We start from the raw sequence: 57,671 nt of genomic DNA on the forward strand, positions 1-57,671 counted from the left end.
CATACCCTAAATACAAATAATGTCAATTTGTCTCCTTTTCTAGCCCAGATCGCAGTGTAAAGCTTTTTGAAAACTGTTTTTTAGTTTTTTCATTCTTGTAAAGCGACTGAAAGAAGCTCTTACAAGAAGAATAAAAACTGAAACAGTTGAAAAAACTTGAAACGAAGAGCTGGATTAGCTTCTGAAATTGATTCAAATAAAAGAGCGTCAAAGAAAAAAATTCATTTGACGCTCAAATATAACTATTTTTTATTATTTAGTCTTTGTAATAAAATCATAATTTTTGACATTTGACTTTATGACTTTTGACTTTAAGGACTAAAATTTATTCTCCGTAAGACGCAGCGATAAATTCGTCGTAAGTAACTTCTTTAGTAGTTGGTTGTGCTTTTTCTTTGAACAATTCCAACAATTTTTCAGCAACCACTTGGTCAGAAAGTCTTTTTACTTCGTCTTGGTTAGACAAAACTCTTGCAACAATTCCTTGAACTTCTTCGTCCGTAGGATTTGTTTGTCCGAATTGTGCCATTTGCTGACGGATGTTTTTTGTAGTAAATGTTTTCAAATCTTCAAAAGTGATTTTGATGTCTGATTGAGCCATTGCTCTACCTTCGATCAATTGAAAACGCAATCCTTTTTCAGAACGTGCATATTCAACTTCAGCTTCCTCAGGAGATAATTTTTTCTCTCCAACAGTTTGCAACCATTTTTTCAAGAATTCTGAAGGCAAATCAAATTTTGTGTTTTCGATTAAGAACTCAGTAACATCTCCTAATAATTTTTGGTCCGCTTGAGTTGCAAATTGCGCCTCAGCATCTTCTTTGATTTTTGCTTTCAACTCATCTAATGAAGCTACAGTTCCAGCACCAAACAATTTGTCAAACAATTCTTGATTCAATTCAGCTAGTTCCGCTGCGTTGATTGCTTCAATAGTGAAGTTTACATCAGCATCTAAACCGTGAACATCATCATGACTTACTTTCATTACGTCCATCAATTGGTGGTCGTCTTCAAATAAACCTTTAGTATTTACAGTAACCACGTCACCTACTTTTTTACCAATGAATAAATCAAAAGTCGCTTTGTCTTTAAAAAGATCAGCAGCAATAGTAGTTGCGTTATTAATTCCTTTTTCTTCGTTAGAGAATGTTCCAGTAACATCCGAGTCAGCTGCAACAACCTCTTGAGGAATTGCAGTACCAAATTGTTTTTGGATACGAGCTACTTGACCATCGATTAATTTATCGTCAGCAGTAACTACATATTTCACGATATCGTTTTTAGCCTCTAAATCCAATTCGAAGTTAGGAACCAAACCAATTTCATATTCAAAAACCAATTCTTCAGCAGCCCAATCAAAGTTTTCGTTTACTTTAGGAAGTGGAGTCCCAAGAAGGTTTAATCTTTCTGATTGTACAAAACGCTCTAAAGCCAAGTCAACCACTTTTTTAACTTCTTCTTCTTTTATCGCTTTACCGTATTGTTTTTCAACAAGATCTTTAGGCACAGCTCCTTTTCTAAATCCTTTAACTGTTGCCAAAGGCATTTTTTCGTTTATTCTTTTTGCTACTTGACCTTTGTAATCCATCTGAACAACTGTCATTACAATCGTTTCGTTTACAGCGTCTATTGCTACTCTTTTGATATCCATCTTCTTCTTTAATTTACATGATAAAATTCGCCTGCAAAATTATAAAATTTTTGCTCGCCAACCAAGTTTTTTTACCACCGATACTGAAGCGTCAATACAGAATGAAATTTCTATGCGTTTTAGACTGCAATAACGAAGATTTTCCTAAGCATTTGGGCGTGACCCTTCCTAAAAAGTACGGGTCAGGCTGTTCGTTCCCGCTTTTATAGTTTTATCCCGAAGGGTAAAACTATAAAGAGCTCCACTGCCATCCTTCACGCAGTTCCTAGTCGAAAGTTAGAAAGTCGAAAGGCTTAAAGTCAAACCGAAGTTTCAAATCAAGACGATTCGAAAGAAAACAATTACATTCCATAAATAGAAAGCGGAAAAAGTTGCATATATTTGATGATATATGCAAGTTGAGAGCAATCTTAAAATATCGAAGAGAAACATGAGTAAAATATTTTTAAGTCACACAAGCATTGATAAACCATTTGTTAGAAAATTATCAGCAGATTTGAGACGATATGGCCATACAGTTTGGATTGACGAAGCAGAAATTAATATTGGAGATTCACTAATTGGGAAAATTCGTGAAGGATTAGATTCTGTTGATTATGTTGCTGTTGTTTTATCAAATGCATCTATTAATAGTCAATGGGTTCAAAAGGAAATAGAAATCGCTTCTAATCGAGAAATTGACGAAAAGAAAATAATTGTTTTGCCATTATTAATTGAAAACGTAGAACTTCCTGGATTTTTGAAAGGTAAATTTTATGGTGATTTTTCTAGCGATGCTGAATATTCAGAAAAGCTAAATTTGTTATTAAGAAGTTTGGGAGACAGTAAAACAGTTATAGAAGAAAAGCCAGCCGAATTATTAAAACTAATAACTGAACTCGAAGAAGCTAGAGCAATTGCTGAAAAGCATAAAAAAGAATTTGAAAAAATTCAAAATTATACTTTATCCTCAAAAAGTGAAAAACTTCAAAATAAAATAGTAGAAGAAAATAGCACTAATCCAGAATATGCTCCAATAAACAATGCCTATGCATTTGAATTAGGAGAAGTTGCAATAACAATTGGTTATTTACTTTGGGTAATTGAGAAAATTAAAAGACAAGGTTCTCATGCAGTCGAGTGGCTACTTGAAATTGATGATAAATGGGATATGGCTATTAGAATGCTTGAAGCTTATTCTGACATGGTGAATAGTGCCGAAATATGAAAGACTGCTCACAACCGCCGTTTTGATATAGCTGGAATTTAGTGGAATTATCGTTTCGTATCAAGTTTTCGTTAAGCCGAAAATCGAGCGGTTACGAACATCCAGCCATCTCAAAGGCAAAACGTTGTACGCAATCTTGAAAAATCTAATGCAAACAAAAAATATAAAACCTTTAAAAAGTATAAAATGAAAAAATCAATTTTAGCCCTATTTATTTTAGCCTCATCATCGGGATTTTCCCAAAATTCCGAATATAAAGTTTCCTCATATCTTTCAGAGGGCACAAAAGCACCAAATACTCATTACATAGGAGAAGCTTGGTTGAATGCAATTATTCACGATGATACTGAATTGGGTTATAATATCACAAAAGCAACATTTAAAGCCAACTCAACCTTGGATTGGCATAAACATGGTTCTGCACAAGTCTTAATAATTGTAGATGGAGAAGCATATTATCAAGAAAGAGGAAAAGAACCCATGAGTCTGAAAAAAGGTGATGTGATTAAATGTGAAAAAGATATAGAACACTGGCATTCCTCAACCAAGGTTAGTGATGTGACTTATTTAGCTTTATATGCTGGTGGACAACCGACAACTTGGACTGAGGTACTAACACAAGAATATTACGATGAGGTAGCCGAAAAACTAAAAAACTAATTGATAATGCTCAAAACTTTTCCCCCTTGCTGGCGCGAGCGTTTCGCTCGTGAATACCAAGTATAAAAAGAGCAACAGGAAATTTAGTTAATTAATAATTATCTACTTTTAAAATAATTAGTAATTGATTTTGATTGCGGGCACGAGCGAGACGCTCGCGCGAGCAAAGGGAAAATAGGGCTTAATTTAATCCCAAACCCGCTGTAGCAGCATAACTTTAGTCGCGAGTTTACCTAAAAATAGCAGAAAATAAAAATCAATAAAAAAGAATATGATTGCATTGTACATAAATTGGGATTTTGACTCCGAAATAATAAACATTTATGGTTTTCCATTAAAATATTACGGACTTTTATTTGCTTGTGGATTACTTTTATCTATGTACATTCTGAAAGGAATTTTCAGAAGAGAAAACTTAAAAGATAGTGCACACGAAGCATTGTTTATTTACGGAATAGTTGGAATTTTTGTTGGAGCAAGATTAGGACATTGTTTATTTTATGATTTTGAGTATTATTCTAAAAATCTATTAGAAATTATTTTACCAATTAAGAAAACTCTAAATGGAGAATACAAATTTATCGGCTTTGCAGGTTTAGCTAGTCACGGAGGAACAGTTGGGTTAATTATTTCACTTTATTTATATTCAAAAAAATATGAAATGAAATATCTTAAAACACTTGACTTAATAGCAATCGTCGCTCCACTTGGAGCAACATTTATAAGACTTGCAAATTTAATGAACTCTGAAATGATTGGCAATCCGACTTCAATGCCTTGGGCATTTATTTTTAAACGTGTTGATAATATACCAAGACATCCAGCACAACTTTATGAAGCGATTTCGTATTTCTTAATTTTCATTACAGTCTTCACTATTTATAAAACTAATAACATAAAGTTAGGAAATGGATTTTTGTTTGGTTTAACAATAACTTTAATATTCATAATGAGGATTTTAATAGAATTTATTAAAATAAATCAAGTAGATTTTGAAAAAGGAATGAGTTTAAATATGGGACAAATATTGAGTATTCCCTTTGTTTTATTGGGATTATACTTTGTGGCTTTAAATATACTTAAAAACGAACCTAAGTAAAAAACCAGCCCCAGTCTACTGGCGCGAGCGTCTCGCTCGTGAACATAATAAACAATCTGACCGCTACATTATTACAAGCTATATTTTTTGGTTAAATTTACTAGCTCTTAAAAAAGAGAATACATTAGAATGTAGAACTGAGCTCTTCTACAACTAGAAAATTGAATTAAAAAACAAAACCCTAAAAATGGCACCTATTTTTAAAACCCATTTAGAGAAATTCATCGAAATTGACGAAACTGAATTTTCATCAATTATGGCTTTTTTTGAAATTCAAAAATTCAAAAAAAAAGAAAACCTACTTGTAGAAGGAGCTATTTGCAAATCGCATTATTTTGTACTTACGGGCTGTTTGAGAAAATTTTTCATCAACAACAAAGGCATTGAACAAACCACTGAATTTGCTATAGAAAACTGGTGGATGACGGATAACATTGCTTACGAACATAGATTGGCCTCTGAATTCTACATTCAAGCTGTAGAACGTACTGAAATTCTAACCATCAGTAGGGACGCTCAGGAAAAACTACTATTGGAATTCCCAAAAATGGAACGTTATTTTAGGTTCATCTACCAACGGGCTTATGCTGCTTCACAAATGCGAATCAAATATTTATACGATTTTACAAAAGAAGAATTCTATTACCAGCTTTGCAAAAAACAACCTGAATTTGTACAACGAATTCCACAATATTTAATCGCTTCATTTTTAGGTTTCACTCCAGAATATTTAAGTGAAATACGAAATAAAAACCGTTCTTAAACCAGTTTAAGTTTTTACCGTTTCCTATTTCCGAATTTTGTTCTATCAAATAAAACAAAATAAAAAAATGGAAAAAAGAATCAACATCAACGACATCGAACCACAAGCGTTCAAAGCTATGTTTGCCTTAGAAAACTATTTAGGGAACACAGAATTATCTAAAATAAACAAAGAGCTAATTAAAATTAGAACTTCACAAATTAATGGTTGCGCCTTTTGTATCGACATGCACACAAAAGATGCGCTAAAATACGGCGAAACTACCCAACGCATTTTTCTTTTAAATGCTTGGCGTGAAACCGATTTATTTACTGCCGAAGAAAAAGTAATTTTAGCCATGACCGAAGAAATTACCTTGATTCACAACCATGGTTTGTCAAATGAAACGTATGAAAAAGCAACTGCTTTATTCGACAAAAACCAAATTGCTCAAATCATTATGGCAATTGCAACTATTAATACTTGGAATAGAATTGCCGTAAGTACGCAATTAGAACCTGGAAAATAAACCATCAATTTCGACATTTTAAAATCTTCATTTCAAACACGCCACAGGGAAATAAATACTTCTATTTTATACTGTGGCGCGTTTTTTAATTCAAAAATCGCGCTCCAGAACACAAAAAAAAAGAGACTGTCTTTCGGGGGGAAAGTCAGCTTCTCTCTATTTAAAATAAAAAAACAACTTATATTTTCACAAAGATTTTTGTGTACTATTTTCTAACTATAGTATGGTTTTGTATAATTGAAATCCAAAAACTGGTAAAATTACCTTCTATATTTTTTTTATGTGCAGGACTCGCTAACCCTACTTTTAAAACAGCAGAAGGCATATCAAAATTAATATGACGCTCGAAAAAAAAAACTATCGACGATATGCCTTTTGCTGTATTTAAATTGTAGTAAATCTTGCTTTAATTTGAAAAATCGATACCGCAAAAAAAGAATTCATCTTACTAGATGCAAAGCTCTTAACTCATTTTTAGACCAACAAAGACAACCCAAGTAGACACGCGGACAATCGCTGAAATTCCAAATTAAAAATGTGCCCGAGTAATAGAAATTAAATTATATTGCAGTTCTAAATATAAAATAGTTTCAAAAAGTATGAAAACGTCTAAATCAAATCGTAAATTTCTAATTGCAGTTCTTAGCTCCCTTGTATTTATACTGTTATTTAGCAATTCAATTATGGCACAAGAAAAAACTCAAATGGTTCGGTTTGCAAAATTAAAAATTGACCCTTCACAATTAGAAAAGTACAACACTGCACTACAAGAACAAATGAATACTGCCATTAAATTAGAACCAGGCGTATTAAGTTATACTGCAGTAGCAGAAAAAAGTGACCCATCAAAAATTACAATTCTTGAAATATATGCAAATACAGCAGCCTACCAATCACATATAGAAACTTTGCATTTTAAAAAATACAAGGAAACGGTAAAAAACATGGTTCAATCTCTAGAACTTATTGACCTTTCTTTAATTGGCTCCGCTAAAAAAGAGGGGATGTAAGTTTAGTGTAAGATAAAAATTTAACTAGCTGCAACTTTTGTACTTTTGAATTATAATTTAAACCCACACAATTGACAAAACATTTAAAATACCTTCTTTCCCTTTTTCTGGCTTTTGGCTTGATGGTGAATGATGGCGTTTTAGAATCTCGATCTAATTCGGCTAGCTATTATCAATTTTCAAATGCAATTGTAAGTAGTGAATGGAAAAATAGCCGTTCTACATTATACGTTTTCAATCTAGTAAACGCTGTAAAAACAGCGATTTCAATTCCTTTTAAATATCTTCAGTTTGCAACAAGCTACAGTCTTACCATTCCTGTTCTATTTAAATTAAGAACACAACTGTTTCAAAAAGTAAGTTCATTTATCGAACAACAACTCTTTTTAAACAAGAAAATTACTTCAACCAACTCTTATACCATTTTATACATAGCCTAGAAAAGTCTTTCTACGCATTTATGCTATTCCACGCATAACAATGATACCTAATGTCTCATCATTTATCATTTACACCATGTATAAAAACAAAAACCAATCTCGTTTGGAGCCATCCAAGCGCCCTATTCTTTGGGCTAAAAGAAAAATCATGCTATTCCTAACCGCATTTATGATAGGAATGTCAAACGGAATGAATGTAGGCGACAACATGACGCACAACAAACAAAATCAAACCGAACAACACCATAAAAAAGATTGATTTCATTACTTTTAGCATTCTAATTTAAAATTCATCTTGTCATTTTCTTCATAACAATAATGCAATCGTGCCATGTATAATGGCTCAATTGGATATAAAAAATGCCATGAGTACATCATGGCTTTTGAATTTTATGAATATCGTACGTCCTTTTAAACAGCTCCTTTTTTAGACACCTCTATAATAGAGCCAACATGGACACTTCCCTCCTGTTGTGCAATTAAATTTTGACCAAAAATCACATTATTCCCTACTCTTTTATATTTAGACAAGGTCAATAAAGGCTCTTTCCCTGCTACAATTCCTTTTTCGGGATCTACAGTAACCATCACACATCTTCCGCACGGTTTCACTCCATAAAAAGGAAAATTTCCTATGGTGAATTCACTCCAATTTTCTTCTTCGTATTCTTGTCCTCCAGTGAACACAAAATTGGGTCGGAATCGTTTCATGGGCACTGCTTCTTTCAAACGGGAATTCAGATCATCTAAAGACGACTGCCCAATAATTAAAAAAGGAAATCCATCCGAAAACGAATTGATATCATTCCCTGAAATGGCATATTTAGGCTCTACTTTTCGGTGACTTTCTTCGGGCATATACACCAATCGAACGGAGTATTTTAAAATTTCAGAAAACCAATGCGATAATTCTTTATCGACTTCATACGCATCAATTGCATCTTCCCAAAGAACTGTTTTTATATTCTCCTTCTTTTCTTCCACAGGCGAAGGATTCAGTGGTACTTTTATTTTATTGGTTGGGTTTTCTTTGTGAGAAATAATTAAAAACTCGCCCTCAATTTCAGTTTGGAAAAGGGCTAATTCAGGAGTGGTTCTTTGCGATAGAAAAACACCATCTTCATCTACCAACATCCAGCGGCGATCGTGTTCAAGTCCACGATGTGTAACATTAGATTCTTGAAGGAGAATTCCTCCTAATGATTTTACAGGATAAATCCAGATTTCAGAAAGTTGAAGCATAACTACTTTATTTTTATCAAATCTACAAAAAAGTACAGCCAACACAAACAACAAAAAAAGCCTCGAAAGGGTTAGTTTTCGAGGCTTACTTTTTGTTTCTAGGAGGGAAATTGAATTAATTTACACATTCAAAAAGTAAATTCCATTTTCAAAAAATACTGAAATTCTTATATGTAAAATATTGTAGCCCGTAGCGGAATCGAACCGCTCTTACATGGATGAAAACCATGCGTCCTAACCGATAGACGAACGGGCCTTGCATTCGTATTTCGGGTGCAAAAGTAGTACTATTTTTGAGATGCACCAAGCCAAATTCCAAAACGGGCTAGTGAATACTCCTTTTTTTTTATTTACAAATTATAATTAATTCAGAATTAGCACTTACCGTAAAAAAGAATTACAAAGTTTTTTTTAAAATGTAAATTCTTACTTTTCAAGTAAAGACACAACTTCATTAGTTCGCTCTATTTTAAAAACAGCTGCTACGTGTCGAAATTTAAAATCGACAATTGCCTTTTCGTTATATAAAAAATGCCCCCAAATAGTATCTGACTATTTGAGGGCATTTATGTAAACAGACTAATCTGTTATATTTGTATTTAAAACTGATTAGTTGAATTGAGCAGCCATATATTCAATTAAACTGTCGTCACTCATCTTAATAGAAGTACTTTCTTTAGCCTCCACATTTTTATACTGTGGCGTCTCATTCAAATAATTAATAAATTGTTCTTGTGAAATTCCAGTTCCAGTCACATGCAGTTCATCAACATTTTGCATATGTGCAGTGATGTTCTTGAATAATTTATGCAGCATATCTCTTTCTGCATTGTTTGATGCGTTTTCGCTTGTATGTACAAATTGATCTTCAACATTTTCGTGACCTAAAACAACGAACTTACCTGAATCTACATTTTCTCTCCCTACAATAGTTGCCTGATGTGAATCCATCCAAACTCCAAATTGTTTTTTATTTTTTCCTGACATAATTATATATTTATTATATTAATACTTGTGTTAAATTGTAAAAATTGTGCGCTAAACAGATGCACTACTTTTCTTATTTTGCAATAGTAGCCTCATGAATCAAACCATCACTAATTCAATGAGTAGCTATTTATAAGTAAAATTTAGGGGCATTATTCCAAATTATTTAAACTTCTTTGAAAGTGGTTCCTACAGCTAAAACAATGAAACCAAAAAGCAATAGCGTGTAATTATGTTCTGCTAAAAACGGAACAGCTGCAAAATGCCCGATTATTCCAAGGATACCAAAAATCAATCCTATAATCCATGTAATTTTCTTTGGTGCTGAAGGGTTTTTCATATAAATAATTTTAAATAATGGTCCGAAATCAATGTGTTCCAGTTAAACAAAAATAACCCTATCCCTTTTCAGAAGTGTCATACAATTCGTTATAATGATTATATAATTCACATGTTTTGTGAATGTACTACACACAACAACCTTATTTTAAGCTTATTAAAAAGCCAGCTTAGATAGTAAGCTGGCTTTTTTAAGTAATGAATACTAGTTGTCGGTATTTAGCAATACAATATCCGCCTATACTTTTTTTAAAAATTACTTCTCAATAGATTTAATAATTCACATTCACTCCAAAACCTACACCCATATCACTATCGTAATGGGTCGTTATTCCAATATTTTTACCTACAATATATTTTAATCCCGCCATGTATTCTTTATCGGTATTTACCATAAGCGCCATTCGTAATCTTTTAGAAACTGGAATGTCTTCTCGCATTAATTGCAAACGAACATTACCATCATGAAAAACCTCAGCTTGTGCAATAACTAAAAGTGGCAAGGTATAATTAACCCCTAAACTGACTACCGAACGATTGTCTTTAGTATTCTTTTGACCAAAAACATTTTTTTCTACTTCGTTCATTCCAAACTTTCTATAACGCCAGTCAAAACCTATGAACGGCATTAACCATTGATTTTTCCCGATGTATCTACCAATATGTGTTTCGGTTTCATAACCGTGTTCGTCCATGTACCCCAAACGCCATTCAGTACCAAAACTCCATCTTGCATTTTGCGCCATCGCTTTACCATCATTTCCATTGGTAGCAAAATCATTTTCAGCCATAAGATGAAGTCCGTTGCTTTCAGATTGTAATTTTTTATAAGCCCAATCTTTATTGGGTAAAAGTGGGTTTGGTGCCGAATTTTCATAACTAAAAACTCTATTCATTCCTGCCATCATATGATACAAAATATGGCAATGAAAAAACCAATCTCCATCCGCATTCGCATTAAACTCAATCGTATCTGTTTCCATTGGCATAATATCCAGTACGTTTTTCAATGGCGCATACGCTCCTTGTCCATTCAATACTCTAAAATCATGACCATGTAAATGCATCGGATGACGCATCATGGAATTATTATGCATTACTATTCGAACGTTTTCTCCTTTTTTGATTAGAATTTTATCCGATTCCGATAACACTTTATTATCCATACTCCACAAATACCTATTCATGTTTCCTGTTAATTCAAAATGCAATTCTCGTACAGGAGCCTCTTTTGGAAGTGTAGTTATATTTGGAGCTTTTAACATCGCGTAATTTAGGGTCACAATATCTCCAGGGCTTGAATTCATATTATGCATTGAATGATCCATTTTTAAATCTTTCATATCCATTTTCATGTTCATTTTTGAATCATCCATTTTCATGTTTGGACTTCCGGAAATCTCTGGATACATCACTGTGTTCATATCCATTTTTTGAAGACTCATGTCCATACCCATATCGTCCATAGTTCCATCCATATTCATCATACCATTCATCATCTTCATTCCTTCAAAATAATTCAATTTTGGTAATGGAGATATTAATTGTTTGATACCGTTGCCTATATACAATGAAGCTGATTTGGTTCTGTCTTCGGGTGTTGCTAAAAATTCATACGCTGTATTATCCGCAGGAATGGTAACTACAACATCATACGTTTCCGATACTCCAATAATTAATCGGTCTACTTCAACGGGTGCTACATCATTCCCATCATTGGCAACGACCGTGATTTTCCCTCCGGCATAAGTCAACCAGAAATAAGAGGAAGCACCCGCATTTGAAATTCGTATACGTACTTTGTCTCCCCCTTTAGATTTACTTAAAACTTTTGCCATAGCTTCATTAGATCCATTAATCAAGAATTTATCGTAATACACATCACTTACATCCATGGCCAACATCCGTTTCCATTCGTTATTGAATTTGGTTTTAAAATGTCCGCTTCGAATGGCTTCGGCATAACTTTGAGTCGTTCCTTTTTTAATGGCAAACCAGTCTGAAGCATTATGTAGCAATCGATGTACATTTTTAGGGTTGTAATCCGTCCATTCGCTCAAAACAACAGGAAGCGTAGGCAAATCATCAATTCCTTTTCTGAAAGTAGGATCGCTTGTTTTTTTCTTCAAAATTAAAGCCCCATACATACCTATTTGCTCTTGTAAACCACTATGGCTATGATACCAATGGGTTCCATTTTGTACAATTGGAAATGTATATTTATGAGTAGTGTGAGGCGCTATCGGCATTTGAGTAAGAAATGGCACTCCGTCCTCTTTATTAGGTAAATACAAACCGTGCCAATGCAAGGAAGTTCCTTCTTCAAGTTCATTATGCACATAAATTTCAGCAATATCACCCTCTGTAAAAGTTAGGGTTGGCATCGGAATTTGTCCGTTGACCGCTATCGCTTTTTTATCTTTTCCTGAAAAATTGACAATAGTATCTCTTACGTACAAATCGTAACGCACCACTTTTTGAGCGTTTGAAATAAATGCAATTAGTACTACTAATACCGTTAATTTAAATTTCATTTTTTTACTTTCTTTATAATAAATTATTTCCTTTTTCTATACCTGTGAGCTACCGCTAATAATACTAGAGCAAAAATCAATATGGACACCCACCAAAAAACATGCATTCCCATAAACATATAGGATCCCATGTGCATTCCTTCATTACCATGATCATTCATAACTTTTTAGGTTTAGGTTTATACTTTATTAATAATTTAATTTTTATTCTATTACAATTTCAAACTACGCAATCGCAATGCATTTGCAATTACCGAAACAGAACTAAAACTCATCGCCAAAGCGGCAATCATAGGAGATAATAAAATCCCAAAAAAAGGATACAATACTCCTGCTGCAATTGGTATTCCCAATGCATTGTAAAAGAAGGCAAAGAATAAGTTTTGATTGATATTTTTCATCACAGCATGACTCAGTTCCTTCGCTTTTACTATGCCTTGTAAATCCCCTTTTACCAAAGTAATTTTGGCACTTTCAATCGCCACATCTGTCCCTGTTCCCATTGCAATTCCAATATCAGCTTGCGCCAAAGCAGGAGCGTCATTAATTCCATCACCAGCCATCGCTACAATTTTACCTTCGGCTTGCAAGCGTTTAATTTCGTTGAGTTTATCTTCTGGCAAACAACCCGCAATAAATGAAGTTAATTGCAATTCATCGGCCACAGCCTTAGCCGTATTCTCATTATCACCTGTAAGCATAATCACAGCAACACCTTGACGCATCAATTCTTTTACAGCGGCCACACTTGTCGCTTTTATAGCATCTGTGATCGTCACATAACCCAAAACTACTTGGTCTACGGCGATATATGAAACTGTTTTTCCCAGTTTTTGTTCTGCAATTATTTTGTTTTCAATATCTTCCGAAACTGAAGCACTCACTTGTTCCATTAGTTTTTTATTTCCTAATGCTACTTTTTTATTTGAAACCGTTCCTATTACTCCTTTTCCGGAAACAGCTTCAAAATCTTTAACTTCGATTAACGAAACTGCTTTCGTTTTCGCAAAATTGACTACGGCTTGCGCCAAAGGGTGTTCACTGTATTGATTGAGTGAAGCTATATTTTGCAACAAATCATCCTCTTGATTATTAGATGAAAAAACTTTTTCTACTGATGGTTTTCCCTCGGTAATGGTTCCCGTTTTATCTGTAATTAAAACATTTACTTTATTCATATTTTCTAGTGCTTCGGCATTTTTTATCAAAACTCCTGATTGCGCTCCTTTACCTACTCCCACCATTACTGACATAGGAGTTGCTAATCCTAATGCACAAGGACAAGCAATAATTAAAACGGCAACCGCATTAATAAAACCGTAGATTAATGCGTTTTGTTCTGGACCAAACTTTGCCCAAACAAAGAAAGTAATCACTGAAACGGCGACAACGATAGGCACAAAATACTTCGAAATTCTATCGGCTAATTTTTGAATGGGTGCTCTAGATCGACTGGCATTATTGACCATTTGTACAATTTGCGAAAGCAAGGTTTCTGAACCAATTTTTTCAGCAACCATTACAAATGATTTATTCCCATTAATAGTTCCTGCAACAACGGCATCATCAACTTTTTTATCTACAGGAATAGGTTCTCCCGAAATCATTGACTCATCAATTGTACTTTCGCCAGCAGTTATTTTACCATCAACTGGAATTTTATCTCCGGGTTTTACACGCAATAAATCTCCTTTTTTAATATCATGTATCGATATTACTTTATCTCCTCCTTCAGCTACCAAAGTAGCTTCTGTAGGCGCTAATTTTAATAATTCTTTTATCGCACCACTCGTTTGACTGTGCGCTCTAGCTTCTAATAATTGTCCTAATAAAACTAATGTTAGGATTACCGTTGTGGCCTCAAAATACAAATGAACACTTCCGCTTTCGGATTTGAATTCCGCTGGAAAAACATCTGGAAAAAAAAGAGCAAAAATACTAAACAAGAAAGCGACTCCAGAACCAATTCCGATAAGGGTAAACATATTGAGATTCCATGTAACGACTGATTTCCAAGCGCGAATAAAAAACATCCAAGTCGCATAAAAAACAACTGGTATAGACAAAACTAGCTGCACCCAATTCCAGCTTTTCATATCCATGATTTGCATCAAAGGATTGTTTGGTATCATATCTGACATGGCTATTATGAAAATGGGCACGGTAAAAAGAAGTGCAATTTTCATTTTTTGCACCAAGTCATTGTAGGTTTTATTTTCCTCACTAGCTGTGGGTTCCATTGGAACCAAATCCATACCACAAATCGGGCAAGAACCTGGTCCGTCCTGCACGATTTGTGGATGCATCGGACAAGTATATTGTGTTTTTACAGCAGTTAAATCTGGCGCTTTTACTAAATCCATCCCACATACAGGGCAGTCTCCCGCTTTATCATATACTTTATCGCCTTCACAATGCATGGGGCAATAATATTTACCTGGTGTATTGGGAATCGCATTGTCTTCCTTTTTATGATGTTGATGCGCGTCATTACTACAACACGCTTTAGCTTTAGTCTCTTCAACTGTTTTATCCATCGCCATTTTAGGATGGCTCATTTCTATAGTGTACTTCCCAACTCCTGACAATGCTTCTTGCAAAACGGGTGTTGGAATGTGTTTTTCCATTGTAATTACAGCTTCTTGTGGATCAAGAGAAACCACCGCTTCAACTCCTTCAACTCCATTGAGTGTTTTCTCCACTTTGGTTCGGCAACCATCGCAAGACATTCCAGTAATTGTGTATGTATGTTTCATTTTTTTCGCTATTTAAAATTATAGTACAAATATCCGAATGAAACCCATTTTTATTATTACACAATTGTGGAAGTGATTTGTATAATTTACAAAGAGTCTATTTGTTTTCGGGTATTCTCTTTCATTTTTTTAAAATAGGTAGGTGTAAATCCAGTCACTTTTTTAAATTGGTTGCTCAAATGGGCTACATTACTATAATTGAGTGCTATGGCAATTTCACTTAAAGTAAGTTCATCATAAACCAACAATTCCTTCGCCTTTTCGATTTTCTGGGCAATAAAATAATGTTCAATTGTTGTGCCTTCATTATCCGAAAACAACTTACTCAAAGCACTATAATCCTGATTTAAACATTCAGATAAATAAGTCGATAAATTGACTTTCAACTGATCTTTTTTATAATGTACTAGTTCAACGATCAAGTTTTTAATTTGTTCAATTGTCTGGCTTATTTTATCTTCCAGTAATTCAAAACCTAGTTTTTCCAGGTTAGTACTGAGTTCCTGAATTTCAATATCCGTTAATTCTCGAGACAAATTCACTTCACCTAATTTAATGGAACTTACAGGAAGCTTCATTCTTTCTAACTCCAATTTTACAGCCATTTCGCAACGGCCACAAACCATATTTTTAATAGTAAGCTTCATTTATAAAGTGTTTGTTAGAACATGCTATCAAAGTTCAACCTTTTTGAATTAAAACGAGGCTTTTTTGACAGAATATTAATATTTAAAACCTTGAAATATAGATAATTAATTTAATTTACATTTTCATTCCTGCCATAGGATCATTTCCTTTTCGAAATTTATATTCGCTATTGATAGCATACGCTCCAGTAATTACTACTTTTTTATTAGGATCTATGTCCGATTTGATTTCAATCATCCCATTTGATTCCACACCTGTTTCAACCATTACATTTTCAAAAACACCATGGCTTTTTTCGACCCAAATAAAAGTGGCATTTTCATCCCTGATTACGGCATCAATAGGAATAAACATTCCATTTAAATTGGATTGTATTAATTGTGCATTGGCCTGCATTCCTGGTTTTAAAAGCATATTAGGATTGGGTACTTCCATTCTAATTAACAGCAATCTAGAATCCGGATTAATTTCTGGATTGATAAAAGAAATGGCTGCTTTTATAGTCTTTGTGGGATAATCCATAAAAGAAATTGTAGCTGTTTGACCCAATCGCAAACTTTTGGCATAATTTACATTGACTTGCGTTTCTAACCAAAGACTACTTAAATCGGCCAATTTAATAATAGCCGCCCCTTCCATCACATAACTACCTTCGGTCGCAACAATTTCAGAAATGGTACCACTATAGGTACTATAAAAAGTAGTATATGGCGAAACTTCATTCGTCTTTTTAATGGATTCAATCTGCGCATTGGAAAGTCCATAAAATACTAGTTTTTGTCTGGCTGCATCCAGCATATTCTTTGCATTTTTACCAAAATCTCCTGGCATAGCCAGTTGCCTGTAAGCGGTTACATAATCTTGCTTGGCTATGGCAATAGGTTCACTATAAAGTTGGTAAACCGCCTGGTTTTTTTGAATATAATCCCCTTCAGTTTTAAAATATAATTTTTCGATTCGGCCCATTGCTCTAGCAGAAACACTTCTTATTTTCTCTTGATTTATCGTCAAAACGCCAGTGTAACCTGCTTGCAAACTGCTTTGTGACTCTGAAATAATAGCAGTAGTAATATTGCCTAACTTCATTTGCTGGTCACTTAATGAAATTTCATTTGAAGCTCCATTGTCTTTTTGTATTGGAGTCAAATCCATATGACATATGGGGCATTTTCCAGGTTTGTCTTCTTTTATTTGAGGATCCATCGAACACGTATAATAAATACTTTCTTTGTATTGATGCTTCTCGTGTTCCTCTTTATTTTTAGTATTGCAGGCCACAACCAAGGTGAATGCCAGCAATAGAAAACCGATTTTTTTGAGCTGTTTCATTATTATTTTGTTTTTATAAAGCTTCCGCTATCTATCAAATATTGGGCATTATCAGCAAGGATATCCGAAACTGAAATACCATCTACTATTTGTACAAAGCCATTTATTTCGATACCCGTTTTTATTTCGGCAGTTTGAAAACCATTTCCCTTTTTGATAAAAACTATTTTTTTGTTACCTAAACTAACCAAAGATTGTTTTTGAAGCCAAATCCCTTCTACTGCATTCGTTGCTACTTTCCCTTGCAATCTCAAACCAATAGGGAATTGCAGTTTTTCATTATTGAGATACACGCGAATGCGATTGGTCTTATCTGTTGGATCAAGTTGTGTTTCAATAAAATTTACTTTTGCATTGACAATCGCATCTGCGTCCAATTCTGATGAAATTTGAATCGACTGATTGACTTTTATTAGACTATTATAGCCTTGGATAACATTAAAAACACCCCAAACTTTATTCGTGTTTACTAATTTAAAAACCACAGTGTTTTTTGTAATATAATCCCCTTCCTTCAAATTTAAAGCCGTCGTTGTTGCCGTTGTATTTTGCATAGTGCCAATACTAGTAGAAACCATACCATCCGTTCCATCCACAATTCCAGTCACTGGACTGTAAATTGAGATTACTGGATTTATTCTTTTGGCTGTAGCCAAAGCATTAATCTGATTGGTACTCATCCCATAAAGCGCTAATTTTTGCTTTAATGCTTTTAGTATGGCTGTATTCTCAGAATCATTTGAAACTAAATAAATAAAATTTTGCTGTTCCGTTACTAATTCTGGACTGTACAAATCGAATAGTTTTTGCCCTTTTGTAACTTTTTGAAATTTATAATGAACATACATTTTTTCAATTCTTCCATTAATTCGTGCGGCTATATTCACAGCTGAATTGGGATCATACGCCACCAGTCCAGGTAAATTTATGGAGCTATTGAGAACAGTATCTTTGGCGGTAGTTGTTTTAAAATCTCCCACCACAAAACCATCTGTCGGTTTTAATAAATGTTCAATTGAATGACTTTCAACAGGCTGACTTTCAGAGACTTTTTTTACTAAATTCATTCCGCAAATAGGGCAATTACCCGGTTCATTTCGTATAATTTCGGGATGCATCGAGCAAGTATAAATTTCTTCCTTCTGCTTATGCGTCGCTGAATTATTGGCTTTTTCGACAAAATAATATACGGCAAAACCCACCATTACAACGGCAATAGTCCATAAACTATATTTTAAATATTTGTTCATAATTATTTTGTTTCCAGTTGTTTTTCAATTTCTACTTGAGTATTCAAAATAGCTTGTAATTTATCTAACTTATCCATTTGAGCCATGTTCAATGCTTCCCAAGCATCTAGCACCACAAATAATTCACCCGTATTATTTTGCCAAGCCAAAACTGCCGTATCATAATTCCTTTTCAAAGCTGGAATGATGCTTTTATCGGCGATCTCATATTGTTTTTTTAAGTTTGTCAATTCGGTTTGCATGCCTGAAATCATACCTGTTGCTTCGTTCAAAATCATTTGCTTTTGCCATTCCAAGCTCTCATTTTTTATTTGAATACTATTGATTGTGGCCTTGTTCATTTTAGTAGACCATGGCATCGGAATAGTGACCATTGCCATCAAATTAAACTGTTGTGGGTTCTTCCCAAAAGCAAACATATGATCATATTTTACTCCAAACTCGGGTAATAACTTTGATTTTTCGGTGGCAATTTTCAACTGATTTAATTCCATTGTTTTCTCAATTGCCTTCACATCGCTTCGGTTTTGAGAAAGTGCCGTGGTATCTGTTTGTAATAAATCAAACTCTTTTAAAGTATAATTGGGATCAATTTCAAACAACAGTTTTTTATCTCTTGCCATCAACGTATTCAACATAATTCTTTTTTGAGAAATTTCATTTTGCAACATAACCACCATACTTTGCAATTCGTTGTATTTTGATTTGGCTTTGTAGTACGTTGACAATTTATCCATGTTGTACTGGTAGCGAATTTCCATGCTTTTTATCATGTACTCCATAAGCAACAAATTGTCATTGGCTATTTTTATTTTTTTATCCAATACGATCCATTGGTAATAATTAGTTTTTGCTAAAGCTTCCAACTGATTGGCAGTATAATTTTTATTTTCGGCTTCCACAGATGACATAGCACTCATGTAATTAAAATCGGCTTTTTGTCTGGATGCATTGGGGATCATTTGCGTAAAGCCTACCATATATGCGCCCATTCCTGGATTCATTTCATCTGCTTTCCACATTTTGACATTATAAGGTGTCATAAACAAACCGGTATTTATTTGCGGTGCCATCCAGCTTTTGGCTCCTTTAGCAGCAGCATCCATACTTTGAATATCGGCATCATACATTTTTAGCTGTGGATTATTGGTCTTGATGGTCCCCAAAACTTCATCTAATGAAAGTGATTGCGCATTTACATTTGCAAATCCGAACATCAGACCACTTATAATGATATACTTTTTAATGTTTCGCATTGATGATTTCTATTTTACCTTTTGTTCTTAATTCACGAAGTTTTGTCATTTCAAAAACAACTGGCGTTACTAATAATACATAAATAGTGGAAGTAATTGTCCCTCCAATAAGTGGAACTGTAATTGGAATCATTACATCCGCTCCAGTTCCTGTTGACCATAGAATGGGGATTAATCCAAACAAAGCCACAGAAACCGTCATTAATTTAGGGCGCAACCTTTTGGCCGAACCATAAATAATATAATCTCGCAAAATATCTTCTGTAATGGTTTCACTACTATTCCCATGTTTTTCGACCATTTTAATCATGGCTTCATTTAAATAAATGGTAATCAACATGGCTGTTTCAATGGCTAAACCAAATAAAGCAATAAACCCGACAGCCACAGCCACAGATAAGTTAATCCCATAAAAATAAACCATAAAAATTCCACCAATCAAAGCAAAAGGAACTGTAATCATGGTCACGAATGCTTCTTTCATGGAGCCATAAGTAAAAAATAAAATCAAAAATATTATTACTACAACAAGAGGCATAATCAAGCTTAATGTTTTGTTGGCCCGAATTTGGTTTTCCCACTGTCCACTCCATTCCACGTAATATCCTTTTGGCATTTTGGTCATCATAGCATTCAGTTTGTCCTGCGCTTCTTTTACAGTGCTCCCTAAATCCCGATCTCTAACATTAAATAAAACGCTTCCACGGAGCATGGCGTTCTCACTATTAATCATGGGCGGTCCATCGCTGATTTTAATATCAGCAACAGTTTCTAATGGTATTGGTCCGTATTCCATTGTTTGCACCTGTAATTTTTTCAAGGCTTCTAGGCTATTTCTGTATTCTTGTGCATAGCGTGCATTGACAGAAAAACGTTGTCGTCCTTCAATTGTAGTCGTTAATGTCATTCCACCAATCGCTGCTTCTACCACACTATTTACATCATCAACACTAAGACCATAACGACCTATAACTTCTCGTTTAGCAACAATATCAATGTATTTCCCTCCTGTAATAGGTTCCGCAAACAAGTCTTTTACTCCTGCTGTGCCTTCTAAGGATTTTTTTATTTTTTGTGCCAATGCATCTATCGTGTCCAGATTTTCACCGTAAATTTTAATTCCTACATCGGTTCTAATTCCTGTAGATAGCATATTGATCCGGTTGATAATGGGCTGAGTAAATCCATTAGTCACACCTGGAATTTGGAGCTTATTGTTGATTTCAGTTATAATATCACTTTTAGTTTTCCCTTCTCTCCATTCATTATGAGGTTTTAGTAAAACGATGGTTTCAATCATACTTATCGGACTATTGTCCGTTGCTGTATTAGCTCTTCCTGCTTTTCCCAAAACATGGGTTACTTCTGGAATTGATTTTATCAATTTATCCTGAACCTGCAAAATTCGCTTAATCTCTGCATTCGAAACATCAGGTAAAGTTACTGGCATAAATAAGATTGAACCTTCATCCAATGGTGGCATAAATTCAGACCCCAATCGAGTAAACATCAATCCCCCAATTAATAAAGCGACGATGTTTACTGCCAATACTGATTTTCTCCATTTCAAACAAAAAGTTAAAATAGGCGTATATATACTTTCCAATTTTCTATTAATTGGGTTTTTATTCTCGGGACGCAATTTTCCTTTTAACAAATAGCTGATTAAAACCGGCGTCAATGTGATAGCTAAAAAAGCATCCACAATTAGAATAAATGATTTCGTCCACGCTAACGGGCTAAACAATTTCCCTTCCATTCCTGTTAATAGAAAAACGGGTAAAAAAGAAGCAATCACGATTAATGTAGAATAAAAAACACCCGGTCCTACTAATTTTGAGGAGTCTTCAATCAGTTTCATTTTTTCTTCAGAAGACACTGGATCATGTTCTTTTTTGAATATATTTTTAAATATTTTTTTCATTGCTGTTGGTTAATGTTTATTGTCCAGTTCTTCCTGTCTCTCAGAGATACTTCGATAGGCATTCTCCACCATTACAATCCCATCATCAACCACAACACCAATTGCTAAGGCAATACCTGTAAGCGACATAATATTGGATGAAATCCCAAAGGCTTGAAGAAAGATAAATCCTATCGCTACGGATATAGGCAATTGTATCAGAATTATAAGCGCGCTTCTCCAATGAAAAAGAAATAATAAAACAATAATCGACACTGCAATCATTTCTTCTATCAAAGTTCCTTTAACAGACTCGATTGCTTTTTCTATCAATTCACTTCGGTCATACGACGTCTTGAAAGTCACCCCTTCTGGCAAGCCTTTTTCGACTTGGTTCATTTTGGCTTTTACTGCTTGAATTACTTTATCGGCATTTTCGCCGTAACGCATCACTACAATTCCGCCTACCACTTCCCCTTCACCATTAGCATCAAAAATTCCCAAACGCAAATCGCCACCCATCTGTACCGATCCAATATCACTGACTTTTACAGGAACCGAATTGTAGTTTTTAATGGCAATTTCCTCCACATCCTTTATGTTTTTGATATATCCCAATCCTCTTACTACATACGATCGGTCACTCATTTCAAATTTCCTGCCACCCACATCATTGTTGCTGCTTTTGACCGCTTTCATCACTTCCATCATACTAACATTGTAGTATTGCATTTTGAGTGGATCTAAAACCAATTGGTATTGTTTTTCGAACCCACCAAAAGAAGCGACTTCCGCCACTCCGGGAACCGTTTGCAAGGCAAACTTCACATACCAATCTTGCAAAGCGCGCTGTTCACCTAAATCCATTCCATTAGTTTCTAAGTGATACCAAAAAACATGACCAACCCCTGTTCCATCAGGTCCTAGTGTGGGAACTACACTTTCGGGCAATAGCCGTTGCGCATAATTCAGTCGCTCCAATACACGGGTTCTAGCCCAATAAGGATCTACATCATCTTCAAAAATGATATACACAAAACTCATCCCAAACATGGAGGAAGCACGGATATTCTTGATTTTTGGAATCCCTTGTAAATTAGAAACCAAGGGATACGTTACTTGATCTTCTATAACTTGTGGGCTTCGACCCATCCATTCCGTAAAAACAATCACTTGATTCTCGGATAAATCCGGAATTGCATCAATAGGATTTTGTTGCACACTATAAATCCCCCAACCAAACAAACAGGCAGAAACCAGTAAGACAGCTAATCGGTTTTTTAATGAAAAAGAAATTAATTTTTCGACCATAACAACTTATTTTTTTTGAGAAAGACTATCTTTCACTTTATCGATCCATTGAACTACTTCTTCTTTTTGAACTGAAGTAAGGATTGCGTTTCTATGAATTAGTGTGTAAGACGTCAAAGGCATTTCACCCTTCTTTATTTGTTTACTAATTTCATTTAATTTGTTTCCTTGTTTTCTAAGAGAATAATTCCCCCACTCACTAAAATTCAAATTTTCCTTGCCTTCTTTTATATGACTATCCATCAACATTCTTGCAGGCTGAATATTTGAATACCAAGGGTAATTTGTAGTATTACTGTGGCAGTCATAACAAGAAGTTTTCAAAATAGTTTCCACTTTTGTTGGAACTGCATAAGCATTCATAAAATCCAAAGCTGGAACCGGTACATAATCAATCGTACGAACAGGTTGATACAATTGCATCAACAAAAAAACAATAAATGCAATTGCGGCTATTTTTTTGAAAACTTTCTTCATTTTACCATTCTTTAGTAATTCCACCGCAGGTTAGCATTTCGGATCCATAATAGGGATTCTTAATATCCTTAACCTCACTAATCCAATAGCCACTTTTCCCTTGATCATACATTGGGCAATAATCTTTATATATTTTTTTATCTGTTCCAAAGATTTTAATCAAATCATTTACATCCTTGCTTAACATGGCAAAATGCTCTCTTTGGTGGTCAATTTTACCTGCATTATCACCAATATGTTCGGCATGTTCTTTGGCATCATCAGTGATATCTGCATAGGTTTTTTTAATATTAGCTTCAATTTTATCTGAGTTCGAATTTTTTAAAGTAGCATACAATTCTTTTCCTGCTTCGGCTGCCCCTTTAGAGTCGTCTTTTGTCAATGCATTTTTTAATTTCAAATAATTATCTAAAATAGGGTCAATTGAAAATGAAGAGTTACTTTTAATAATTTCCACCTCTTTCACCGCTTCAACAACTGGTTTAGCTTCAACAACTGGCTCTGACAATGACATTCCGCAAACAGAACAAGCCTCGCCTTTGGCTCCTGTCACTTTTGGATGCATCGGGCAGGAATACAATTGATTATCTGCAGTCTTCTCTGAATTTACTTCACTTTTAGTTTCTGTTTTATTGTCCTTACATGAAGCAAAAGCCAATACTAAAAGGATGATGCTTAATTTGAATACGTTTTTCATTTTTTTGTTTTTAAATTATTTAATAGTTTCAACTGTTTTACCACAACTCATCATTTTTGAACCGTAATATGGATTTTTAACTTCGTTTTCTTTGCTTAACCAATTTGCTTTTACCATCGGACAATATTGATAATATGTTGGTGTGTCTGTTTTTGATACTTTCATCAACTCATACATGTTTTTTGAAACCGATTTAAAAAAATCTCTCTGAATTTTAATATCTTGTGTTTCAGAAATACTTTTAACATCTGAACCCAGCTCTTTATAAACCTTCATCCAAGCCATGTGCTCTTCCATTTTTAAATCTTCCATTTTTACGGTAGCAATAGCTGTCAATAATTCTTTTGCTTTCATTGAAGCCACTGAAGCATCTGTTTTAACTAAGGCATCTTTTAGTAAAAAATAATCATCAAAAACTAACTTTAACTGATTCACTTGTTCTTTTGTCGTAACACTGACATCCGAATGATTATCATGCCCACCCATTGTATTCATTGAAGACATTTCCATTTTTTCAGCAACTTTAGCCTCTCTTTCATATTGACAACATCCTGGAAGTGTATTGAATGCATCCGTTGGCGCAAGGAATTTTTCACTATCATAACCTGCCAATGCAATTCGTTTTAGAATTTCATCTGGATTGGTTTTAGCGCTGTCATAGGTAATCGCGGCCATTTTGGTGTCTTTATCCCAGTCTACACTGGCTAGTTTATTAAGACTGCCTGCTTTTTCTATGGTAGTTTCGCACATTCCACAGTTACCAAAAATCTTTACCGTTTCGGTTTTGGCATTTTTAATTTGCGCATTAGTAAATGCGACTGATAGCAATAATGTTATTGCCATCACTGATTTGTTTAGTGATTTCATTGTATAAATAATTTGAAGTTGAATAGGGCAAATCAATATCCAAACGATAGTAATTAAACTATAATTTGTCCAATTGTAATGACCATAAATAATTGATTAAAGCAATATGAGCTTTGAATTTGACACACGATTGGCTGTCAAAAAAAGAATTTAGCCTATTTTAGGAATAAGCCAGATAGAAGAATAGCCCGCAGAAGTAAAAGATGCGGATTGGTAAAATTTTTGTTTTTTGGTAGAAAAATTAAAGACATTGTCTTGAACCTCTAATGGAATAGAAGAAACTACCCCTATATTAAATGATGAAACGCTACACATAGCATGTCCACATTTTCCATTACAACCATTGTGATTTTTGCTTTTTGAATGAGAATTCGTGCTGCAACAATCTTTCATTCCTGTTTTTGAAGACATTTCTTTAGAACAAGAACTTTTTTCTGAATGATTACCACATGCAAAAGTTGAAGTTGGCATCAAGAAGACGCCAAGCAAAACGATTAGTATGATGTGGATTTTTTTCATTTTTATTGTAATAAGGAACAAAATTAGTAAATCTATATTTAGATAACCACTAAATAATTGTTAAAACAACTTTACTAATTCACTTTTTTCTTACTGTTTTATTTAGTTTCCCCTAATATCGAATACATAAGTGACTGAGAAACAGAAAGTATAATACTAAATAACAAGGCTGTAAAAAAGGAATCAACACTAAATCCACCTACTATATTATCACATAATAAAATGATTAACGCATTAATTACTAATAAGAACAAACCTAAAGTTATAAAGGTAATAGGCAATGTCAAAATGACCAAGATAGGCTTTACAAAAATATTTAGCAATCCAAGAACTACCGCTACAATCAATGCAGTAGTAAAACCTGCGACATGAACACCAGTCATAAAATGCGAAAGTAAAAGTACTAAAACAGATGTTATAAGAATTCTAAAAAGTAATTTCATGTTTTTTATTTTAATTAAAAGTACTAAATTTTTAAATGAATCAATTTATTTCTAAAAAAGAAATTACCAATTCATGAAACATTTTTGGATTTTCGGCATGAAGCCAATGACCTGCATTAGGGATTGTTTCAATTTTTAAATCCGGAAAATGTTTTTTTATCGCTTCAAAATCACTGTCCAAAATATAATTAGAGTTTCCACCACGGATAAAAAGTGTAGGCTTATTAAAAATTGCATTTTCTGGAAGTGCCACTCCTATTTCCTCCATTTTTTCATTAAAAACGGATAGGTTGAATCGAAAGGCCAATTGACCTGGCTCTTGCCAATACAAACTCTTTAGCAAAAACTGCCTTGTACCAAAATCCGTTATATATTCTGATAGGGTTGCTTCAACATCTGAACGACTTGGTTTGTTAGCAAAGTCTACTGCATTCAATCCTGCTAAAATAGTTTGGTGGTGTTGCGGATAAAATTTAGGCCCAATATCGGCTACGATTAATTTATCAATCAATTCTGGATAACTAGTTGCCAACAGCATTGCAACTTTACCACCCATAGAATGTCCTATTATATCTATAGAATTTAAATTATGGCCTTGACAATATTCAACAACATCCTGCACCATAAATTCATAACTAAATTCCTCTGATTGTAAACTTCGACCATGGTTGCGAAGGTCTAACATATGAACTTGAAAACCATCTGAAGCAAATTGTGTTCCAAGTGTTTTCCAATTGTCAGACATTCCTAAAAATCCGTGAAGAATTAAAAGTGGCTTTCCTTCGCCTTCTATTTTTGAATACAGCATTTGTTTGTTCTTTTTATTCTGGGTTTGCGTGAGGGATAGTAGCGGAAATCCTTTTTTATATGGAGCGATAGCGGAATAATAAAAAGATTGTAGCGTATAGCCCGACCCGCCTTTTTTGGCGGGTCACGCCCCAATTATTTTATTTTAATTTTTGTAAATACATATTGACCACATTCTCTAGTCCTAAATATAAAGCCTCCGAAATTAGTGCATGCCCAATGGAAACTTCTAATAATCCAGGGATATTTTGTTTAAAAAACTGAATGTTGTCCAGACTCAAATCATGTCCTGCGTTGATTCCTAAACCTAGTTCGTTAGCTAAAACTGCTGATTTTACATACGGATCAATTCCGTTTTGATTCCCCAAACTATATTGGTGCGCAAAAGCTTCGGTATATAATTCGATTCTATCCGTTCCAGTTTTTTTTGCCCCTTCAATAATATCCAAAACTGGATCTACAAAGATGGAAGTCCTGATTCCGTTGCGTTGAAATTCTTGAATCATTTCGGTCAAATACGATTGATTTTTTATGGTATCCCAACCCGCAGACGATGTAATGGCTCCAATAGCATCAGGAACTAAAGTAACTTGGTCCGGTTTACACTCTAAAACCAAATCGATAAAATTATGTAGTGGATTTCCTTCTATATTATATTCGGTGTAAACAATGGCTTTCAAATCGCGAGCATCTTGATAGCGAATGTGGCGTTCATCAGGACGAGGGTGAATGGTGATTCCCTCAGCTCCAAATTTTTGAATATCGGTGGCTACCTTCAATAAGTCAGGAACATTTCCACCACGAGCATTACGTAAAGTAGCTATTTTGTTGATATTTACACTTAACTTTGTCATTGGAATACTTTTTGATTATAAATAACTGTTTAATAGAAGCAAAAATACAAAGTAAAAGGTAGGAGTTTTTGCCTTTTTTTGATTATTTTGCATAAAAATTGAGGATTTATTTAAGATGGAAATTACAAACTACATAACCACTGATTTTAAAGCCATTGACAGTCAAGATACCATCGAGACTGTTAAAGATTTTTTTGATGATTTGAACTTTTCTCATTTTCCAGTTGTGGAAGAAGGGATATATATAGGAAGCATTGCATCTGAAGACTTAGAAACTTTTGAAAATGATAAAAAAGTAATTGACTACAGATATACTCTTGAAGGGTTTTTTACTAAAACAGACTCTTTATGGCTTGAAGTTTTAGAAGTTTTTGCGAAAAACCATTCTAATTTGATTCCAGTTTTAGACGAAAACAATACCTATGTAGGCTATTATGAAATAGATGACATCATGAGCTTTTTTCACCAAACTCCCTTCTTGAAAGAGCAAGGACGAATTATAAAGGTAAAAAAAGGAATTCTTGATTATTCCATGAGTCAAATCACTCAAATTGTGGAAAGCAATAATGGTAAACTTTTAGGATTATTCATCTCTGAAGCTGATATCGACACCATTGAAGTCACTATGAAAATAAGTTTAGGCGCCATCAACGAGATTATTCAAACTTTTAGAAGATACAATTACGAAATTACATCTGAGCATCATGAGGATGATTATATAAACAACTTGAAAGAGCGCTCAGACTATTTAGATAAATACCTTAATATATAAAAATAGTTGAGGTAATTATTAGATTAAAAATTCCAAACAAACGATTAAATAAAGAAATGAAAGTAGCCATTTACGGTCAATATTATCAAAACAGTACAGAACCAATCATAAGAGATATTTTTGTTTTTTTTAATCAAAACAACGTAGAATTGGTCATTGAAGCTAATTTTTTGGACATGTTATATGAAAAAAAAATTATTCAAAAAGATTACAATACCTTTTCTTCCCATGCAGAGCTTGACGCTACTTTTGATCTGTTGGTAAGCATTGGTGGCGATGGAACTATTTTGAGAGCAGCCACTTTAGTTCGTGATTCTGGTGTGCCGATCTTAGGAATAAATGCAGGTCGATTGGGTTTTCTTGCCACTGTTCAAAAAGAAAACATTCATGAATTTTTACAAATTGTGATTGATAAAAAATATACTATTTCTAAACGAACCTTATTAAGTTTAACCTGTGACCCGCCTAACGAAGCACTTCAGGATATTAACTTTGCAATGAACGAAGTTTCGGTAAGTCGCAAGGACACCACATCCATGATTACAATTGACACCTTTTTAAATGGCGAGATTTTAAACTCATACTGGGCTGACGGATTAATTATATCAACCCCTACAGGATCTACAGGTTACTCCTTAAGCTGTGGTGGCCCTATACTGACTCCCGATGTAAAAAGCTTAGTTATTACCCCAATAGCTCCCCATAATCTTAATGCAAGACCACTTGTCATTCCTGATGAGACTGAAATTAAACTAAAAGTTTCCGGTCGAGAAGAAAATTATTTAGTTTCACTGGATTCCCGAATTACTTCTGTAGGAAACGAATCTATATTGACAATTAAGAAAACCCCTTTCCAAATAAACATGGTGGAAATCCCCGACGAAACGTTTCTTAAAACACTTCGCACAAAACTACTTTGGGGAGAAGACAAAAGAAATTAATTTTTTTATTACTGCGCTATACGATTTTATCATTTTTTTTCGTTTTGCTTTAACAACTTCAATTCATATCAATTGGGCGGTCATAAATGAAATAATTATGACATTTAACACAATGAATATTGATTCCTATTGATAATTATTATATTTGCACGCAATTTTAAATTAAAATGACTAAAATCTTCAGCTTATTTATATGCTTATTCTTGAGTATAGCCATGCACTCTCAGATACATGAAGTTGGAGTTTTTCTAGGTGGAAGCAACTATATTGGAGACGTTGGCCCCACTACTTATATAGCTCCACATGAGCCTGCTTTTGGACTACTTTATAAGTGGAATAAAAGTCCGAGACACGCCTATCGTTTCTCTTATACACAATCAAAAATAACCTCAAATGACCTTGATTCAAAAGAACCAGGCAGAAGCCAAAGAGGCTATCGTTTTGAAAATAATATAAAAGAAGTATCTTTAGGCCTTGAATTCAATTTTTTTGATTTTAACCTGCATGAATTAGATAGAAAAACTACTCCTTATGTATATTCAGGAATTAGTTATTTTAGGTATGACGAGTTGTACATTATATCAGGAGAAACAAGAAAAGATCAAGCAGAGAATACATTTGCTATACCTATGGTTCTAGGAGTAAAATCGAATATTACTCCGCGTTTAATATTAGCGTTAGAAGTAGGAGCACGTTACACACTTACGGACAATCTTGATGGGAGCAATCCAAAGAATGAAAGTTTGAAAACATTACAATTTGGAAATATAAATAATAATGATTGGTATGTTTTTTCAGGTATTACTTTAACGTATACTTTTGGAAACAAACCTTGTTATTGTGCAGACTAAAAAAAATGGATTTACTAGACAGTATAGATAAAAATAAATTACCAGAGCACTTGGCCATTATTATGGACGGTAATGGGCGTTGGGCTAAGCAACAGGGGTTATTACGCGCTTTTGGTCATGAAAGTGGAACCAAATCCGTTAAAATCATTATTAAAACTTGTGCCAAATTAGGGATCCAAAACCTTACTTTGTATGCCTTTTCTACAGAAAATTGGAATAGACCCAAACTGGAAGTAGACACTTTAATGAAGATACTCATCAAATCATTAAAAAAAGAACTGACAACGCTCCAAGAAAATAATATCAGACTGAACACCATTGGTAATTTAGAAAAAATGCCAGCATCAGCGCAAAAAGAGCTCCTTGATGTTATTGAAAAAACCAAAAACAATACCCGAATGACCCTAACACTAGCATTGAGTTATGGTTCAAGAGAGGAAATTGTAAATGCAGTAAAAAACATCAGTAATAAAGTTAAAAATAATATAATTTCAATAGACTCTATTGACGATTCAATTATAAATGAGCATCTTTACACGCAAAATTTACCTGATGTAGATTTATTAATAAGAACAAGTGGAGAACATAGGATAAGTAATTTTCTGTTGTGGCAAATAGCCTATGCTGAATTGTATTTTACTGATGTATTGTGGCCAGACTTTAAAGAACAGAATTTATATGAGGCTATTATTAGTTATCAAAAAAGAGAACGTAGATTTGGAAAAACAAGTGAACAAATTAAATAATTTTTTAGTGTTGAATAAAAGTATAAAAGCAGTCCTTACCCTACTATTATTGGGAAGTTTTTCACAAATTAAAGCGCAAGACAGAGTTCCCTTTGATCAAGGTAAAAAATACATTTTAGCAGACGTAGCTGTTACAAATAACATTAGCTTCAACAAACAAACTGTTGTAACATTTGCCGGACTTCAAAAAGGACAAGAAATCACTATTCCTGGAGAAGAAATAAGCGCAGCTATAAAAAAATTAGGGAAACTGGGTCTATTTGACGAAATTTCATTCTATATCAATAGAGTTGAAAATGATAGTATTTACTTAGATTTAGACATTAAAGAATTACCCAAATTAGGACAAGTTAAGTTTGTTGGTATCAAGAAAAACAAAACGGAAGCCTTAATTAAAGATAACGGACTAACAAAAAGTAAAGTTGTAAATGAAAATTTAATAACAACTACTAGAAACTACATCGAGAATAAATACAAAAAAGACGGTTATTTTAATACTAAAGTTAATATTAATATAATTAAAGATACAACTACCATTAACCAAGTTAATATGGTGGTTAATATCGACAAAGGTGATAAAGTTAAAATTAGTAAAATTGACTTTATTGGTAATGAAAAAATATCTGACAAGGCTTTACGCAAAGCAATGAAAGATACAAAACAAAAAAATCCAATACGCATATTAAAAGCCTCAAAGTTCATAAAAGAAAAATACAAAGCCGATTTAGAAAAGGTTATAGCAGCTTACAAAGAAAAAGGATATAGAGACGCAAGAATCCTATCAGACACTGTTGCATTTGATAAAGATAAAAATGCCTTATCTATTAAAATAAATGTAGAAGAAGGAAATAAATATTACTTTGGAAATATTAAGTTTTTAGGAAACACCGTTTATTCTGATCAATATTTAAACAGAATAATAGGAGTGAAAAAAGGAGAAACGTATAATGGTGTACTTCTAGAAAAGAGAATTGCAGATAAATCAAAACCAGATGGTGAAGATATTACCAATTTATATCAAAATAACGGATATTTATTCTCGAATATAAATGCGGTTGAAGTAAAAACTGCAAATGACACGATTGACTTCGAAATTAGAGTTACTGAAGGACCTTTGGCTTATTTTAATCACATAACAGTGGTAGGAAACGACAAAACGAATGACCGTGTAATTTATAGAGAACTCAGAACGAAACCAGGAGAAAAATACAGTAAAGAACTATTAGTAAGAACAATTCGTGAAATTGGTCAATTAGGATTTTTTGATCCTGAAGCAATCGATCCTAAATTCAAAAATGTAGATGCAGCAGCAGGTACAGTAGATATTGAATACAATCTAGTTGAAAAAGGATCTAGCCAAATTGAACTTCAAGGAGGTTACGGTGGAGGTGGATTCATAGGTACATTAGGTTTGTCCTTTAATAACTTTTCAGCAAGAAACTTACTCAACAAAGAAGCTTACAAACCTTTACCGATGGGTGATGGACAAAAAGTATCCTTACGATTACAAGGAAGTACTTATTTTCAAACCTATAGCGTATCCTTTTCTGAACCATGGTTTGGACAAAAGAAACCTGTACAGTTTAGCTCATCTATCTCATACAGTAAGCAATTTTTAAACAATTACATTACTCAAAGAGTTGATAAAAGTAAAAGTTTTAATATCTTAACATTATCAGTAGGATTGGCAAAAAGATTAACCGTACCAGATGATTATTTTGTATTATCACAATCATTAAGTTACCAACATTATGATTTACATAATTACAACACTGGATTATTTACATTTGGAAATGGAGCTTCGAGAAACTTAGCATATACAGTTGGTATATCCAGAAGTAATAAAGGAGTTAACCCTATTTTCCCAACTTATGGTTCAGAATTTAGCTTAACAGGAAAATTTTCACTTCCTTACTCTTTACTTAATGGTATAGACTATGCCACTTTAGGAGATAAAGAAGAATATAAATTAAAAAACACTACTGACAGATCTAATCAAGTCGATGCTAATGGAAATACTGTTAATATTGGTGACTATATCGATGCTGCGGGAAACAAAGTATTCAATTATAAAGATGCTGCCGCAGACCCAGCATTAGTGGATCAAAAGAAATTTAATTGGTTAGAATATTACAAAATAAAGTTCAAAGCAGACTGGTATACCAAAGTTTATGGTAAATTAGTATTACGAACATTGACTGAGTTTGGATTCCTAGGTGCATACAATCAAGATAGAGGTGTAATTCCTTTTGAAAGATTCTATGTTGGAGGTGATGGATTAGCCAACTATTCAATGGATGGTAGAGAGACAATACAGTTGAGAGGATATCCTAATAACTCATTGACTCCTATAAATAGTGCTGGAGAACAAATTGGTGCAACAGTGTACAATAAATTCTCTATGGAACTACGTTATCCAATAACTTTAAAATCATCAGCTTCTATATATGCATTAGCCTTTTTAGAAGCAGGTTCATCCTATGCTGATTTCAAGAGCTACAATCCTTTTGCTTTAAACAGATCAGCGGGAGTTGGGTTACGTGTATTCATGCCTGCATTTGGTTTATTGGGTATTGATTTCGGTAATGGTTTTGACGCGTTACCTGGACAGACAAAAGCTAATGGATGGGAAACCCATTTCATTATTGGACAACAATTTTAATAGATTGGCATATGATTTTCTAATACCATGAAGCTATGAGAAAACAATTTTTATTTTTATTTTTAGCGATGACTGTAGCACATACGATTCATTCGCAAACCAGAGGAACAAAAGTTGGCTACATTGATATGGAATACATTTTACAGAATGTACCCAATTACACAGAAGCTACTGTACAATTAGAACAAAAAGCACAAAAATGGAAGCAAGAAATTGAGGCCAAAAAAATTGAAATAAGTAAAATAAAGTATGCATTAAGTGCTGAAAAAGCTTTATTAACAAAAGAATTAATAGGAGAAAGAGAAACAGAAATTAAGTTTCTTGAAACAGAAATGTTAGATTACCAACAAAAAAGATTTGGTCCTAATGGAGATTTGATGATTCAAAAATCCGTATTAACAAAGCCAATCCAAGATCAAGTTTTTACCGCAGTACAAGATATTGCAGAAGTAAAAAAATATGATTTTATTTTTGACAAATCTTCGGATTTAACTATGCTTTTTGCTGCAAAAAGGTTTGACATAAGCGACCAAGTGTTGCGAGTAATAAACCGATCTGAAAAAAGAGAGCAACTAACAAAAAAGCAACTTGCTGCTGAAGAAGCTAAAGACAATAAAGAAGATGCTGCTGATGAAAATCCAGTATTAGCCGAAAGACAGAAAGCATTAGAAGAAAAGAAAATAGCAAGGGATAAAATTATTGAAGAAAGAAAACTTGCCCAAGAACAAAAGAAAAAAGATTTTGAAGAAAGAAGACAAAAAATAATAGCTGACAGAGAAGCTAAAAAAAATGGCACGGTTTCTGCCTCTACAAAAACAGAAGCTACTACTTCGGTAAATAACGATTCTGAAAAAGAAAGTGCTAAGACAAAAGCCGAAGAAGCTAAACAAAAACAAATCGACGCTAACGCTCAAAAATTAGAAGAACGTAAAAAAGTAATTGAAGACCGTAAAAAAGCAGTAGAGGACAGAAGAATACGAATACTCCAAGTGAGGGATTCCATAAAAAAATCAAGAGAAGAACAAATTAAACTAAAACAATAATTAATTACTTAATATTTTAAAAACGATGAAACAGATTAAAACTTTATTAATTGCTGCACTATTTATTCTTGGAGCAAATCAAACTATTACTGCACAAGCAAAAACAGCACATGTTGATGTAAGTGAAATCATGGCAAAAATGCCAGCTATGTTAGATGCTCAAAAACAACTTGAAAAATTAAGTACTACTTACGATGCAGATTACAAAAAAATGGTTGAAGAGTACCAAGCAAAATTAAAAAAATACGAAGCTGAATCTGCAACTGTTACTGACGCTATAAACGGCGACCGTTCTAAAGAAGTACAAGACATGCAAAAAAGAATTGTTGACTTTAGAGATAACGCTCAAAAAGAATTGCAACAAAAAGAATCAGATATAGTAAAACCATTAATGGAAAAAGTAAGAGCATCAATTGAAAAAGTTGGAAAAGCAAAAGGTTTCCAATATGTTCTTGATGGTTCTACACTTTTACTTGCTGACGGTCCAAACTTAACTGCAGATGTAAAAAAAGATTTAGGTTTCTAGTAGAATACAAATCATAATATTTTAAAAAACCGCTCATCCTAACACAGGAAATGAGCGGTTTTTTTGTAGCACTATTTTTTAGGATATTTAATGTAGAGCACTTAACTTTGTTTTAATGAATAACAATCAACCCATAGGAATTTTTGATTCAGGCATAGGAGGAACTTCAATATGGAGAGAGATTCACCATTTACTCCCTAATGAAAAAACCATTTATTTAGCTGACAGTAAAAATGCTCCTTACGGACAAAAGTCAAAACAAGAAATCATAGCTCTGAGTATGAAAAATACAGATCTATTACTTGAAATGGGTTGTAAATTGATTGTTGTTGCCTGTAATACAGCTACCACAAATGCAATTAAAGAATTAAGAGCAAAATACAACATCCCTTTTATTGGTATTGAACCTGCAATAAAACCGGCGGCTACTAATTCCAAAACACAAACAATTGGCATTTTGGCCACTCAAGGTACATTAATCAGTGAACTGTTCTACAATACAACACAAAAATTTCAAAACACAAAAATAATAGAACAAGTAGGTCACGGATTAGTACAGCTCATTGAAAACGGTGAAATAAACTCACCTGAAATGAGCGAGTTACTTCACTCCTATTTGCAACCTATGATTGAGGCTGACATCGATTACCTTGTATTAGGCTGTAGCCACTATCCCTACCTAATTCCACAAATAAGAAAGATTCTACCAGATAATATTCAAATAATAGATTCAGGTGAAGCTGTGGCCAAACAAACTAAAAATATATTAAATAATAAAATTGGTTTTTCCACAGAAGAAAATAGCAACCCCGTTTTCTATACGAATACTAATCCTAAAGTCTTAAAAGAAATTTTAGAAAACAAATATGAAGTTATAGAAAGAGATTTTTAGTTTATTCAAATTTTCTTTTAACGAACCAAATCCCATCTAAACTTAAATTAAGTGAAATTTTATGATAATTTTCCTTAATTAGACCATTACTAATACTCCCTTTTTGACCATAAGAATACGTCACATTAAGAGTTGAAAAAGTTTGATTCTCAACTGGTAATGAAACACCAACCGAAAAAGACAGATTATTAATTCTTTTATTATCAATTTCTAAAAATCCAGAATCATAATTAAATCCCGTTGCATATTGAATCCTATCCAAATAACTTCTTATACTCTTCGTTTTACTATACGAAAATCCCATAGCAAATTTATCTTGATTGAGATAATTCCCATATATATCAGATTGATTCGTACCATTCCACAGGCTTTTTTTATAATCTATAGTAAAGTTTAAATTATTCTTAAAAACCTTACTTAACCCTACTCCAATTTCTAAAGGCAAATAATAATCATCTACATCATAATTGGCGTCCGTTTCAATTGTTGTAGTTATTGAGTTATTATACGAAATAACAGATTGAACTTTTGAAGCTTTAATTTGACTCGGCGATTTAAAATTCACACCCAATGACAATGTAGAATCAATTTGTACCTGACTTCCTAATGATACCCTTACTCCATTGTAATACGATTTTTTATTTATGGTAGTTATTGAGTTCGAAACAGTATAGTCTCTATTATCTATTGTATTACCAAAAAGGAAATTAGTTGAAATCCCTAATGCAATTTTTTTTCCAATTCTGTATCCATAAGAAAGGTCAAAGTCATTTAACCCTCCTGAACCAGAAGCATTCAAAACATAAGTGTCAGCACTATTTTCAATTGGCAAAAGTAAATTTGATATTTTAAAAGCAGCGCTTGAATACGGTTGTAAAGCAACACTAACAGCAGATTTTGACGTTACAGGAAAAGCTAAAGCAATATGAGAAAACTGAAAATTATTTCTACTTTCTTTTTTTGAACTGTTTTCATAAGTGGATAAAATGGACTTCCCACCCACATCAAACAAAAAATGATTTTGATACATATAACCCAAAGATGCAGGGTTTAGATTATTAATAAATCGATTGGAAGGCAAAGCAATTCCCGAAGAGCCGATAGAAGAAATCGAACCGAAATCAGAATCATATAAGCTCCCCAAACCATACATGGAATATGGCGAACTTGATATACTTTGTGAAAATGTATTTATGGTAAAAAGCATAAATAAACTTGCAAGCGCTATTTTATTTTTCATTTAATAAGAAATATAATAAATTTTCAATTGAATTTTATTGTTGCTATTTTTTTGATCTCCCACTAGTAATCGATCTACTGCTTTGGAAATACTTGGTAAAGTGAGAATTAATGACAACCTTGAATCAGACTTTTTTATCATTTCATTTTGCAAAAAAGTACCAATAGATACTTTATACCCTATGTTTTCATTAAACTCATCAGCATCGGTATTCAAAATAGCATACGTAGCACTGCCCGTACTATTCAAAGTACCTGAAATTCTATTTAATTTGTCTGCCACAAAAACTCGTAAGGAATCTACCAATGGATAGGAATCAGAATAGGAATTGCTTATGGGTTTAATAATGAGTTGAGCATCAACAATTGCCCCTTTATCCGAAATGTATTTCAGTTGTTTTATATTTGGAAAATCAATTCTACATGCCAAGCCTGTTCCAGATTGAATGAATGCGTTATTTCCAGTTTGCAAACTAGACAAGTGGTCTGTAAAAACTGGCAAGTCCTTTATTAAAGTACCGCTTCTGTCCAAACTTATATTATTAAACTGCTTTGTCGCATCCAAAATATTAAAATCCTTGACTAGTGACTCATCAGAATTTCCCAAATATTTTGAATAATACAATCGGAGTACGCTAGCCGTATTGAAACCTACAATACTTGAAGAACCACTAGTTGTTGTTTTTATAACAAGTCCCCTAAAATATTCAGTAAACTCGTCAAAATTTGTTATCTCTCTTTTTTTTATTTTTTGAAAAAGAGCATCTCCAAAAACATCTTTAATATTTACAACAACAGAATCTTTACTGTGGGGTTTTGGCCTGAATGAAACAGAACCTAAACTTTCAGAATCAAAGTCAAGACTGGAATCATTATAAAAATTGGTGTCATCAACATTTGGCTTCACTTTTTGAAGTAATCGATGAATACTAATTGTTTGTACTTTAGTAGTATCGCCATAGTAATACTTATCAGGCCTCAAAATCATTCGTATAGAATCAAAAACATAGTTTGGAGCATCAGTATCAGAATTATCCGTATTTAAAGTATACCCCGACGAAGACAATTGAAAATAACTATCTGATTTTACCTTCCCAAAATATGGATCGTCATAATTTCCAACTAAAATTCTTTTTTGACTTGACGTTATTAATGAATCCAAATTAATTGTCGAAACATCAACCGTCAAAGTATCTATCAATATAACTTTATTATTTACTGATAAATAATCCGACCCAACAACGAACTCTCCTGTATCTACATCAGAATTACAAGAGGTTATTACAGCTCCAAGAAAAAGCAACAACAATAACTTATACATAAATGTTTTTGAACAAATATATAAGAGCCATTTTTATAGTGCATTATAACATATACCGTTCCTAGTTTTATCTCTATAAAAAGCCACATTATGACTACAACTGCAATAACTCAACTGTAATATTGATTCAGCTATATAAACGACCCGTTTGTCTATGAAATAGGCGGGTATATATATCTTCTTTTTTTAGATTAGATAATGCAACTACTTTTGAAACAATAAAAAAACAATGAGAATAAAGATTTATGCAGCACTGCTGTTTCTGTTTTCAATTTTAGATATTTCTGCCCAAAGCAGTTTCTCTTTAGAATTAAATACAAAAACAGAACCAACAGAAAAAATAACTAGGAACGAAACCGAAATTGGGTTTGGTGTTTTAAAAAACATTGGTTCGGAAATTAAAATAACAAATACTTTAAAATACAAAAAAACAGGAATAAATTATGAATTAGAAAAATACAACTTACAAGATAACCTTACTGATTTTTCCAGTTTTGAAAATAATTTTGAAATTACATATGCTTTAAATAGAAAAACAAGCTTGAATATCGAAATTAAACCAACAATCAATTTTGAAGAAAATGTAGGGATTTCAGATGTAAATATATTAGGCGGACTAAAAATAAATCACATTTTTAATCCTTCAAACTCAATATCTATAGGTACTCAAAGAAGTACCCTTTTTGGAAAAACAACTATTCTGCCAACATTTTCATTCCTACATCGTATGCATCAAAATATGGCAATTGAAATTGGGTTCCCAAATTCACAGTTTTCATATTCGAATAATAATAAAAACACATTCTTGTTTAAAAATAATTTCCAAGGGGCTATTTACAATTTAGATACTCCTGAGCCAAATGACAATTATAATAACGCAACAAAAATGACCTATTCACAAATGGCAACAACACTTGAATACGAAAGAAGTATAGATTCTTCCTGGTCAATAAATTTCAAAGGAGGTTACGGATTCCATAATAAATATTATCTAACGGATAATAAAGGGGATTTAAAATATGATTTTAATAGTAACAACGGATACATTTTTAATATAGGTATAAAATTCAAACATTAACAAAAACAATAAATATATGAATAGTTTAAAAAAAGGAATGTTGTTCACCACACTTATTATGAGTTTAGTATTGGTAAGTTGTAGCAATGATGACGATGATGATTTAGTTGGAAACTGGATTAAAAAGTCCTCCTTTGATGGTCCTGCAAGATCCAGTGCAACAAGTTTTGTGATTGGTAGTTATGCATATGTTACAACAGGATATACAGGAGATGAATATTTAAAAGATCTATGGGCATACAATTCAGATGGCGATTACTGGGAGCAAAAAGCAGACTTTACAGGTGTAGAAAGAAGTGCGGCCTCGGGATTTGAATTAAATTCTAAAGGGTATGTAGGTCTTGGTTATGATGGGACGAATAAATTGAAAGACTTTTATGAATATGATCCAGTAAGTAATAGTTGGACTCAAAAAGCCGATTTTGCTGGGACAGCGCGCTATTCTGCAGTAGGGTTTCAAGCAGGTGGAAAAGCCTACTTTGGAACGGGATATGATGGAAATTACCTTAAAGATTTTTACCAATATAGCCCAACGGAAAACACTTGGACATTAGTAAATGGCTTTAGTGGAAACAAACGTAGAGGCGCAAGTATTTTTGTAATTGATGATAAAGTATACTTAGGGTTAGGGGTTAATAGTGGAACATATCAAGTAGATTTTTGGATGTTTGATCCTGCAACTGACATATGGACAAGAAAACGTGATATCGATCAAGACGACGATGATGATTATTCATACAATGATGACTATGTAATTGTAAGGTCTAATGCATCCAGTTTTTCAATGAATGGATTTGGATATGTAGCCTGTGGAGAAGGTACCAGATCCGTTTGGGAGTACGATCCTACAAACGATATTTGGGAAGAAAGAACGTCTCTTGAGGGATCTGCACGAACTGATGCAACAGGGTTTGCAATCAACCAACGTGGATTCCTATTATTAGGAAGGTCAGGATCTTCCTATTTTGATGATTCTTGGGAATTTAAACCATTAGACGAACAAAGCGATGATGACAATTAATTTAAACAATAGATTCTTCTGGACAACAATCCAGAAGAATCTATTTCTAGTAAACAAATACACTATTTTATTGATATTTAGTTTTTCTTTATTTATTTCGTGTAATCACACCGAAAATTTAAAAGTAAAATCTTTAAAAAATGATTCTGGTTGGGGATATATAATAACTAAAGATGAAAAAATAATTATTAAACAAACGGTAATCCCTGTAATAAGTGAGAATAAAAGCTTCAAAACCGAAGAAGAAGCCTTAAAAGTGGGTAATTTAGTATTGCAAAAACTGAAAGACAATTTATCCCCTACTGTAACAAAAAAAGATTTATTTTTATTAGCTATAAAAACCTAGATGAAATTAGACGGAATTAAGAATAACAATTTAAACAAAATACTAGTACATAGTATCATTTGGTGCTTTTTTATTATTACTTCTTTAATTTCTTTTTCAGAAAATCTTTTATTTATAAAACCTGATTTCTACGTACAATGGACTACTGGCATCATTTTGTTTTATTTAAATTATTTTTATTTTGTCCCAAAATTACTCTTGAATAAAAAATACTGGTTCTTTTTAGCAGTAATACTATCGATAATCACTTTTTTTATGATTATAAGGTCAATTTATTTCATGCCAAGTTTCAAAGAGTTCGCTCATCCAAGAATGTTCGACTCCTCAGGCCATGAAATGATAAGATCAAAGGTTTTTCAGGGAAGGGCTCCTTTTTTTATGAAAATATTTCCCTCCATTTTTTATGTTTTTATAATAGCTACAAGTACAATTATTAAAACGTTATCGGAATTTTATAATAATCAGCAAAATAAGCTTATAGCTGAAACTCATAAAACTACTACTGAACTAAACTATTTGAGAAAACAGACCAATCCACATTTTTTATTCAACGCTCTCAATAGCATTTATTCATTAGCTTATAAGAAATCTGATTTGGTTCCAGATGCCATAGTTACCTTATCCGAAATGATGCGTTATATGCTTTATGAAACAGATAATAAAACTGTATTTCTTGAAAAAGAGATAAACTACATTAAAAATTATATTGAACTACAAAAGTTACGACTTAACAATATTGAAAATATTTATATAAATATTCATGGAGAAACTAGAAATAAATATATAGAACCCTTACTTTTAATTTCTTTTATAGAGAATGCTTTCAAATACGGGACGGATTACAAAGGAGTAGCCTATGTAAAAATTAAAATTAGTATTACCGAGAATGTTTTGGATTTTTGGATAGAAAATAAAATGGAAAATTATAAAAAAGATCCTGAAAACTCTGGAATTGGACTAACAAACATTGAAAGCAGACTCGATCTTCTCTATCCAAATTCGCATCAACTGACTATAACTGAAACTGAAAATAATTATAGCGTACATTTAAATCTGATTTTAGATCAAACACAAGGAACCATTATCTAGATTAAAATAAAAAGTTATTAAATAGAAAATATGATGAAATGTGTTATTATAGATGATGAACCACTAGCGGTTGATTTGATTAAAGAATTTGTTAGCAAAGTAGATTCACTTGAACTTGTTAACACCTTCAACAACGCCATTGATGCAATATCAATAATCAACCAATCTAATGTAGATTTAATTTTTTTAGATATAGAAATGCCCCATTTTTCCGGTATTGACTTTATTAATGCAATTGATAAAAAACCATTAATAATATTTACCACAGCTTATTCTGACTATGCTGTGGAGGGTTTTAATCTTGGTGCTGTAGATTATTTAGTAAAACCAATCCCATTTCATAGATTCTTGAAATCAGTAATGAGGGCGCAACAAATTTTCAACCCACAAAATGTACCAACAAATACAAATTTGATTTCTGCACCTGAAATCGAGCAAGATTTTATGTTCGTAAGAGCTGAATATGAAAATGTTAAATTGAATTTTTCGGATATTTTATATATTGAAGGCTTGAAGGACTATGTCAAAATATATACCACTGACAACAAATATACTTTGACATTAATTAGCTTAATAAAACTCGAAAACTTACTTTCATCAAAGGGATTCTCTAGAATACATCGTTCTTACATCATTAATATAAAACACGTCAAGTCAATCCAGAAAAACAAAGTAGTAATTGCCGAAAAAAGAATACCTATTAGCGAAAGCTACAAGAGTTCCTTCTTTGAACGAATCAATTTATAAATTTTTATTATATAAACCCTATCATTTAATGATGTTCAAAGTGACCAACATCGTTATGATGAACAATGAAAAAAGACCTATCAAGAAAATTAAATCTGCTATTTTTTCAAAATGAGCACTTGGTTTTTTAGTTTTTCGCATGGATAAAAAAGACAGAATACTACTTGTCATAAACATCACAATAGAAATTGCTATAAGTTGATCAATAATTGTAGTCTCGCTGCTGTTATTGACTTTAATAGAAGTAAGTACTAAAAAACATATTCCTAATAAAGTTGATGACGTATTTAATATATGTGATGCTTTATCTTTTCTTTTTCCCATCCTATTAATTATTGAAAAGTAAAACTGATTATTCTTCTTCTTTGAACCAACTGGAATACATTACATAATTGTTAGAAATACGTTCAATTTCCCCTGCAAAATTAGACTGATCAATATCTTTTACTTTCTTGGCAGGAACACCAGCCCAAATCGAACCTGAAGAAACAACTGTATTTTGAGTAATAACAGCTCCAGCAGCAACAATTGAATTACTTTCAATAATACAATTATCCATTACAATCGCTCCCATACCTATCAAAACATTGTCATGTACAGTACAGCCATGAACAATAGCATTATGCCCAATGGAAACATTATTACCTATTATAGTTGGGTGCTTTTTATATGTACAATGTATTATGGCACCATCTTGAATGTTTACTTTATTACCAATTTTAATAAAATTCACATCTGCTCGAATAACAGCATTGAACCATACACTACATGAATCACCAAAACTAACCTCACCGACTATAGTTGCATTTTCAGCAACATAACAATCTTTTGGTATCAGTGGTGTTTTTCCGTTGACCGACTTTATTAACATGAAAGAAAATTAGAATTAATTAATCGCAGGGCAGTTACATTCGTATTTTTCAGGCTTACAAAACAAGTTGAGCCCCAAAGTAATTTGATGATATCCTCCATTATCAAATTTAACTGCGCCAGAAACATGAGAGTAAGTATAAGCAAACATCACATTTTTGTAATTTACTCCAATAATAGGAGTAATATATTGTAATTTTTGTGTAGAAATCCCTGAAGCATCTGAATACTCTGCACCATCTAAACTTCTACGGTAGGACAATCCCGCCCATAGTGTTCCAAAATCCATGTTTTTATATGCTTTCAAATTAAAATCAAATGATTTTTCTTTTGTTTTATCTACTAATTGAAATAAAATAGATGGTTCCCATAAAATTCTATCTTTGTCCCCAAAAACGTATCCCGTACTCAATAAGAACTTTCTTAAATTATCACTTTCGTATTCTGTATAAATATCTCTTCTAGTTTCAAGTACATTCTTTACAGTACCATGTACATAAAAGTCCAAAAAATTATAAGAAGCTCCAATATCCATATTGAAATAAGAATCTTTTTGTACTATAGTTCCATCAATAATAGGATCAAAATCGCCTGATTGCAGAAAACTAGTTTCGTCTAATTGACTCTGGATCAAACCAGCACTAATTCCAAAAGACAATTGATTCAAATCTATTTCATCTCTAGAAAACATAAGATGGTAAGCATAGGATAATTTAACTCCTTTTTGAGAATGATATCCGTTTTTATCATTAAAAAGAATAATCCCTGCCCCTGCTTTCTCACTCACCCTGCCATTAAAACTTACTGTTTGGAGTTTAGGAGCATCTTCTTGACCAGCCCATTGCGAACGAGAGGTAAGTCTTATTTTTGCACAATTTGCGGCACCTGCCATCGAAGGATGGATCAAATAGTAATTATCTGATAAATAATCAGAATATACAGCGATACCTTCTTGTGAAAAAGAATAGGAAGTAATAAAAAAAAGTACAAATAAAATTTTAATTTTGATATACATTGAAATACTTTTATATAAAAAATGAATATAAGTGTTACAGAAAAAGAATAGATAGTCCGTAATAATACTAAACTAAAGTTAATTTATTCATTAATATATCAAATATAGTTATTCGTAGAAAATAACTTTACTAAATTTGTAAAAATTTACAAAAGTTATGACAAAAGTTACCATAAAAGAAACGCAAAACCCAACTATACTAAAATTTGAATTTGAAGATTTCATTACTAAAAATGAAAGTTTTGAGTTTAAAAACATTGATGAAGCAAAAGCATCACCACTTGCACAACAATTATTCTATTTACCATTTGTAAAAACGATATACATTTCTGGAAAATTTATTGCTGTTGAAAAATATAGTATTGTAGAATGGGATGATGTAAAAGATGCCGTTGCTGAACAAATTGAAACATTTGTTACTAATGGAGGTACCATAATTACAATTGAGGAAAATAAAACAAAAAAACAGCCTATTACTGTTTATGGAGAAACAACACCAAATCCATCAGCTTTAAAATTCGTCGTTAGTAGAATGCTAACTAAGAATCCTATTGAGTTTAAAAACATTGACCAAACTGCTTCATCTCCCTTAGCAAAAGAATTATTTAAATTCCCATATGTAAAAGAAATTTTTATTGATGAAAATTATATTTCAGTAACCAAATATGAGGTCAATAACTGGGAGGAAATTACTTTGGAATTAAGAAGCTTCATCAAACAATATATTGAAAATGGAGGAACAGTTTTAGACGAAAGTCTAATTCAAACTATTGTAAAAGACGAAAAAACAAAAGATGCAAATTTTGATTCATTAGACGAAACTTCTCAAAAAATCATTAATATATTAGAAGAATATGTAAAACCTGCTGTTGCTGCTGACGGTGGTAACATTGCCTTTGAATCCTATGACGAAACTTCTAAAACCGTAAAAGTAACACTCCAAGGAGCTTGTAGTGGCTGTCCATCATCAACATTTACTTTAAAAAGCGGAATAGAAAACATGCTAAAAAGCATGCTTAACGACGATAAAATAAATGTAGAAGCCGCTAACGCCTAATAATTACAAAACACTGATTTACTGATAATTATGATATATTTAACCTTTTTTATAGGGGGAAAATTAAAAAATTAGTTAAATTTAAGTTTAACTAAAAAAGTAGAAATTATGTCAGTATTAAAGGTAATTGAATTACTCTCAAGTTCAAAAACGAGTTGGGAAGAAGCAACACAAAAAGCCATAACGAAAGCATCAAAATCTGTAAAAAATATACGATCTGTATATGTTAAAGATCAAAGTGCATCAGTAGATGGAGGCAAAATATCAGAATACCGAGTAACACTTAAAGTAACATTCGAACTTGAGTAAACTTTATTCTAAAAAAAATTAAAGCGTTTCTTACGAAACGCTTTTTTTGTACAACTACATCATTGTTTCTACATTTTAAAATAAAATCACAAAATATTGATAACCAATAAATTAATTGCAATAAAATTGTTTAATATTGTATTAGAAATTTAAAACAATAAAACATTATGGGAGTATCATCATTTTTTAAAAATTTATTTGGCTCAGCCAAAGAATCTTCGAGTGAATTAGCTAATAAAGCAGAAATTAAGTTGGAGCAAGCAAAAGAAGCGTCAACTCCTTATATTGAGAAAGCAGAAAATTTTGCCGAAGAGACAATGGCTAAGGCTAAAGAAACCGCTAGTGAATTAGCCTCAAAAACAGAAAAAGCGATGGAAGATGCAAAAACAGCAGCTGCTCCAATGATAGAAAAAGTTGAAGATTATGCAGACCAAGCTAAAGAGACAATCAGCGAGTTCAGTCAAGAAGCTGGGGATGTATTAGGAAAAACTATCGCTTCTATTAAAGAAAATGCCGAAATTGCAAAAGACAAAATAGATCATTTAGCGGTCGAAGCCAAAGGAATAGCAAGTGATAAAATTAAATCTTTAACACCGCAAGACAATCAAGAAGACGCTCAAAATAAAATTGGAGAATAAGTCAATTAATTACTCTATTATTTTTTGTAATTTTGCTTTATAAACACAAACCTTCTTTATAATAGAAGGTTTTTTATTACCTAAAAATGACCCTAACTACCGATGTTGTTACTAATTATGCCAACATATATTTTAAAGAATTTATTACTTATTCTCCTAAACTGATATCAGCTTTTATTATTCTTTTCATTGGGTTATACTCAATTCGCATTATCAATAGGCTTATTAGAAAAATAATGGTTAAAAGAGAGCTTGACCCCACACTAACCAAGTTTTTAGCTGATATTTTATTATGGGTCTTAAGAGTATTACTATTTGTAACATTCATTTCTAAACTAGGAATTGAGACTTCTTCATTTGTTGCTATTTTAGGTGCAATGGGACTTGCTGTAGGACTGTCATTACAAGGTTCCTTATCTAATTTTGCAGGAGGAATGCTAATTATTCTATTTAAGCCATTCAAAGTGGGACATACAATAGAAGCTCAAGGTACACTCGCAACAGTCAATGAAATTCAAATTTTTGTAACCAAATTAATCACCGCCAACAATCAAACGGTTTTTATTCCAAATGGAGTATTGTCTAACGGCACTATCATAAATTACTCTTTACAAAAAAACAGACGTGCTGATTTGACCTTCTCTATCTCTTATGATTCGGATATTAAAAAAGCAAAAGATTTAATTATTGAAATTTTAAACAATAACCCAAAAGTGCTTCAAACTCCAAAACCAGAGGTTTTTGTTAAAAACCTAACTGATAGCGCTATTCAATTAGCAGTAAGACCTTGGGCAACTAATGAAGATTTTGGAGCTGTTTTTACAGAAACTTTGGAAAACTGCAAAGCAGCATTTGACAATGCTGGAATCAATATACAACCGTATGTGAAAGAAATGTCTCAAAGCAATTAACCATTACTTTTTTGGAGTAGTAATCATAAAATCCTTTAAATAATAAGGTTCAAAATAGGCTACATCGACAGTATCGTTTATTGCATATTTCGCAAAGCTAAGAGCGCACATTTCTCTAGCTGATGGGTATTTTATATCATCAAGAAATATAAAATTATCTTTTGTTAATACCGTTTTACATTTCTCAGCGCAGTCACCTACAAAATAAATGGGCTCTTTTATATTTTCAAAAGAATTTTCAGTAATAACTTCAGCTTGAGTTTCTCTTTTATTTTCTAATTCAGCAGAGAAAATAGCACTATACACTTCCATTCTTCGAGCATCAATCATAGGAATAATTAATCCATCTGAGACTTTCGTTTGTGCTGCCAACACTTTTAAAGTATCTACAGCTATCAAAGGGATTGACAAGGCAAAACAGAGTCCTTTGGCTGCTGAAACACCAATGCGAAGTCCTGTATACGATCCTGGGCCTTGACTTACAGCAACTGCGGCTAAATCTTTAAATGTAATTCCCGCTTCTGTCAAAACCGACTCCATAAAAACATGTAGTCGCTCTGCATGAGAATATCCTTCTTCAGCAATTTCATTACAAACAATCGTTTTACCCTCTTTTGCAATTGCAACAGAACAGTTTTTTGTAGCTGTTTCAATATTTAGAATATATGACACGTCATTATGAGATTTAAATTAGAAAAAAAAAGGAACCATCAAAGGCTCTGCAAAGGAATAAAAAAACGGCATAGAAAACAATTCAAAAATTGAAAGACTTCTTAATTGAAAACAAAAAACCCTTTGCTCTCACAAAGGGTTTTAAAAATATTCAATACTAGTTATTGAATAATCTATTTTTTATCTTCTTTCTTATCTGATTTCAACACTACTTTATCACCAGAGTTTAATTCTTTTGTAACAGTAGTATAAGGTCCCGTAATTACAACATCACCTTTTTTCAAACCGCTAAGTATTTCAATATTTGTATCGTCTTGAATTCCCGTTTTAATAATCCGTATTTTAGCTTTATCACCCACTTTCACAAAAACACACTCAAACTTTTTATCGCTTTTTGGAGTTGCATTTTTTTCTTCGGGAGTCTCCACCATTTTAACTTCTTTTACTGCTGCTGTATCAGACTTGATAACGATAGAACTAATTGGAACATTCAGCACGTTTGCTTTTGTTTTAGTCATAATATCAACTGTAGCTGTCATTCCAGGTCTAAAAGGAGAATAAGTAGCCGGTTTCCCTACTAATAAATCTTGGTACGATTCTTTAACAATTCGTACTTTAACTTTAAAATTAGTTACTTGATCTGAAGTCAAAGTACTACTTGCAGAATTAGAAATACTTGTAACCACACCCTTAAATTTCTTTTTTAAATAAGCATCAACTTCAACGTTAGCTTCATCCCCTTCTTTAATTTTAACGATGTCATTTTCATTTACATCCACTTCAACTTCCATATTATTCAAGTTGGCTACTCTTAAAAGCTCAGTACCTGTCATTTGTTGTGTTCCTAAAACACGCTCTCCTAATTCAACATTAAGCATAGAAATTGTTCCATCTGCAGGAGAGTATATAATAGTACGCCCTAAATTGTCTTTAGCTTCATTTACAGATGCCGAAGCACTTTGTACATTAAAATATGCCGATTGTTTTGTCGCCTTGGCCACTTCATAAGAAGCTATGGCTTTGTCCCAATCAGATTTAGAGATAATTCCTTTTTGAAACAAAGTTTTATTTCTTTCATAACTTGACTTAGCCTCATTAAACTGAGCATCAGCTTGAGTTAATCCTGCTTTTGAACCTGATAGACCAGCAATCGTTCTATTTAAACTAGAAGTATATAAATCCGGATTTATTTTTACCAATAATTCTCCTTTTTTCACGACTTGCCCTTCTTTTACAGGTAATGAAATAATTTCTCCAGAAACCATTGATGAAATTTTCACTTCGATTTCAGGTTGAATTTTTCCAGTTGCCGATACTGTTTCAACAATTGTTGAAGTATTTACCTGAGCAATTTCTACTTCGGTACCTTTATCCTTATTTCCTATTATTCCAGCTTTTGAAAGCGCTATTAATGCAACTATAAGTAGAACTACTCCACCAACTATATAATAAATTGATTTTTTTGACATAATGTATTTAGTTTTTAATGATAGGAATTCCGAAATAGAATTCTAATATTTTAATTTTAAAAATGTAATCGTATTTGCTTCTCAAAACTTCTGATTGCGCATTCGACAGTAATGTTTGTGATTGATTCAAATCGAAAGAATTCATCAAACCAACATCAAATTTGTCCTTGGCATAATTATAAGAAGCTTGTCTCGATTCCAATGCCACAAGAGCAGATTCATGAGATTTTAATGCTCCTTTTGCATCTGCAAATGCAGTATAAACATTTCTTTGCAAATCTAAATTTTGTTGTTCTAATACAATCTTAGACTTCTCTAAACTTACTTTAGAGCGCTCTACATTATTTCTAGCAGAGAATCCATTAAAAATAGGAATATTCAGTTGTACACCATAAGACTGCCCTTTATTATCACTAAACTGATTAAAGAACGGTGGTGCAGACTGTACTCCGATAACAGCTCCATTGCTATCTCTTAACGCAATATCAGCATATGATATTCTCGTATTAAAATTATAAAAACCTTGTAAAGTAGGTTGAAATTTCCCTTTTGCAATAGCTACATTTTTTTCGGCAATTTCTAGATTAGTTTGAGCAATTTTTAACTCTGTTCTTCCCTCTTTTGCTTTATCGTAAATGGCAGTAGGCTCTTGAGACAATATATTATTTTCATCTTTAGCCATTGTATCATCAACTACATCAAAATTTTCAAAACTATCCAATTGAAGTAATTGCGCTAAACTTAATTTTGAGATCAACAACGAGTTTTCGGCAGCTATGACTTTTTGATTATCCGATGCCAAAGTAGCTTGAATGTCTAATAAGTCACCCCTAGGTATTGTTCCAGCATTTACCAATTCTCTGGAACGAGTTAACTGCTTTCCATTTATACTCAATTGTTCATTTTGCACCTTTAAATTTTCTTTATTAAAGAGCACTTGTAAAAAAGCATTCGCAACATTAAGTGCAATATCTTCTTGCATTTTTGTTAATTGATACTTTGCTACAATTATTGAAAGCCTTGCTTTTCTAAGTGTATTTTGGTTTTGCAGTCCTTTATAAATATCAACACCAACACTAGCACCAGCCGAGGTAAATTGCGTAGTTTTATTTTGCAAAAGCCCCGTAGTAATATCTTGATTCAAACCAATATTCCATGAATGAGAGGCTGAAGCATTAACCGAAGGAAGAAAACTACCCAGTGCTCCTTTTTTATCAATTAAAGCGGACTCACTATCTAATGCTGTTTGTTTTATTGAAATATTATGATCTAATGCATATTTCACACACTCTTCTAGAGTCCATTTTTTAGTTTGTGCACTTGATGACAAACTAAAGGCAAAGAGTAAAACTAAAGGTATCCAACTATTTTTTTTCATATATTTTGAATGGAAGTGTAACAAAGGTACTACACAAATTTAACATTTATCTATAAACTAAAAATCTTTTAATCTGTTTTTTATTCTTTAGAATCTGGGCCTTTTAAACCTTGATTCCAAATTTTTATCTTGTCAGAAGCCGTTATTCCGCTTTTTATTTGAACATAAATCCCATCACTCACACCTAAAACAAGATCCTTTCTAACAAATTTTTGGGAGCTAGTTTCTACTTCAACATAAGGCAATTGTGTTTTTTTATCAAATTGAATTAGCGCTTCTTTTAATGCTAAAACTTTATCTGCTTTTTCTAAAATAATAGAAGCATTAGCACTTAATCCAGCTCGAATAAAGGTGTCATCTCTATTTTCTAAAGAGGCTTTTATTTCAAATTGAATCGCACCATTTTCCGTCACACCCTTTGGTGCTATATATTGCAAAACAGCATCAAATTTTTTATTTTCAATTGCGCCTACAGTAATTTCGATAGGTAACTTTTCTTTTATTTTACCTACTTCTGATTCATCAATTTTACCAACAAAAATCATTCTTCCTACATCAGCAACACTGGCAATTGTCGTCCCTTCATTAAAGTTATTACTCTCAATAACCTGATTCCCCACTTTTACAGGAACGTCAAGTACCATTCCGTTTACAGTAGATCGGATTAAAGTATTAGCATAACCCCCAAGTCCAGATGTAGTTCCTGTTTTAACAATATCTAAGCTTCTTCTAGCTGCGTTATAATTTTGCTTTGCACTATTATACGCTAATTGAGCCGCATCGTAATCATTTGCTGAAATAACCCCTTTATCAAACAATGTTTTTTGTCTTTGATGTAATTTTTCTTGATTATCTAATTCAATTTTAGACGACTGCAATTGATTTTGCGTATTACTTAAATTAGAAACATTAGCAACCACTTTAATTTTAGCAATTAAATCTCCTGCTTTAATGTTTTGCCCGGCTTTAATATAGACAGCTTCAATAATTCCCGAAATATTAGGTTTTATTAAGACCTCTTCATCTGGCACAATATTTCCTGTAGCAATAGTATTTTTAACAATTGTTTTAATTTCCGCTTTATCCGTTTTAAAAACTACGGGAGCTTGTTGATTTTTTGCATATAAATAATATAACGCTCCAAAAAAGACTAAGGCGATAAAAATTAAAATAGTTATGGTTACTCCTTTTTTCATTTGTTTTGATTTATTCGTTTATTTTTTGATTGATAATTTATTCCGTTCGTAATGCATCTACTGGTTTGATATTTATTGCCGTTTGTGCAGGAATATATCCAGCTAACAAACCTGATCCTACTAATATAAATAAGGCAATAAAAACTACAGTCAGGTCAACACTGGGGTTAGCAAACATCATTCCCTCACTAGGCATACTATCTAATACCATATTAATAAGTGCAACAACTCCAGTCGCCATGGCAATACCAAACATCCCTGCAATGATTGTTAAAAAAATAGCTTCTAATAAGATTTGAGATCGAATTGCAGCTGGCGTAGCTCCTAAGGCTCTACGAATTCCTATTTCTTTAGTTCTCTCTTTTACTACGATTAACATGATATTTGAAATCCCTATCACTCCAGATAGCAATACCAAAGTCCCTACGAAATAAGCTATAAATTTTAGAATTAAAAACAATCCTTGGATCTTACTAAACTCTTGGTATAAGTCAAAATTACCAATGGCTCGATCATCATCAGGATGTATTGAATGTCTGGATTTTATAAAGTCTAATATTTGAGGTTTTAAAGTTGTTATCGACGCATTATCATTGGCAGTTAATGCCATCCATCCCACAGTATCCCCATAATTGAAAGCTTGCTGAAAAGTAGAAAATGGTATAAATATATTTTTTTGAGCCGATTCAGCATCTCCATTATTTCTAGATTTTGAATTATAAACACCCACCACCATAAAATTTACGCCATTAACTTTAATATAAGAACCAATAACATCTTCAGTTCTATCATACAATTCACTAATTACACCACGGCCTATAATTGCTACTTTCCGTTTCAATAGAATATCTTGTTGATTGACAAAACGTCCATTAACAATTTCCATTTGCTCTTGTTTAACCAACTCCGGATAATCTCCAAAAATGGTATACGAACCCGTTTTTGTTCCTCGGATAACGTTACTGGCTTCATTGTGCCCACCTAATTGATTTCTTGGAGAAACATATAGAAGATCTGGAAAGTTTTCCTTTAAGGCGACAACATCATTGTTTATAAAATGATACTGCCTTGTTTTTGGAAGCCCTTTATACGGTTTTGAAGTAGTTTGACTCCACATAAACATGGTGTTTGTAGCAATTCCATCAAAACCCTTTTTAACACCATTTTCTAAACCTTTACCCGCAGCTAATAAAATTACTAAGATAAAAATTCCCCAAAAAACACCGAAAGCAGTTAAAACAGTTCGGAAAGTATTTGCCGTTAGCGCCTCTAAAATTTCAATCCATCTATCTCTATCAAACATAATTATTCGTCTCTAAGTGCTACAATCGGTTTAATACTTGCTGCTCTATAAGCTGGAAAAAAACCAGCTAAAGCTCCTGCAAAGACAAGTAAAATTAAAGTAGTTAAAGCCACTCCAAAATTCACTTCAGGATTCAAAAAATAATCACTTTTAACCAGCGGACCTACAAATTCTAGTAATAACAAACTTGATAAAAGCCCTACAAATCCAGAAATAGTAGTTATAAAAATAGATTCATGTAAAATCATTACAACAATAGAGAATGGAGAAGCACCTAGCGCTTTTCTGATTCCAATTTCTTTTGTTCTTTCCTTTACAATAATCATCATAATATTACTTACCCCAACAACACCAGCAATGATGGTACAAATTCCGACCCACCAAAAAAACAATCTGATATATAAATTTAAATCGTAAAATTGCTTAACGTTTTCAATTGTACTATTGATTCCAATACCACTCAAATCATCTGGTGAAACAGTATTTTTACCTTTAAGCATTTGGCTAATCTCTGTAGTAAACTTAACTGACTCTGCTAAAGCCTCTTCGTAAGTATCTTTTTTATGAAGTGTAAAAGCCAAATTACTAATCTTGTCACTACCCACAAAAACCTTTTGTACAGTAGTCAATGGCAAATAAGCTCTAGATTCTTCTCTTTCTCCACCAGGATCCATAAAGACACCAACAACTTTGAACTTTATATTACTTATAGCAATTTCTTCCCCTACTGCTTCTTTATCTTTAAATAAATCCAACCTTAGTTTTTCACCAATTACTGCGACTTTTGTACTATTAATTAAATCATTCGCATTTATAAATCTGCCTTTTATAATAGTAAGTCTCTCTATTGCCTGATGCTCGGGAGTTACTCCTTGATTATCATAGTTCCCCGTTTCTTTACCATAAACAATATTCGCATTCCAAAGTGCATAATTGGAACTCTCTTTGTCTATTTGTTTATCAAATTTTTGCGTTGACAACTCATAATCACTATTATGCAGCTGAATCTGCCTTCCTGGATTCAATCCTTTATACTCTTTTGTGGTGGTTCCGGCCCAAATCCAAATAACCCCATCTGCATCGTTTTCAAACTGTTTAGATATCCCGTTTTCAAGCCCCTTACCCACGCCCAGAAGTATCACTAAAATAAAAATACCAGAAGCCACAGAAATACCCGTGAGAAATGTTCTCAGTTTATTCTTAGCAATAGCTTCAAATATTTCCTGCCAGCGTTCTGTATTAAACATAAGCAGCTGCTCTAACTTGTTCTACCATTTTATCATCAATGATTAATCCGTCTTTTAAAACAACATTTCTTTTACACATAGCTGCAATATCCGGCTCATGAGTAACAATTAATATCGTTTTCCCTTCATCATTAATACCTTGAATTAATTCCATTACCTCATATGAAGTTTTAGTATCCAAAGCCCCTGTAGGTTCATCGGCCAATAATACTTTTGGGTTTGATGCCAATGCTCTAGCGATAGCCACACGTTGTTTTTGTCCTCCAGAAAGTTCCGAAGGTAAATGATGTGAATGCGTACCCAATCCCACTTTTTCAAGGTATCGCATCGCAATTTCGTATCTTTCTTTTCTCTTTACACCTTGATAATACAAAGGCATAGCCACATTATCTAATGCACTTTTATAATTAATCAGGTTAAAAGATTGAAAAACAAAACCTAAAAATTGATTGCGGTATCTTGAAGCGATAGTCTCATTTAATTTTTTGATTGGAACTTTATCTAATATATAATTTCCCGAATCCGCTTCATCTAAAATCCCAAGAATATTTAGTAAAGTCGATTTTCCAGAACCAGAAGAACCCATTATAGCAACTAGTTCCCCTTCTTTAATATTAAAATTAATGCCTTTTAAGACATGTAATTCGGAGCTTCCCATTTTGTAGGATTTATGTAAATCTTTAATTTCTATCATAATATTTATATTTTATAATAATAGTTTATTCGAATAATAAAACCATTATCAACCCTAAAGCTGAATCGCCACCTAACATCTTAATGCATAAGACTTAATTATAATATAATTGTTACAGTTTCATTAGAAAATATATTTCTTTTATTAATTTTACAGCTTCAAAACATAACAAAATGCTGAAATACATTGCGAGTCTTGCCCTATTTTGCTCTTTTCTATTGAGCTGCTCCACTTCACAAAAAATTGACACATTAAGACCCGCCCCTGATGATGCAAGTCCGATAGTCTATGAAAATGTTCCTTCCTTTATCAACTTACCCATCAGCGTTAAACTGAAAGATATCGAGAACAAAACCAACTCACTGTTGAATGGATTAATCTATGAAGACACAAACATAGAAGATGATGATATTGAGATAAAAATTTGGAAATTGGCTCCTATTACTATCCAAAATGAGAATGCAGTTTCTGGTGAAAAAATAAAAACCATTTTACCTCTAAAAGCTATAATTAAATATAGAATAGGAACAAAAACAATGGGGGTTGAACTGTATAATACACGAGAATTTAATTTAAATGGCGTACTTACTTTGAACAGTGATGTGGCATTAAATAATTGGAAATTAAAAACAAAGACTCAATTAAAATCACTCGATTGGAATGAAAGTCCTACAATGACCGTTTTCGGGAAAAATGTTCCAGTCACGTATCTAATCAACCCTGCAATCCAAATTTTTAAATCGAAAATTGAAAGAAAAATCGACGAAGCAATTGAAAAATCAATGGACTTTAAACCTAATGTGTTGACTGCATTAGAGAAAATTTGCACCCCTTTTCAGATGAATGAAGCATACGAAAGTTGGCTTAGGATTGTCCCAGTTGAAATATACACTACCGCAGCTAAATTAAAAGATGATACTTTTTTATTGCAAATGGGTATGAAATGCAATATGGAGACATTAATCGGACTAGAACCCGAATCTAAATTTGATGCCAATAAAATCACATTAAAACCTGTTTTGAAAATTCCCAATCAAATTACAGCAAATATTGTAGCGGTATCCACCTATCAAGATGCATCAAAGATAATACGTAAAAATTTTATAGGTCAAGATTTTGGATCTGGATCTAAGAAAGTCAAAATTCAAGACGTATCTATTTGGCATAAAAATGGAAAAATGGTTATAGCACTGGAATTAATTGGTTCTGTAAATGGAACAATTTATTTAGCTGGATTTCCACAGTATGATGATAAAACAAAAGAAATCTATTTTGACAAATTAGACTATGTTTTAGACACCAAAAACAAATTAATGAGAACTGCTAATTGGCTAGCACAAGGAATAGTTTTAAGAAAAATTCAAGAAAACTGTCGTTATTCCATTCAACCTAATTTAGAAGAAGGAAAGAGAACCATGACAACTTACCTTAAAAATTATTCTCCAATGTCAGGTGTATTTGTAAACGGTAAAATGGATGACATTCAATTTCAAAAAATCGAATTAACAAAAAATGCCATTATTGCTTTTATTAAAGTAAATGGTGAAATAAATATTTCAGTAGATGGTTTAAAATAACTAGTTGAATTAATCCAATTTTTTCTTTTTTCTCATTCTATAAATAGCATACCCTAGAAGAGCCACTAATAAATAGGGTATAACCATTAAATATACAATTCCATCATTTACAGCTTGAGCTTGTGCCTTATTTCCTTCACCCCCTAATGCTGCTCTACACATGGCACATTGTGCACTTGACGATACAGAATAGATAAAAAAGAAAACAAGAAATAAATATTGATTTTTTTTATTTTTAAACATAATACGGAGAGATCATTAAATAAACTATAACACCAGTAACGGCTACATACAACCAAATAGGAAAAGTGATTTTAGCAATTTTTTTATGTTTATCAAAAATTTGAGCTAAAGCACGAACATAAGTAACTAATACTAACGGAATAATAATTACTGAAAGAATGATATGAGAGGTTAGAATAAAATAATAAACATACTTAATTACACCTTCACCTCCAAATTTTGTAGAATCAGAAGTCATATGATAGGCAACGTACATTGCTA

Annotated in this window: 58 protein-coding genes, 1 tRNA gene and 1 pseudogene (1 of these 60 only partly in view); 26 read left to right on the top strand and 34 right to left on the bottom strand. The window is 32.8% G+C overall.

Features of this window, described 5'->3' with window-relative positions; all coding sequences use genetic code 11:
* Window positions 1-325 precede the first annotated feature (325 nt).
* The gene (locus tag AB3G33_RS01320; protein ID WP_367772064.1) at window positions 326-1,651 is read right to left on the bottom strand and encodes a trigger factor; all 1,326 of its coding nucleotides are present in this window, start codon (window positions 1,649-1,651) and stop codon (window positions 326-328) included.
* Between the two features lie 430 nt (window positions 1,652-2,081).
* Here AB3G33_RS01320 and AB3G33_RS01325 point away from each other — a divergent pair, with 430 nt between their 5' ends.
* The 8 genes from AB3G33_RS01325 (at window position 2,082) to AB3G33_RS01360 (ending at window position 7,597) form a co-directional block, all read left to right on the top strand.
* Window positions 2,082-2,858, top strand: a complete 777-nt coding sequence (locus tag AB3G33_RS01325; protein WP_367772066.1) for a toll/interleukin-1 receptor domain-containing protein — start codon at window positions 2,082-2,084, stop codon at window positions 2,856-2,858.
* A 186-nt stretch (window positions 2,859-3,044) separates the two neighbouring features.
* Window positions 3,045-3,518 (top strand): cupin domain-containing protein, encoded by a 474-nt coding sequence (locus tag AB3G33_RS01330; protein WP_367772068.1) that lies wholly within the window; start codon window positions 3,045-3,047, stop codon window positions 3,516-3,518.
* A 271-nt stretch (window positions 3,519-3,789) separates the two neighbouring features.
* Window positions 3,790-4,617, top strand: coding sequence for a prolipoprotein diacylglyceryl transferase (lgt, locus tag AB3G33_RS01335; protein WP_367772070.1), 828 nt, complete (start codon window positions 3,790-3,792; stop codon window positions 4,615-4,617).
* 187 nt (window positions 4,618-4,804) lie between these two features.
* Window positions 4,805-5,380: a Crp/Fnr family transcriptional regulator gene (locus AB3G33_RS01340; protein WP_367755243.1), complete on the top strand. Its 576-nt coding sequence runs from the start codon at window positions 4,805-4,807 to the stop codon at window positions 5,378-5,380.
* A 67-nt stretch (window positions 5,381-5,447) separates the two neighbouring features.
* Window positions 5,448-5,888 (top strand): carboxymuconolactone decarboxylase family protein, encoded by a 441-nt coding sequence (locus AB3G33_RS01345; protein ID WP_367755245.1) that lies wholly within the window; start codon window positions 5,448-5,450, stop codon window positions 5,886-5,888.
* A gap of 683 nt (window positions 5,889-6,571) precedes the next feature.
* A complete protein-coding gene (locus AB3G33_RS01350) occupies window positions 6,572-6,898 on the top strand; it encodes a putative quinol monooxygenase (RefSeq protein WP_367772072.1) in 327 nt (108 codons plus the stop codon).
* A 71-nt stretch (window positions 6,899-6,969) separates the two neighbouring features.
* Entirely contained in the window at window positions 6,970-7,338 is a 369-nt protein-coding gene (locus AB3G33_RS01355) for a hypothetical protein (RefSeq protein ID WP_367772074.1), read from the top strand.
* A gap of 40 nt (window positions 7,339-7,378) precedes the next feature.
* Window positions 7,379-7,597: a hypothetical protein gene (locus tag AB3G33_RS01360; protein ID WP_367772076.1), complete on the top strand. Its 219-nt coding sequence runs from the start codon at window positions 7,379-7,381 to the stop codon at window positions 7,595-7,597.
* Window positions 7,598-7,749: 152 nt separating this feature from the next.
* On the opposite strand, the gene AB3G33_RS01365 is transcribed toward AB3G33_RS01360, so the two are convergent.
* The 19 genes and pseudogenes from AB3G33_RS01365 to AB3G33_RS01455 all read right to left on the bottom strand — a co-directional run bounded on the left by AB3G33_RS01365 (window position 7,750) and on the right by AB3G33_RS01455 (window position 27,557).
* Window positions 7,750-8,580, bottom strand: coding sequence for an MOSC domain-containing protein (locus AB3G33_RS01365; protein WP_367772078.1), 831 nt, complete (start codon window positions 8,578-8,580; stop codon window positions 7,750-7,752).
* 184 nt (window positions 8,581-8,764) lie between these two features.
* Window positions 8,765-8,836, bottom strand: a tRNA-Glu gene (locus AB3G33_RS01370).
* A 353-nt stretch (window positions 8,837-9,189) separates the two neighbouring features.
* Window positions 9,190-9,567, bottom strand: coding sequence for a hypothetical protein (locus AB3G33_RS01375; protein WP_367755255.1), 378 nt, complete (start codon window positions 9,565-9,567; stop codon window positions 9,190-9,192).
* Window positions 9,568-9,733: 166 nt separating this feature from the next.
* Window positions 9,734-9,907, bottom strand: a complete 174-nt coding sequence (locus AB3G33_RS01380) for a hypothetical protein (protein ID WP_367772080.1) — start codon at window positions 9,905-9,907, stop codon at window positions 9,734-9,736.
* 271 nt (window positions 9,908-10,178) lie between these two features.
* Complete coding sequence (locus tag AB3G33_RS01385; protein WP_367772081.1) at window positions 10,179-12,440, bottom strand: multicopper oxidase domain-containing protein; 2,262 nt, start codon at window positions 12,438-12,440, stop codon at window positions 10,179-10,181.
* Between the two features lie 23 nt (window positions 12,441-12,463).
* Window positions 12,464-12,601 carry a hypothetical protein gene (locus tag AB3G33_RS01390; protein ID WP_367772082.1) on the bottom strand — a complete coding sequence of 46 codons (138 nt, stop codon included), beginning with the start codon at window positions 12,599-12,601 and terminating at the stop codon, window positions 12,464-12,466.
* 51 nt (window positions 12,602-12,652) lie between these two features.
* Entirely contained in the window at window positions 12,653-15,196 is a 2,544-nt protein-coding gene (locus AB3G33_RS01395) for a heavy metal translocating P-type ATPase (RefSeq protein WP_367772083.1), read from the bottom strand.
* Window positions 15,197-15,282: 86 nt separating this feature from the next.
* Window positions 15,283-15,843, bottom strand: a complete 561-nt coding sequence (locus tag AB3G33_RS01400) for a helix-turn-helix domain-containing protein (RefSeq protein ID WP_367772085.1) — start codon at window positions 15,841-15,843, stop codon at window positions 15,283-15,285.
* Between the two features lie 115 nt (window positions 15,844-15,958).
* Entirely contained in the window at window positions 15,959-17,173 is a 1,215-nt protein-coding gene (locus AB3G33_RS01405; RefSeq protein WP_367772087.1) for an efflux RND transporter periplasmic adaptor subunit, read from the bottom strand.
* Between the two features lie 2 nt (window positions 17,174-17,175).
* Entirely contained in the window at window positions 17,176-18,423 is a 1,248-nt protein-coding gene (locus tag AB3G33_RS01410) for an efflux RND transporter periplasmic adaptor subunit (protein ID WP_367772089.1), read from the bottom strand.
* A 2-nt stretch (window positions 18,424-18,425) separates the two neighbouring features.
* The gene (locus AB3G33_RS01415; RefSeq protein ID WP_367772091.1) at window positions 18,426-19,640 is read right to left on the bottom strand and encodes a TolC family protein; all 1,215 of its coding nucleotides are present in this window, start codon (window positions 19,638-19,640) and stop codon (window positions 18,426-18,428) included.
* A gap of 25 nt (window positions 19,641-19,665) precedes the next feature.
* Window positions 19,666-22,893 (bottom strand): annotated as a pseudogene (locus tag AB3G33_RS01420) (efflux RND transporter permease subunit).
* A gap of 6 nt (window positions 22,894-22,899) precedes the next feature.
* Window positions 22,900-23,370 (bottom strand): heme-binding domain-containing protein, encoded by a 471-nt coding sequence (locus tag AB3G33_RS01425; RefSeq protein WP_367772093.1) that lies wholly within the window; start codon window positions 23,368-23,370, stop codon window positions 22,900-22,902.
* A gap of 1 nt (window position 23,371) precedes the next feature.
* Window positions 23,372-24,067 (bottom strand): DUF3347 domain-containing protein, encoded by a 696-nt coding sequence (locus AB3G33_RS01430; RefSeq protein WP_367772095.1) that lies wholly within the window; start codon window positions 24,065-24,067, stop codon window positions 23,372-23,374.
* A 15-nt stretch (window positions 24,068-24,082) separates the two neighbouring features.
* The gene (locus AB3G33_RS01435) at window positions 24,083-24,934 is read right to left on the bottom strand and encodes a DUF3347 domain-containing protein (RefSeq protein WP_367772097.1); all 852 of its coding nucleotides are present in this window, start codon (window positions 24,932-24,934) and stop codon (window positions 24,083-24,085) included.
* A 150-nt stretch (window positions 24,935-25,084) separates the two neighbouring features.
* Window positions 25,085-25,453: a hypothetical protein gene (locus tag AB3G33_RS01440; protein ID WP_367772099.1), complete on the bottom strand. Its 369-nt coding sequence runs from the start codon at window positions 25,451-25,453 to the stop codon at window positions 25,085-25,087.
* Between the two features lie 98 nt (window positions 25,454-25,551).
* Window positions 25,552-25,896, bottom strand: coding sequence for a phage holin family protein (locus AB3G33_RS01445; protein ID WP_367755285.1), 345 nt, complete (start codon window positions 25,894-25,896; stop codon window positions 25,552-25,554).
* A gap of 40 nt (window positions 25,897-25,936) precedes the next feature.
* Window positions 25,937-26,704, bottom strand: a complete 768-nt coding sequence (locus AB3G33_RS01450; protein WP_367772101.1) for an alpha/beta fold hydrolase — start codon at window positions 26,702-26,704, stop codon at window positions 25,937-25,939.
* Window positions 26,705-26,843: 139 nt separating this feature from the next.
* Complete coding sequence (locus AB3G33_RS01455; protein WP_367772103.1) at window positions 26,844-27,557, bottom strand: pyridoxine 5'-phosphate synthase; 714 nt, start codon at window positions 27,555-27,557, stop codon at window positions 26,844-26,846.
* Between the two features lie 115 nt (window positions 27,558-27,672).
* On the opposite strand from AB3G33_RS01455, the gene AB3G33_RS01460 reads away from it, so the two are divergent.
* From AB3G33_RS01460 to murI, 8 genes are all read left to right on the top strand, one after another.
* Entirely contained in the window at window positions 27,673-28,329 is a 657-nt protein-coding gene (locus AB3G33_RS01460) for a CBS domain-containing protein (RefSeq protein WP_367772105.1), read from the top strand.
* A 56-nt stretch (window positions 28,330-28,385) separates the two neighbouring features.
* Window positions 28,386-29,270, top strand: coding sequence for an NAD kinase (locus tag AB3G33_RS01465; protein ID WP_367755293.1), 885 nt, complete (start codon window positions 28,386-28,388; stop codon window positions 29,268-29,270).
* Between the two features lie 167 nt (window positions 29,271-29,437).
* A complete protein-coding gene (locus AB3G33_RS01470) occupies window positions 29,438-30,121 on the top strand; it encodes a DUF6089 family protein (protein ID WP_367772107.1) in 684 nt (227 codons plus the stop codon).
* Between the two features lie 5 nt (window positions 30,122-30,126).
* On the top strand, window positions 30,127-30,867 hold the full coding sequence (locus tag AB3G33_RS01475; protein WP_367772109.1) for an isoprenyl transferase: 741 nt from the start codon (window positions 30,127-30,129) through the stop codon (window positions 30,865-30,867).
* A complete protein-coding gene (locus AB3G33_RS01480) occupies window positions 30,800-33,529 on the top strand; it encodes an outer membrane protein assembly factor (protein ID WP_367772111.1) in 2,730 nt (909 codons plus the stop codon). The genes AB3G33_RS01475 and AB3G33_RS01480 overlap by 68 nt, the downstream gene beginning before the upstream one ends.
* Before the next feature lie 35 nt (window positions 33,530-33,564).
* Complete coding sequence (locus tag AB3G33_RS01485) at window positions 33,565-34,572, top strand: OmpH family outer membrane protein (protein WP_367772113.1); 1,008 nt, start codon at window positions 33,565-33,567, stop codon at window positions 34,570-34,572.
* A 25-nt stretch (window positions 34,573-34,597) separates the two neighbouring features.
* Window positions 34,598-35,098, top strand: a complete 501-nt coding sequence (locus tag AB3G33_RS01490; RefSeq protein WP_367755302.1) for an OmpH family outer membrane protein — start codon at window positions 34,598-34,600, stop codon at window positions 35,096-35,098.
* Window positions 35,099-35,213: 115 nt separating this feature from the next.
* Window positions 35,214-35,990, top strand: coding sequence for a glutamate racemase (murI, locus tag AB3G33_RS01495; protein ID WP_367772115.1), 777 nt, complete (start codon window positions 35,214-35,216; stop codon window positions 35,988-35,990).
* 1 nt (window position 35,991) lies between these two features.
* Here the strand turns inward: murI and AB3G33_RS01500 are convergent, their stop codons facing one another.
* On the bottom strand, window positions 35,992-37,230 hold the full coding sequence (locus AB3G33_RS01500) for an aromatic hydrocarbon degradation protein (RefSeq protein WP_367772117.1): 1,239 nt from the start codon (window positions 37,228-37,230) through the stop codon (window positions 35,992-35,994).
* Window positions 37,231-38,550 (bottom strand): DUF4270 family protein, encoded by a 1,320-nt coding sequence (locus AB3G33_RS01505; RefSeq protein WP_367772119.1) that lies wholly within the window; start codon window positions 38,548-38,550, stop codon window positions 37,231-37,233. It lies immediately after the preceding gene.
* Between the two features lie 229 nt (window positions 38,551-38,779).
* On the opposite strand from AB3G33_RS01505, the gene AB3G33_RS01510 reads away from it, so the two are divergent.
* The 5 genes from AB3G33_RS01510 to AB3G33_RS01530 all read left to right on the top strand — a co-directional run bounded on the left by AB3G33_RS01510 (window position 38,780) and on the right by AB3G33_RS01530 (window position 42,831).
* Window positions 38,780-39,628: a DUF6268 family outer membrane beta-barrel protein gene (locus AB3G33_RS01510; protein WP_367772120.1), complete on the top strand. Its 849-nt coding sequence runs from the start codon at window positions 38,780-38,782 to the stop codon at window positions 39,626-39,628.
* Window positions 39,629-39,644: 16 nt separating this feature from the next.
* Entirely contained in the window at window positions 39,645-40,649 is a 1,005-nt protein-coding gene (locus AB3G33_RS01515) for a Kelch repeat-containing protein (RefSeq protein WP_367772121.1), read from the top strand.
* Window positions 40,636-40,995 (top strand): DUF4907 domain-containing protein, encoded by a 360-nt coding sequence (locus tag AB3G33_RS01520; RefSeq protein WP_367772122.1) that lies wholly within the window; start codon window positions 40,636-40,638, stop codon window positions 40,993-40,995. The genes AB3G33_RS01515 and AB3G33_RS01520 overlap by 14 nt, the downstream gene beginning before the upstream one ends.
* Before the next feature lie 516 nt (window positions 40,996-41,511).
* Window positions 41,512-42,084, top strand: coding sequence for a sensor histidine kinase (locus tag AB3G33_RS01525; RefSeq protein ID WP_367772123.1), 573 nt, complete (start codon window positions 41,512-41,514; stop codon window positions 42,082-42,084).
* Between the two features lie 33 nt (window positions 42,085-42,117).
* A complete protein-coding gene (locus tag AB3G33_RS01530; protein ID WP_367757981.1) occupies window positions 42,118-42,831 on the top strand; it encodes a LytR/AlgR family response regulator transcription factor in 714 nt (237 codons plus the stop codon).
* Between the two features lie 21 nt (window positions 42,832-42,852).
* Here the strand turns inward: AB3G33_RS01530 and AB3G33_RS01535 are convergent, their stop codons facing one another.
* Genes AB3G33_RS01535 through AB3G33_RS01545 form a run of 3 tightly spaced genes read right to left on the bottom strand, consistent with a single transcriptional unit; the run spans window position 42,853 to window position 44,716 of the window.
* Window positions 42,853-43,155: a hypothetical protein gene (locus tag AB3G33_RS01535; RefSeq protein ID WP_367755318.1), complete on the bottom strand. Its 303-nt coding sequence runs from the start codon at window positions 43,153-43,155 to the stop codon at window positions 42,853-42,855.
* Window positions 43,156-43,183: 28 nt separating this feature from the next.
* Complete coding sequence (locus AB3G33_RS01540; RefSeq protein WP_367772125.1) at window positions 43,184-43,702, bottom strand: gamma carbonic anhydrase family protein; 519 nt, start codon at window positions 43,700-43,702, stop codon at window positions 43,184-43,186.
* Between the two features lie 15 nt (window positions 43,703-43,717).
* The gene (locus AB3G33_RS01545; RefSeq protein WP_367755322.1) at window positions 43,718-44,716 is read right to left on the bottom strand and encodes a type IX secretion system membrane protein PorP/SprF; all 999 of its coding nucleotides are present in this window, start codon (window positions 44,714-44,716) and stop codon (window positions 43,718-43,720) included.
* Between the two features lie 157 nt (window positions 44,717-44,873).
* On the opposite strand from AB3G33_RS01545, the gene AB3G33_RS01550 reads away from it, so the two are divergent.
* From AB3G33_RS01550 to AB3G33_RS01565, 4 genes are all read left to right on the top strand, one after another.
* Window positions 44,874-45,773 carry a NifU family protein gene (locus AB3G33_RS01550; RefSeq protein ID WP_367772127.1) on the top strand — a complete coding sequence of 300 codons (900 nt, stop codon included), beginning with the start codon at window positions 44,874-44,876 and terminating at the stop codon, window positions 45,771-45,773.
* Between the two features lie 108 nt (window positions 45,774-45,881).
* Window positions 45,882-46,082, top strand: coding sequence for a dodecin family protein (locus AB3G33_RS01555; protein ID WP_367755326.1), 201 nt, complete (start codon window positions 45,882-45,884; stop codon window positions 46,080-46,082).
* Window positions 46,083-46,249: 167 nt separating this feature from the next.
* The gene (locus tag AB3G33_RS01560; protein ID WP_367772129.1) at window positions 46,250-46,720 is read left to right on the top strand and encodes a YtxH domain-containing protein; all 471 of its coding nucleotides are present in this window, start codon (window positions 46,250-46,252) and stop codon (window positions 46,718-46,720) included.
* Between the two features lie 86 nt (window positions 46,721-46,806).
* Window positions 46,807-47,631, top strand: a complete 825-nt coding sequence (locus tag AB3G33_RS01565) for a mechanosensitive ion channel family protein (RefSeq protein WP_367772131.1) — start codon at window positions 46,807-46,809, stop codon at window positions 47,629-47,631.
* Between the two features lie 3 nt (window positions 47,632-47,634).
* Here the strand turns inward: AB3G33_RS01565 and tsaB are convergent, their stop codons facing one another.
* The 7 genes from tsaB to AB3G33_RS01600 all read right to left on the bottom strand — a co-directional run bounded on the left by tsaB (window position 47,635) and on the right by AB3G33_RS01600 (window position 55,590).
* Complete coding sequence (gene tsaB, locus AB3G33_RS01570) at window positions 47,635-48,303, bottom strand: tRNA (adenosine(37)-N6)-threonylcarbamoyltransferase complex dimerization subunit type 1 TsaB (RefSeq protein WP_367755332.1); 669 nt, start codon at window positions 48,301-48,303, stop codon at window positions 47,635-47,637.
* 173 nt (window positions 48,304-48,476) lie between these two features.
* A complete protein-coding gene (locus AB3G33_RS01575) occupies window positions 48,477-49,772 on the bottom strand; it encodes an efflux RND transporter periplasmic adaptor subunit (protein ID WP_367772133.1) in 1,296 nt (431 codons plus the stop codon).
* Window positions 49,773-49,779: 7 nt separating this feature from the next.
* Window positions 49,780-51,150: a TolC family protein gene (locus AB3G33_RS01580; RefSeq protein WP_367772135.1), complete on the bottom strand. Its 1,371-nt coding sequence runs from the start codon at window positions 51,148-51,150 to the stop codon at window positions 49,780-49,782.
* Between the two features lie 80 nt (window positions 51,151-51,230).
* The gene (locus AB3G33_RS01585; protein ID WP_367772137.1) at window positions 51,231-52,346 is read right to left on the bottom strand and encodes an efflux RND transporter periplasmic adaptor subunit; all 1,116 of its coding nucleotides are present in this window, start codon (window positions 52,344-52,346) and stop codon (window positions 51,231-51,233) included.
* Window positions 52,347-52,383: 37 nt separating this feature from the next.
* On the bottom strand, window positions 52,384-53,649 hold the full coding sequence (locus AB3G33_RS01590; protein ID WP_367772139.1) for an ABC transporter permease: 1,266 nt from the start codon (window positions 53,647-53,649) through the stop codon (window positions 52,384-52,386).
* A 2-nt stretch (window positions 53,650-53,651) separates the two neighbouring features.
* Window positions 53,652-54,896 (bottom strand): ABC transporter permease, encoded by a 1,245-nt coding sequence (locus AB3G33_RS01595; protein ID WP_367772141.1) that lies wholly within the window; start codon window positions 54,894-54,896, stop codon window positions 53,652-53,654.
* Window positions 54,889-55,590: an ABC transporter ATP-binding protein gene (locus AB3G33_RS01600; protein ID WP_367772143.1), complete on the bottom strand. Its 702-nt coding sequence runs from the start codon at window positions 55,588-55,590 to the stop codon at window positions 54,889-54,891. The genes AB3G33_RS01595 and AB3G33_RS01600 overlap by 8 nt, the downstream gene beginning before the upstream one ends.
* Window positions 55,591-55,763: 173 nt before the next feature.
* Here AB3G33_RS01600 and AB3G33_RS01605 point away from each other — a divergent pair, with 173 nt between their 5' ends.
* Entirely contained in the window at window positions 55,764-57,167 is a 1,404-nt protein-coding gene (locus tag AB3G33_RS01605; RefSeq protein WP_367772145.1) for a DUF4403 family protein, read from the top strand.
* Between the two features lie 9 nt (window positions 57,168-57,176).
* On the opposite strand, the gene AB3G33_RS01610 is transcribed toward AB3G33_RS01605, so the two are convergent.
* Window positions 57,177-57,410 carry a hypothetical protein gene (locus tag AB3G33_RS01610; protein WP_367772147.1) on the bottom strand — a complete coding sequence of 78 codons (234 nt, stop codon included), beginning with the start codon at window positions 57,408-57,410 and terminating at the stop codon, window positions 57,177-57,179.
* Window positions 57,403-57,671, bottom strand: partial view of a DUF420 domain-containing protein gene (locus tag AB3G33_RS01615; protein ID WP_367772149.1) — the final stretch only. It continues 277 nt past the right edge of the window; the window shows 269 of its 546 coding nt (coding positions 278-546); its start codon lies beyond the right edge, outside the window; its stop codon occupies window positions 57,403-57,405. Before AB3G33_RS01615 ends, AB3G33_RS01610 begins: the two co-directional genes overlap by 8 nt.

The organism is Flavobacterium sp. WC2421 (genome assembly GCF_040822115.1).
GTDB lineage: Bacteria > Bacteroidota > Bacteroidia > Flavobacteriales > Flavobacteriaceae > Flavobacterium.

Bases quoted from the DNA above. Each gene is read 5' to 3' on its own strand.
- AB3G33_RS01320 (WP_367772064.1), bottom strand. From the start codon at position 1,651: ATGGATATCAAAAGAGTAGCAATAGACGCTGTAAACGAAACGATTGTA.
- AB3G33_RS01325 (WP_367772066.1), top strand. From the start codon at position 2,082: ATGAGTAAAATATTTTTAAGTCACACAAGCATTGATAAACCATTTGTT.
- AB3G33_RS01330 (WP_367772068.1), top strand. From the start codon at position 3,045: ATGAAAAAATCAATTTTAGCCCTATTTATTTTAGCCTCATCATCGGGA.
- lgt (WP_367772070.1), top strand. From the start codon at position 3,790: ATGATTGCATTGTACATAAATTGGGATTTTGACTCCGAAATAATAAAC.
- AB3G33_RS01340 (WP_367755243.1), top strand. From the start codon at position 4,805: ATGGCACCTATTTTTAAAACCCATTTAGAGAAATTCATCGAAATTGAC.
- AB3G33_RS01345 (WP_367755245.1), top strand. From the start codon at position 5,448: ATGGAAAAAAGAATCAACATCAACGACATCGAACCACAAGCGTTCAAA.
- AB3G33_RS01350 (WP_367772072.1), top strand. From the start codon at position 6,572: ATGGCACAAGAAAAAACTCAAATGGTTCGGTTTGCAAAATTAAAAATT.
- AB3G33_RS01360 (WP_367772076.1), top strand. From the start codon at position 7,379: ATGATACCTAATGTCTCATCATTTATCATTTACACCATGTATAAAAAC.
- AB3G33_RS01365 (WP_367772078.1), bottom strand. From the start codon at position 8,580: ATGCTTCAACTTTCTGAAATCTGGATTTATCCTGTAAAATCATTAGGA.
- AB3G33_RS01375 (WP_367755255.1), bottom strand. From the start codon at position 9,567: ATGTCAGGAAAAAATAAAAAACAATTTGGAGTTTGGATGGATTCACAT.
- AB3G33_RS01380 (WP_367772080.1), bottom strand. From the start codon at position 9,907: ATGAAAAACCCTTCAGCACCAAAGAAAATTACATGGATTATAGGATTG.
- AB3G33_RS01385 (WP_367772081.1), bottom strand. From the start codon at position 12,440: ATGAAATTTAAATTAACGGTATTAGTAGTACTAATTGCATTTATTTCA.
- AB3G33_RS01390 (WP_367772082.1), bottom strand. From the start codon at position 12,601: ATGAATGATCATGGTAATGAAGGAATGCACATGGGATCCTATATGTTT.
- AB3G33_RS01395 (WP_367772083.1), bottom strand. From the start codon at position 15,196: ATGAAACATACATACACAATTACTGGAATGTCTTGCGATGGTTGCCGA.
- AB3G33_RS01400 (WP_367772085.1), bottom strand. From the start codon at position 15,843: ATGAAGCTTACTATTAAAAATATGGTTTGTGGCCGTTGCGAAATGGCT.
- AB3G33_RS01405 (WP_367772087.1), bottom strand. From the start codon at position 17,173: ATGAAACAGCTCAAAAAAATCGGTTTTCTATTGCTGGCATTCACCTTG.
- AB3G33_RS01410 (WP_367772089.1), bottom strand. From the start codon at position 18,423: ATGAACAAATATTTAAAATATAGTTTATGGACTATTGCCGTTGTAATG.
- AB3G33_RS01415 (WP_367772091.1), bottom strand. From the start codon at position 19,640: ATGTTCGGATTTGCAAATGTAAATGCGCAATCACTTTCATTAGATGAA.
- AB3G33_RS01425 (WP_367772093.1), bottom strand. From the start codon at position 23,370: ATGAAGAAAGTTTTCAAAAAAATAGCCGCAATTGCATTTATTGTTTTT.
- AB3G33_RS01430 (WP_367772095.1), bottom strand. From the start codon at position 24,067: ATGAAAAACGTATTCAAATTAAGCATCATCCTTTTAGTATTGGCTTTT.
- AB3G33_RS01435 (WP_367772097.1), bottom strand. From the start codon at position 24,934: ATGAAATCACTAAACAAATCAGTGATGGCAATAACATTATTGCTATCA.
- AB3G33_RS01440 (WP_367772099.1), bottom strand. From the start codon at position 25,453: ATGAAAAAAATCCACATCATACTAATCGTTTTGCTTGGCGTCTTCTTG.
- AB3G33_RS01445 (WP_367755285.1), bottom strand. From the start codon at position 25,896: ATGAAATTACTTTTTAGAATTCTTATAACATCTGTTTTAGTACTTTTA.
- AB3G33_RS01450 (WP_367772101.1), bottom strand. From the start codon at position 26,704: ATGCTGTATTCAAAAATAGAAGGCGAAGGAAAGCCACTTTTAATTCTT.
- AB3G33_RS01455 (WP_367772103.1), bottom strand. From the start codon at position 27,557: ATGACAAAGTTAAGTGTAAATATCAACAAAATAGCTACTTTACGTAAT.
- AB3G33_RS01460 (WP_367772105.1), top strand. From the start codon at position 27,673: ATGGAAATTACAAACTACATAACCACTGATTTTAAAGCCATTGACAGT.
- AB3G33_RS01465 (WP_367755293.1), top strand. From the start codon at position 28,386: ATGAAAGTAGCCATTTACGGTCAATATTATCAAAACAGTACAGAACCA.
- AB3G33_RS01470 (WP_367772107.1), top strand. From the start codon at position 29,438: ATGACTAAAATCTTCAGCTTATTTATATGCTTATTCTTGAGTATAGCC.
- AB3G33_RS01475 (WP_367772109.1), top strand. From the start codon at position 30,127: ATGGATTTACTAGACAGTATAGATAAAAATAAATTACCAGAGCACTTG.
- AB3G33_RS01480 (WP_367772111.1), top strand. From the start codon at position 30,800: ATGAGGCTATTATTAGTTATCAAAAAAGAGAACGTAGATTTGGAAAAA.
- AB3G33_RS01485 (WP_367772113.1), top strand. From the start codon at position 33,565: ATGAGAAAACAATTTTTATTTTTATTTTTAGCGATGACTGTAGCACAT.
- AB3G33_RS01490 (WP_367755302.1), top strand. From the start codon at position 34,598: ATGAAACAGATTAAAACTTTATTAATTGCTGCACTATTTATTCTTGGA.
- murI (WP_367772115.1), top strand. From the start codon at position 35,214: ATGAATAACAATCAACCCATAGGAATTTTTGATTCAGGCATAGGAGGA.
- AB3G33_RS01500 (WP_367772117.1), bottom strand. From the start codon at position 37,230: ATGAAAAATAAAATAGCGCTTGCAAGTTTATTTATGCTTTTTACCATA.
- AB3G33_RS01505 (WP_367772119.1), bottom strand. From the start codon at position 38,550: ATGTATAAGTTATTGTTGTTGCTTTTTCTTGGAGCTGTAATAACCTCT.
- AB3G33_RS01510 (WP_367772120.1), top strand. From the start codon at position 38,780: ATGAGAATAAAGATTTATGCAGCACTGCTGTTTCTGTTTTCAATTTTA.
- AB3G33_RS01515 (WP_367772121.1), top strand. From the start codon at position 39,645: ATGAATAGTTTAAAAAAAGGAATGTTGTTCACCACACTTATTATGAGT.
- AB3G33_RS01520 (WP_367772122.1), top strand. From the start codon at position 40,636: ATGATGACAATTAATTTAAACAATAGATTCTTCTGGACAACAATCCAG.
- AB3G33_RS01530 (WP_367757981.1), top strand. From the start codon at position 42,118: ATGAAATGTGTTATTATAGATGATGAACCACTAGCGGTTGATTTGATT.
- AB3G33_RS01535 (WP_367755318.1), bottom strand. From the start codon at position 43,155: ATGGGAAAAAGAAAAGATAAAGCATCACATATATTAAATACGTCATCA.
- AB3G33_RS01540 (WP_367772125.1), bottom strand. From the start codon at position 43,702: ATGTTAATAAAGTCGGTCAACGGAAAAACACCACTGATACCAAAAGAT.
- AB3G33_RS01545 (WP_367755322.1), bottom strand. From the start codon at position 44,716: ATGTATATCAAAATTAAAATTTTATTTGTACTTTTTTTTATTACTTCC.
- AB3G33_RS01550 (WP_367772127.1), top strand. From the start codon at position 44,874: ATGACAAAAGTTACCATAAAAGAAACGCAAAACCCAACTATACTAAAA.
- AB3G33_RS01555 (WP_367755326.1), top strand. From the start codon at position 45,882: ATGTCAGTATTAAAGGTAATTGAATTACTCTCAAGTTCAAAAACGAGT.
- AB3G33_RS01560 (WP_367772129.1), top strand. From the start codon at position 46,250: ATGGGAGTATCATCATTTTTTAAAAATTTATTTGGCTCAGCCAAAGAA.
- AB3G33_RS01565 (WP_367772131.1), top strand. From the start codon at position 46,807: ATGACCCTAACTACCGATGTTGTTACTAATTATGCCAACATATATTTT.
- AB3G33_RS01575 (WP_367772133.1), bottom strand. From the start codon at position 49,772: ATGTCAAAAAAATCAATTTATTATATAGTTGGTGGAGTAGTTCTACTT.
- AB3G33_RS01580 (WP_367772135.1), bottom strand. From the start codon at position 51,150: ATGAAAAAAAATAGTTGGATACCTTTAGTTTTACTCTTTGCCTTTAGT.
- AB3G33_RS01585 (WP_367772137.1), bottom strand. From the start codon at position 52,346: ATGAAAAAAGGAGTAACCATAACTATTTTAATTTTTATCGCCTTAGTC.
- AB3G33_RS01590 (WP_367772139.1), bottom strand. From the start codon at position 53,649: ATGTTTGATAGAGATAGATGGATTGAAATTTTAGAGGCGCTAACGGCA.
- AB3G33_RS01595 (WP_367772141.1), bottom strand. From the start codon at position 54,896: ATGTTTAATACAGAACGCTGGCAGGAAATATTTGAAGCTATTGCTAAG.
- AB3G33_RS01600 (WP_367772143.1), bottom strand. From the start codon at position 55,590: ATGATAGAAATTAAAGATTTACATAAATCCTACAAAATGGGAAGCTCC.
- AB3G33_RS01605 (WP_367772145.1), top strand. From the start codon at position 55,764: ATGCTGAAATACATTGCGAGTCTTGCCCTATTTTGCTCTTTTCTATTG.
- AB3G33_RS01610 (WP_367772147.1), bottom strand. From the start codon at position 57,410: ATGTTTAAAAATAAAAAAAATCAATATTTATTTCTTGTTTTCTTTTTT.